General features: G+C 70.5%; 48 protein-coding genes. 17 read left to right on the forward strand and 31 right to left on the reverse strand.

All coding sequences use genetic code 11. From position 1 onward, the window contains the following. Positions 1-146 precede the first annotated feature (146 nt). The 7 genes from C3486_RS03935 to C3486_RS03970 all read right to left on the reverse strand — a co-directional run bounded on the left by C3486_RS03935 (position 147) and on the right by C3486_RS03970 (position 6,629). Complete coding sequence (locus tag C3486_RS03935; protein WP_181138432.1) at positions 147-1,070, reverse strand: hypothetical protein; 924 nt, start codon at positions 1,068-1,070, stop codon at positions 147-149. A 25-nt stretch (positions 1,071-1,095) separates the two neighbouring features. Then, entirely contained in the window at positions 1,096-1,659 is a 564-nt protein-coding gene (locus C3486_RS37130) for a hypothetical protein (RefSeq protein ID WP_181138433.1), read from the reverse strand. 521 nt (positions 1,660-2,180) lie between these two features. Then, entirely contained in the window at positions 2,181-3,356 is a 1,176-nt protein-coding gene (locus tag C3486_RS03950; protein WP_103831126.1) for a YcaO-like family protein, read from the reverse strand. Then, a complete protein-coding gene (locus C3486_RS03955; protein ID WP_146074950.1) occupies positions 3,353-4,612 on the reverse strand; it encodes a TfuA domain-containing protein in 1,260 nt (419 codons plus the stop codon). The genes C3486_RS03950 and C3486_RS03955 overlap by 4 nt, the downstream gene beginning before the upstream one ends. A gap of 13 nt (positions 4,613-4,625) precedes the next feature. Continuing rightward, positions 4,626-5,090, reverse strand: a complete 465-nt coding sequence (locus C3486_RS03960; RefSeq protein ID WP_103831128.1) for a tail fiber domain-containing protein — start codon at positions 5,088-5,090, stop codon at positions 4,626-4,628. A 9-nt stretch (positions 5,091-5,099) separates the two neighbouring features. After that, entirely contained in the window at positions 5,100-5,279 is a 180-nt protein-coding gene (locus C3486_RS03965) for a hypothetical protein (RefSeq protein WP_146074952.1), read from the reverse strand. Between the two features lie 240 nt (positions 5,280-5,519). Next, a complete protein-coding gene (locus C3486_RS03970) occupies positions 5,520-6,629 on the reverse strand; it encodes a GAF domain-containing protein (RefSeq protein ID WP_258052575.1) in 1,110 nt (369 codons plus the stop codon). 374 nt (positions 6,630-7,003) lie between these two features. Here C3486_RS03970 and C3486_RS03975 point away from each other — a divergent pair, with 374 nt between their 5' ends. Beyond that, entirely contained in the window at positions 7,004-8,821 is a 1,818-nt protein-coding gene (locus tag C3486_RS03975) for an NAD(P)/FAD-dependent oxidoreductase (RefSeq protein ID WP_103831130.1), read from the forward strand. A 116-nt stretch (positions 8,822-8,937) separates the two neighbouring features. After that, the gene (locus C3486_RS03980; RefSeq protein WP_103831131.1) at positions 8,938-9,618 is read left to right on the forward strand and encodes a DNA alkylation repair protein; all 681 of its coding nucleotides are present in this window, start codon (positions 8,938-8,940) and stop codon (positions 9,616-9,618) included. A gap of 21 nt (positions 9,619-9,639) precedes the next feature. On the opposite strand, the gene C3486_RS03985 is transcribed toward C3486_RS03980, so the two are convergent. Continuing rightward, positions 9,640-10,497 (reverse strand): GNAT family N-acetyltransferase, encoded by an 858-nt coding sequence (locus C3486_RS03985; RefSeq protein ID WP_103831132.1) that lies wholly within the window; start codon positions 10,495-10,497, stop codon positions 9,640-9,642. Between the two features lie 223 nt (positions 10,498-10,720). Here C3486_RS03985 and C3486_RS03990 point away from each other — a divergent pair, with 223 nt between their 5' ends. Then, on the forward strand, positions 10,721-11,233 hold the full coding sequence (locus C3486_RS03990) for an SRPBCC family protein (RefSeq protein ID WP_103831133.1): 513 nt from the start codon (positions 10,721-10,723) through the stop codon (positions 11,231-11,233). A 246-nt stretch (positions 11,234-11,479) separates the two neighbouring features. Next, on the forward strand, positions 11,480-13,723 hold the full coding sequence (locus tag C3486_RS03995; RefSeq protein WP_258052584.1) for an FdhF/YdeP family oxidoreductase: 2,244 nt from the start codon (positions 11,480-11,482) through the stop codon (positions 13,721-13,723). A gap of 66 nt (positions 13,724-13,789) precedes the next feature. Here the strand turns inward: C3486_RS03995 and C3486_RS04000 are convergent, their stop codons facing one another. The 5 genes from C3486_RS04000 to C3486_RS04020 all read right to left on the reverse strand — a co-directional run bounded on the left by C3486_RS04000 (position 13,790) and on the right by C3486_RS04020 (position 18,695). Then, entirely contained in the window at positions 13,790-14,383 is a 594-nt protein-coding gene (locus tag C3486_RS04000) for a hemerythrin domain-containing protein (RefSeq protein ID WP_103831135.1), read from the reverse strand. Positions 14,384-14,458: 75 nt separating this feature from the next. Beyond that, the gene (locus tag C3486_RS04005; protein WP_103831136.1) at positions 14,459-15,673 is read right to left on the reverse strand and encodes a hypothetical protein; all 1,215 of its coding nucleotides are present in this window, start codon (positions 15,671-15,673) and stop codon (positions 14,459-14,461) included. Between the two features lie 83 nt (positions 15,674-15,756). Then, complete coding sequence (locus C3486_RS04010) at positions 15,757-16,833, reverse strand: sulfite oxidase (RefSeq protein WP_103831137.1); 1,077 nt, start codon at positions 16,831-16,833, stop codon at positions 15,757-15,759. Between the two features lie 123 nt (positions 16,834-16,956). Then, positions 16,957-18,021 carry a sodium:calcium antiporter gene (locus C3486_RS04015; RefSeq protein WP_103831138.1) on the reverse strand — a complete coding sequence of 355 codons (1,065 nt, stop codon included), beginning with the start codon at positions 18,019-18,021 and terminating at the stop codon, positions 16,957-16,959. Positions 18,022-18,125: 104 nt separating this feature from the next. Further along, a complete protein-coding gene (locus tag C3486_RS04020; protein WP_103831139.1) occupies positions 18,126-18,695 on the reverse strand; it encodes a PadR family transcriptional regulator in 570 nt (189 codons plus the stop codon). A 72-nt stretch (positions 18,696-18,767) separates the two neighbouring features. Between C3486_RS04020 and C3486_RS04025 the strand changes: the two genes are divergently transcribed. The 3 genes from C3486_RS04025 to C3486_RS04035 all read left to right on the forward strand — a co-directional run bounded on the left by C3486_RS04025 (position 18,768) and on the right by C3486_RS04035 (position 22,347). Continuing rightward, complete coding sequence (locus C3486_RS04025; RefSeq protein ID WP_103831140.1) at positions 18,768-19,229, forward strand: nuclear transport factor 2 family protein; 462 nt, start codon at positions 18,768-18,770, stop codon at positions 19,227-19,229. Positions 19,230-19,478: 249 nt separating this feature from the next. Then, on the forward strand, positions 19,479-21,854 hold the full coding sequence (locus C3486_RS04030; RefSeq protein ID WP_103831141.1) for a molybdopterin cofactor-binding domain-containing protein: 2,376 nt from the start codon (positions 19,479-19,481) through the stop codon (positions 21,852-21,854). A gap of 10 nt (positions 21,855-21,864) precedes the next feature. After that, a complete protein-coding gene (locus C3486_RS04035; protein ID WP_103831142.1) occupies positions 21,865-22,347 on the forward strand; it encodes a (2Fe-2S)-binding protein in 483 nt (160 codons plus the stop codon). A 132-nt stretch (positions 22,348-22,479) separates the two neighbouring features. Here the strand turns inward: C3486_RS04035 and C3486_RS04040 are convergent, their stop codons facing one another. Together C3486_RS04040 and C3486_RS04045 are read right to left on the reverse strand one after the other, a co-directional pair. Continuing rightward, positions 22,480-23,520: a vWA domain-containing protein gene (locus C3486_RS04040; protein WP_103831143.1), complete on the reverse strand. Its 1,041-nt coding sequence runs from the start codon at positions 23,518-23,520 to the stop codon at positions 22,480-22,482. A 139-nt stretch (positions 23,521-23,659) separates the two neighbouring features. After that, positions 23,660-24,298, reverse strand: a complete 639-nt coding sequence (locus tag C3486_RS04045; RefSeq protein WP_103831144.1) for a TetR/AcrR family transcriptional regulator — start codon at positions 24,296-24,298, stop codon at positions 23,660-23,662. Between the two features lie 81 nt (positions 24,299-24,379). On the opposite strand from C3486_RS04045, the gene C3486_RS04050 reads away from it, so the two are divergent. Beyond that, a complete protein-coding gene (locus tag C3486_RS04050) occupies positions 24,380-25,333 on the forward strand; it encodes an aldo/keto reductase (protein ID WP_103831145.1) in 954 nt (317 codons plus the stop codon). An 82-nt stretch (positions 25,334-25,415) separates the two neighbouring features. Here C3486_RS04050 and C3486_RS04055 read toward each other — a convergent pair whose 3' ends face one another. Next, positions 25,416-26,147: a TetR/AcrR family transcriptional regulator gene (locus C3486_RS04055; protein WP_103831146.1), complete on the reverse strand. Its 732-nt coding sequence runs from the start codon at positions 26,145-26,147 to the stop codon at positions 25,416-25,418. Positions 26,148-26,348: 201 nt separating this feature from the next. On the opposite strand from C3486_RS04055, the gene C3486_RS04060 reads away from it, so the two are divergent. Continuing rightward, positions 26,349-28,085, forward strand: a complete 1,737-nt coding sequence (locus C3486_RS04060; RefSeq protein WP_103831175.1) for a CocE/NonD family hydrolase — start codon at positions 26,349-26,351, stop codon at positions 28,083-28,085. Positions 28,086-28,295: 210 nt separating this feature from the next. Continuing rightward, positions 28,296-29,189: a hypothetical protein gene (locus C3486_RS04065; protein WP_146074953.1), complete on the forward strand. Its 894-nt coding sequence runs from the start codon at positions 28,296-28,298 to the stop codon at positions 29,187-29,189. Between the two features lie 24 nt (positions 29,190-29,213). On the opposite strand, the gene C3486_RS04075 is transcribed toward C3486_RS04065, so the two are convergent. Beyond that, entirely contained in the window at positions 29,214-30,725 is a 1,512-nt protein-coding gene (locus C3486_RS04075; protein ID WP_181138434.1) for an MFS transporter, read from the reverse strand. A 132-nt stretch (positions 30,726-30,857) separates the two neighbouring features. Between C3486_RS04075 and C3486_RS04080 the strand changes: the two genes are divergently transcribed. Next, positions 30,858-31,820 carry a LysR family transcriptional regulator gene (locus tag C3486_RS04080; RefSeq protein WP_103831148.1) on the forward strand — a complete coding sequence of 321 codons (963 nt, stop codon included), beginning with the start codon at positions 30,858-30,860 and terminating at the stop codon, positions 31,818-31,820. A gap of 58 nt (positions 31,821-31,878) precedes the next feature. Here C3486_RS04080 and C3486_RS04085 read toward each other — a convergent pair whose 3' ends face one another. From C3486_RS04085 to C3486_RS04100, 5 genes are all read right to left on the reverse strand, one after another. Then, complete coding sequence (locus C3486_RS04085) at positions 31,879-32,517, reverse strand: hypothetical protein (protein WP_103831149.1); 639 nt, start codon at positions 32,515-32,517, stop codon at positions 31,879-31,881. Between the two features lie 62 nt (positions 32,518-32,579). Next, on the reverse strand, positions 32,580-33,704 hold the full coding sequence (locus C3486_RS04090; RefSeq protein ID WP_103831150.1) for a hypothetical protein: 1,125 nt from the start codon (positions 33,702-33,704) through the stop codon (positions 32,580-32,582). A 296-nt stretch (positions 33,705-34,000) separates the two neighbouring features. Further along, a complete protein-coding gene (locus C3486_RS04095; RefSeq protein ID WP_103831151.1) occupies positions 34,001-34,513 on the reverse strand; it encodes a GNAT family N-acetyltransferase in 513 nt (170 codons plus the stop codon). A gap of 159 nt (positions 34,514-34,672) precedes the next feature. Next, a complete protein-coding gene (locus C3486_RS37135) occupies positions 34,673-34,828 on the reverse strand; it encodes a hypothetical protein (protein WP_181138435.1) in 156 nt (51 codons plus the stop codon). Between the two features lie 151 nt (positions 34,829-34,979). After that, the gene (locus tag C3486_RS04100; RefSeq protein ID WP_146074954.1) at positions 34,980-35,576 is read right to left on the reverse strand and encodes a helix-turn-helix domain-containing protein; all 597 of its coding nucleotides are present in this window, start codon (positions 35,574-35,576) and stop codon (positions 34,980-34,982) included. A gap of 181 nt (positions 35,577-35,757) precedes the next feature. Here C3486_RS04100 and C3486_RS04105 point away from each other — a divergent pair, with 181 nt between their 5' ends. After that, the gene (locus C3486_RS04105) at positions 35,758-36,882 is read left to right on the forward strand and encodes an aminotransferase (RefSeq protein ID WP_103831153.1); all 1,125 of its coding nucleotides are present in this window, start codon (positions 35,758-35,760) and stop codon (positions 36,880-36,882) included. 449 nt (positions 36,883-37,331) lie between these two features. Then, positions 37,332-38,201 (forward strand): arginase family protein, encoded by an 870-nt coding sequence (locus C3486_RS04110; protein WP_103831154.1) that lies wholly within the window; start codon positions 37,332-37,334, stop codon positions 38,199-38,201. A gap of 240 nt (positions 38,202-38,441) precedes the next feature. On the opposite strand, the gene C3486_RS04115 is transcribed toward C3486_RS04110, so the two are convergent. Beyond that, positions 38,442-38,660, reverse strand: a complete 219-nt coding sequence (locus C3486_RS04115; protein WP_103831176.1) for an EF-hand domain-containing protein — start codon at positions 38,658-38,660, stop codon at positions 38,442-38,444. 318 nt (positions 38,661-38,978) lie between these two features. Here C3486_RS04115 and C3486_RS04120 point away from each other — a divergent pair, with 318 nt between their 5' ends. Further along, positions 38,979-39,311, forward strand: a complete 333-nt coding sequence (locus C3486_RS04120) for a cupin domain-containing protein (protein ID WP_258052585.1) — start codon at positions 38,979-38,981, stop codon at positions 39,309-39,311. Between the two features lie 90 nt (positions 39,312-39,401). Here C3486_RS04120 and C3486_RS04125 read toward each other — a convergent pair whose 3' ends face one another. Next, the gene (locus C3486_RS04125; RefSeq protein WP_258052576.1) at positions 39,402-40,367 is read right to left on the reverse strand and encodes an ornithine cyclodeaminase family protein; all 966 of its coding nucleotides are present in this window, start codon (positions 40,365-40,367) and stop codon (positions 39,402-39,404) included. A gap of 613 nt (positions 40,368-40,980) precedes the next feature. On the opposite strand from C3486_RS04125, the gene C3486_RS04130 reads away from it, so the two are divergent. After that, positions 40,981-41,340, forward strand: coding sequence for a hypothetical protein (locus C3486_RS04130; RefSeq protein ID WP_103831156.1), 360 nt, complete (start codon positions 40,981-40,983; stop codon positions 41,338-41,340). Positions 41,341-41,750: 410 nt separating this feature from the next. Here C3486_RS04130 and C3486_RS04135 read toward each other — a convergent pair whose 3' ends face one another. The 3 genes from C3486_RS04135 to C3486_RS04145 all read right to left on the reverse strand — a co-directional run bounded on the left by C3486_RS04135 (position 41,751) and on the right by C3486_RS04145 (position 45,446). After that, entirely contained in the window at positions 41,751-42,641 is an 891-nt protein-coding gene (locus C3486_RS04135; protein ID WP_103831157.1) for a GAF and ANTAR domain-containing protein, read from the reverse strand. A 455-nt stretch (positions 42,642-43,096) separates the two neighbouring features. Continuing rightward, entirely contained in the window at positions 43,097-44,623 is a 1,527-nt protein-coding gene (locus tag C3486_RS04140; RefSeq protein WP_374936835.1) for an amidase, read from the reverse strand. 382 nt (positions 44,624-45,005) lie between these two features. Beyond that, positions 45,006-45,446 (reverse strand): VOC family protein, encoded by a 441-nt coding sequence (locus tag C3486_RS04145; protein ID WP_103831159.1) that lies wholly within the window; start codon positions 45,444-45,446, stop codon positions 45,006-45,008. Between the two features lie 180 nt (positions 45,447-45,626). Here C3486_RS04145 and C3486_RS04150 point away from each other — a divergent pair, with 180 nt between their 5' ends. Both C3486_RS04150 and C3486_RS04155 read left to right on the forward strand, forming a co-directional pair. Next, positions 45,627-46,106 (forward strand): VOC family protein, encoded by a 480-nt coding sequence (locus C3486_RS04150; RefSeq protein ID WP_103831160.1) that lies wholly within the window; start codon positions 45,627-45,629, stop codon positions 46,104-46,106. A 351-nt stretch (positions 46,107-46,457) separates the two neighbouring features. Continuing rightward, positions 46,458-47,174 carry a DUF4232 domain-containing protein gene (locus C3486_RS04155; protein WP_258052577.1) on the forward strand — a complete coding sequence of 239 codons (717 nt, stop codon included), beginning with the start codon at positions 46,458-46,460 and terminating at the stop codon, positions 47,172-47,174. A 131-nt stretch (positions 47,175-47,305) separates the two neighbouring features. On the opposite strand, the gene C3486_RS36890 is transcribed toward C3486_RS04155, so the two are convergent. From C3486_RS36890 to C3486_RS04170, 4 genes are all read right to left on the reverse strand, one after another. Next, positions 47,306-47,527: a hypothetical protein gene (locus tag C3486_RS36890; RefSeq protein ID WP_146074955.1), complete on the reverse strand. Its 222-nt coding sequence runs from the start codon at positions 47,525-47,527 to the stop codon at positions 47,306-47,308. A 127-nt stretch (positions 47,528-47,654) separates the two neighbouring features. Further along, entirely contained in the window at positions 47,655-49,244 is a 1,590-nt protein-coding gene (locus C3486_RS04160; protein ID WP_103831161.1) for an AMP-binding protein, read from the reverse strand. Positions 49,245-49,961: 717 nt separating this feature from the next. Next, entirely contained in the window at positions 49,962-50,603 is a 642-nt protein-coding gene (folE, locus tag C3486_RS04165; protein WP_258052578.1) for a GTP cyclohydrolase I FolE, read from the reverse strand. Between the two features lies 1 nt (position 50,604). Continuing rightward, positions 50,605-50,931, reverse strand: coding sequence for a hypothetical protein (locus tag C3486_RS04170; protein ID WP_258052579.1), 327 nt, complete (start codon positions 50,929-50,931; stop codon positions 50,605-50,607). Positions 50,932-50,967: the final 36 nt, after the last annotated feature.

Raw genomic sequence — 50,967 nt, forward strand, 5'->3', positions numbered from 1 at the left:
CGCCATAGTGGCACCACTATGGCGTCACGCGCAAGCCTTATGGTTCACCGAGTAAGGGGTGCTGGCCGCCGTGAGAGTTGAGGCGCCTACGAGTGCACGTTCGATACAGGATGGCGCCATGTGGTGCCAACCGGCGCCACGCACCCTCACGACACGAACGTCTTCGGGTCCTTCCGAGGCCAAGGGTTCGTCGCGCCGTCCGGGTTGATGACGCCGCCGATGTACAACCGGCGGAAGGCCGGGTACTTCGCGCGGAAGCCGTCCACCGTCTTGGCGGGTACGGCCGTGACCTTGAACGGCTTGCCGTGGTCGTCGATGTCCAGGCTCCGCTCGCCCTCCTGGGTGAGGACCGTCAGGCGGTAGGTGTAGGAGCAGTAGTGCCGGGCGGTCGTGGCCACGAGGTCGAGCACGACCTGCTCCTTCTCGGCCAGCGAGATCGTGTGCCCGGGGAAGTAGGGCCGCTTCTTGCCCGACGTGTCGCGGAGATACGGCACCCGGCGGGGGGAGTCGAGGTCGACGCCGATCCGGACACTGTCGTCAGCGCCCGCTGAGGGGGAAAGCATCAGCGTGCCGGTCAGCGGGGCGGTGCAGTCCGCGCGCACGCTCAGGTCGGTGATCCGGACCGGGTCCTGCCGCAGCCCTTCGAGGACCACTTGCACATCCGATTCGTACGGATCGACGCCGCCCCTGGACCGGAACCAGTGCTGCGTCTTCGTCCCGCTGCCCGACTGCTCGGCCAGGTAGGCGGAACGGCGCTCCCGCAGGGTGAGGTCGCGCGCGTCCGGGAAGACGTAGGTGCCGCCCTGCGCGTCGGTGCGGAAGACGGTCGTGGACAGGATGCGCGCGGGGCCGGCGTCGCCGGCGAAGAGCTGCCGGGCCTGGTGCCAGACGAACGGCGTGGCGGCCAGCAGGACGGCCACCACCAGGGGCGCGACCAGTGGTTCGCGCCACCGGGACCACCAGGTAGCGGCCCTGCCGGGCGGCGGCGACGGCGCGGGCGGCTGGGAGGGAGGCGGCGGCTGGGACGGCGGTGGCGGTGCGGACGGTGGTGGCGGCACGACGGTGTTCATCGGTTCCCCCGGGAGCGTGGGTGGGTCAGCGGTACGTGATGGTCACCCGCACGTTCTGTGCCGTGCTACGCGCCGCCGGCAGGTACGCCGCTGTCCGGTGGGTGCGGGGGCCGTGCGGCGGCCCCTGGAGCGTGCCTTTCGGGCAGCGGTAGCGGGGCGTGCCCGGTAACGCGGCGGTGGCCCAGCAGGTCTGGCCGTCGGCGAGGCGCACGGCGAACTCCCGGCGCGGGCCCGCCGGGTGGGTGACCAGTCCGCCGTCCACCGCCACGGCGCGGTACCGGGTCACCGAACCGCCCGCCGGGCAGAGCACCCGCCCGGACGTCGGCTCGGAGTGGACGGGCGGCGCGAAGCACGGATCGGCCGTGCCCTCGGCCGTGATGCAGAGGTAGGCATCGGGGCGCCCGGTGACCCGGGACGGCATGGGACAGCTGCCGCGGGCGGTGCCGACGACGTCGATGCTGTCGGCCGGGCCGCGCGCCGCCCATGGGGCGACTCCGTAGAGCCGGGTGTCCGGCGGTGACGGGCGGTTGACGATGCCCGCGGCCGTCCACGCGGCGGCGACGGTCACCACGACGGCGGACCAGGTCACGATGCGACGTCTGCGCGGTCCTGACGTCCCGTGCCTCATGAGCCACCCCCCCCGGGCCTCTCCGGGCCCGTCGGTCCGTGGCGCGATCACGGCCCGGGAATCGACGGCTCCGGCGGTGCATCCAGGTTATTCCCGTGCCCGCCGCCCGGCCACGAAACCGGCATTGTGATCCTCCGCGGGCGCCGCGTGTGCTAGAGCCTGTCCGATGGGTCGATGACTGACTTCGCCGGACGGGCCGCGCTCACGTCCGAGGCGGTGGCCGGCCATGGTGGCGAGTACACCGGCGTGGGAGTTGCGCCCGGTCGACGGGGTCGAGGGCGCATTCCGCATCGTGCAACAGGTGCCTCCGGGGCGTACGGGTCTTGCCTGCCCATGTGGACCGTCCCTGAGCCCGGAAAACAGCGCACACGCACAGTCACGCCGCAGCCCATGGATACTACAGAAGGTGTCGTCTTCTCCATTGAGAAGGCCGACCCACAGAAGGGTTGAGCCAGACGCTCGTGTCGGTAGTTTCTCGTCGGTCAGGGTGTGCGGACGGGGCGGGGGATCTCGTGCCGGGCGTGGAACCGCAGGCCGGGGCAGACGACTCTCACCACGGCCAGTTCGTCCCGGTCGGCGAGGCGGACGGCGAGGGGACCGCAGCCCGTGGCCCGCGAGATCCGGCCCGTCAGCCACGTGAGTTCGGCGGTGACGTCGTCGAAACCGGTGCGGTACGAGGCCACGGCATCCGGATAGGTGACCAGATCCGGTGGCGCACACGGGCGGTTTCGCGGGTCGTCATGATAGAGGGCGGGCAGGTCATCCCTGGTACCGGTGATGAAGGTCAGACGGCTCTGGGCCGCCTCCGTGATCGCCCTCGACAGGGCTACGTCCGGCGAGGAGTGGGCGCCTGAACCGGCGGACCACACCGGGAAGTCCTCGCTCCAGACGTACGCGACGAAGCACGGTACCTGCCACCGGTTGGGGACGAGGGCGATCTCCAAATAGACCGCCGCCTCGTCGAAGAGCCGGACCAGCCGGTCGCTCACCCCTCCCGCGACGGAGCCGGGTTCGATGGTCAGGCGGCAGTCGTGACCGCTGTTGTTGAGCTGGGTCAGACAGTCTCGCTCGACGACCTCGTACAGGGCGTGCAGCAGTGCCTCGGCCTGCGTGTTGCCGGAACCCAGACCGTTGCTCGACGCCTGAAGGCCCGGCGGCTGCCAGGGCCGATCCGCCTCCAGGGTGAGGCGTACGGCGTCCAGCGGCAGCGGAACGGGGGAGCCGCTGAGCAGGTCGACGGCCCGCACCCAGGACAGCTCCCGCCGGGCGTCGGTCATACTTCCCGGCTGGTGGGCGAGGTCCATCAGGTCGTACGGCAGGTCGAGACGCCGCGCGGGGGCGATCCCGAGATCGGGGTCGGGGACGGCCCGCTCCGCGTACCAGAGTTCAATGCTCTCCATGGCGGCCGAGAGTTTCGCCAGCAGCGCGGATTGCCCCTTGCCCTGGGAGACGGCCAGCGTCTTCGACAGGGGGCGTACGGCCATGGCGACGGGCAGGCCGAGGGTGTCGAGCCCGGTGACGTCTGCGACGCGCGTGATGCCGTACTCGGACAGCAGGGGCCGTACCGCCTCCCAGGTCTCCTCCGGAGAACGTACGCGGTGGGTGCCCTCCGTGAAGACCTTGCGTGTGGCGGATGTCGCTGCGTGGGTGGCCGTCACCGTGTGGTCCGTTCTTCCAGGGGCGGGTCGTTGAGCAGTTGGCGGGCCGCGTCCACAGCGTGGCGGATGCTGGGAAAGCCACGGTCCCGGGCGGCCGCCAGCAGGGCGTCGTTCTCTTCGGGCACACCCCAGACGCCGCTCAAGTAGGCGCGCATCCGCTGCCCTTGGGCCGGTCGGCTCGTGTGCGTGGAGGGCGGGCACTCCTGTACGGCCGGGCTTCGTCCGTGCAGGAGTGCCCGCAGTCGATCGGCCTCCGCGGCCCGCGCGAGGGGCGGGGCGGCCGACCGTACGTGGGCGACGGTGCGGGCCCGGTCATAGTTCCAGGCGTGGGCCTCCTGAGGGGTCAGCCACTCCGCCGTCTGCTCCTTCGTGAGGCGACCTGGGCAGGTGTCCTTGGCGGTGGCGATCCAGTTTCGGACGTACGCGGCCCAGCGGGCGGGGAAACCGGGGTCATGGAGGCGCTGTTCACGCAGGACGTCTCCCAGAGTGCTCGGGTGGGCTCCGCCCGGGTCGGCGGGGAGGTACTCGGCGATCGCCTCGTCCAGGAAGGTGGTCCGCCACCCGTCGTCCGCCGCCCAGGACTCGGCGGCCGGCGCTGCTCCGGTGAGGGCTCCCGCGTGGTCGAGGCAGCGCAGCGCGTCGGACGCCTTCAGGCTGTAGAGGAGCGGATCACCGGCGACGGTACGTGCGGCTTCCTCGGTCTGCGCGAGCAACTCGGGTCGCGTCCGGGCGAGATGGTGCTTGATGGCGGCCCAGGAGCGCGCGGTGTACGGGAGTGCGTCCGCCACCTCCAGGATGCGCGCCGCCGCCTCCCCGGTCAGGACGCCGCTACGGGTGAGCTCGGTGACCTGGTGGCGGACGTCGACGAGGGCGAGGGTGAGGGCCCGGTGGGGCGGGTCCTCCGTTTGGGCGACCGCGACGTCGGCGTCCGAGTCGATGACGCCGTCGCGGTACTGGTGGAAGATCTCGCCCACGCCGACCATGCCATACGCCTGGAGCTCGGCGGCCCGCAGGGCGCCGATGCTGGCCGCGCCGAGAACGACGGTCCCCCGGGCGAGGGCCCAGAGGATCTCCTTGTGCCGTAGCGGCAGGCTGTGGTGGTACCGCCCGTCGATGACGACGGCGATGTCGCCGGGTGCCGGATCGAGGCGGATGAGGTCGCCGTGGCCGGCTGGGCCGTGCACCACGGCTGCGGGGAGCCGGTCACGGACGACGTCGACGGGCACCGTCGGCCCGACGAAGACATGGATGGTCACTGATCCGGACTCCTCACCGGTCGTGGCTGGGGGCGCCGCCGTAACGCTCCGCCGGCCGGTCAAGAACCGACGGGGAGACGGCTGTTCGCGCAACCTGCCGGAGGGTGGCAGTGAGCGCGCCCACCCGTCGGCGGAGTTCGCGTACCTCTTCGCGGCTCTCTTCGAGCAGCCGGTGCAGGGCCTGGACGCAGGCGAGCGCGACGCCGTTGGTGTCGACCATGCTGATGGTTCTGTCTCCGCCGCCGCGCCCGAACGCCTCCCACCAGTCCTGGGCCATCGGTCCCAGGTGCCGGACTTCGGCCGCGTCGATGCGGTAGCGCCAGGTGCTCACCGGCAACTCGTCGACCTTGCGCAGCACCTCGAAGCTGTTGAGGGGCGAGCAGCCGGCGACCGGCGGCGCGTGTTCGGGAACGGGTCTGCGGTGCGTCTCGTCGGCGCACCGCAGACCCCGGCGTTCGTTACCACTCGACCGCCACAACGTCCGTCTTCATCGCAGGCCGGCAGCGGCCCTCGGCCCGGGCGGATCGTCGTCGTCACCGGACTGCTCGCGCGACTCGGATCGCTCCTTCGTCGGATCCTGCTTCTTCCGCTCGGCGGACTGTGCCGAACGACTCCTTCCCTCCTCGAGGATCTCCTCCTCGGGGATCTCGTCACGCTTGTCAGCCATGACCTCCACCTCCTTGCATAGCGATGCCTCAGGCATATGCGCTGAGTGATGGCTACATTACGCACGATTACTGGATGTTTCTACTCATATCGGTCATCACTGCCCAGACGGGGGAATGGTCGTGTCTGAAGGCTGGTGAGGCGCGAGATGATCGGCGTGCGGCAAAGCGAGAGACGACACCTGACCCATCGGACAGGCCCTAGGAGCGTCGGAGCAGCCCTGCCGTGACGGGACGTTCCATTACCGGCCGGGGCGAATGGTGAGCCGTACGCCCTCGGCCAGCCGGTACGGCCGGGTGTCCACGACGGCGCCGAGGAGGCGGCGGAGGCGGCTCACCTCCGCCCGCGCGGTGACGAGGTGGTCCGGATCGCCGAACAGCGAGCGGCTCAGCGCGGCCGCCGTCAGCCCCGCCGGCCCCGCCGCGTGCAGCAGGGACAGGATCTCGGCGTGGCGCCTCGTGATGCCGCGGCACCAGCTGGTGTCGCCGGTACTCGCCCGCAGCACCGGGGGGCCGGACAGGTCGAGGTCGAGCAGCACGGTGCGGCCGCGGCCCGCCGGGCGGACGAGCCAGCCGTCGGCCAGCCTCTCCGGCAGCCAGGCGCCGAGACCGGGTACGGCGATGGCCTGGCCGGCCCGCGGCGCGGCGATCCGGTCGCCCACGGCGACGCCCGCGCGGTGCGCGACCCAGCCGTTGTCGTCCACGACCAGAGCCGGTTCGCTGCTTCCGGCCAGCAGCGGTTCGGCCAACTGCCGCAGCGCGTCCAGGCGTTGCTGGTGCGACCGCCACAGTTCCGCCTCGGCCAGCCGCGTCGCCGCCTCGACCAGCATGCCGACCGCGGGGTGCAGGGACAGCGCGGGGCCGCTGACGTCGATGACGCCGAGCAGCTGCCCGGTACGCGGGTCGTGGATCGGGGCAGCGCTGCAGTACCAGGGGTGCTGGCCCTGCTCGAAGTGCTCACCGGCGAGGAGTTCGACGGGCGCGGCCTCGGCCAGCGCGGTGCCGATCGCGTTCGTCCCGACCTTGGCCTCGGTCCAGTCGGCGCCCTCGGTGAACCCGAGTTCATCGGCCCGGCGGCGGACGGCGGAGGCACCGGCCCGCCACAGCACGGCCCCGTCGGCGTCGGTCACCACGAGCATCATGGTCGCCGCGTCCGAGGTGGCCTGGAACATCTCCGCGATCCGGTCGACCACGTCCCGCAACGGCGATGCGCACCGCCGGCGCGCGACCTCCTCCGCCGCGAAGACCTCACGCTTGTTCACGCGGTCCGCGGTGAGGCCCAGCCGCAGCATTCGCGACCAGGAGTGGGAGACGATGTCGCGGGGCGGCACCGGCGGGCGTGTGCCGGACATGACCGCCTCGTGCATCCGGACCAGGTCCCGGGCGTGCGTCGGGAGGTTCCGGCCCGGTGGGACGGCGCCACGCACCCGTACCACCTCCCGGCCCAGCGCACCGTCGCGTCAGCCGCTTCAGGATAGGAGCAGGCCGGGGCGATCGCTACGGTCGTGCACGGGGAACGGGCCGCGGGGAGCGCTGCGGTCGTGCATGCGTGCAAGGCGAACCGGTCGCGGGGAGCGCTGTGGTCCCGCCGCGTGCGAGGGAAACCCGGTCGTTCGAATCGCCAGGGTCCCGCCGCCGCGTGCAATTCGGTGCAACCCTTGTCGCCGGCATCCCGGGCGGCGTGTGATCGGCGTTACAGCATGCACGCCGGTCGGAGGGAGTTCCGATGACACAGACGCTGGACACGGTGCGGCAGGACCGTTCCCCGCAAGCACGCGTGGACGACTGGCTCGCCCGGTTCGAGTCCGCACTCGCCGCGCGTGACGTGGCGGCCGCCGCCTCGCTGTTCGCCGTCGACAGCTACTGGCGGGACCTGGTGGCCTTCACCTGGAACATCAAGACCGTGGAGGGCCGGGCCGGCGTCGCCGACCTGCTCACCGCCTGCCTCGCCGGCACCGGCCCGTCCGGGTTCCGCACCACCGAGCCACCGGCGGAGGCCGACGGCGTCACCGAGGCGTGGATCGAGTTCGAGACCGCCGTGGGGCGGGCCAAGGGCCACCTGCGGCTGACGGACGAAGGCGCCTGGACGCTGCTGACCAGCCTCCGCGAGCTCAAGGACTTCCCCGAACCGCGCGGCGACCTGCGGCCCAAGGGCGCCCGCCACGGCGCGGTCACCCACCGCCTGTCCTGGGCCGAGGAACGCGAGCTGGAACAGCAGCAGCTCGGCTACGAACGGCAGCCGTTCGTGGTGGTCATCGGCGGCGGCCAGGGCGGCATCGCGCTCGGCGCCCGGCTGCGCCAGCTCGGCGTGCCCTCTCTCGTCGTGGAGCGCAACGACCGGCCCGGCGACTCCTGGCGCAAGCGGTACAAGAGCCTGTGCCTGCACGACCCGGTCTGGTACGACCACCTGCCGTACCTCCCCTTCCCGGACAACTGGCCGGTGTTCGCGCCGAAGGACAAGATCGCGGACTGGCTGGAGATGTACACCCGCGTGATGGACGTGCCGTACTGGACGCGGTCGGAGGTCACCTCGGCCGCGTTCGACGAGGCGGCCGAGACCTGGCGGGTCGTGGTGAACCGGGACGGCGAGGAGGTCGTCCTCACCCCGCGCCACCTGGTCTTCGCCACCGGCATGTCGGGCAAGCCCAACCTGCCCTCCTTCCCCGGCATGGACGAGTTCGAGGGCGACCAGCACCACTCCTCGCAGCACCCGGGACCGGACCGGTACGCGGGCAAGAAGGCGGTCGTCATCGGCTCCAACAACTCCGCGCACGACATCTGCGCGGCACTGTGGGAACACGGCGCCGACGTGACCATGGTGCAGCGCTCCTCGACGCACATCGTGCGGTCGGACTCCCTGATGGAGCTGGGCCTCGGCGACCTCTACTCCGAACGTGCCGTACGCGCGGGCATGACCACCGAGAAGGCCGACATGGTCTTCGCGTCGCTGCCCTACCGGATCATGCACCAGTTCCAGATCCCCATTTACGACAAGATCCGCGAACGCGACGCCGACTTCTACGCGCGCCTCGAGAAGGCCGGCTTCGCCCACGACTGGGGCGACGACGGCTCCGGTCTGTTCATGAAGTACCTGCGCCGCGGCTCCGGCTACTACATCGACGTGGGCGCGGCCGAACTCGTGGCCGACGGGAAGATCAAGCTCGCGCACGGCCAGGTCGACCACCTCACCCGCACCGGCGTCGTCCTCGCCGACGGCACGGAACTGGACGCCGACCTCGTCGTCTACGCGACCGGCTACGGCTCCATGAACGGCTGGGTCGCCGACCTGTGCGGCCAGGAGATGGCGGACCGGGTCGGCAAGTGCTGGGGCCTCGGCTCGGACACCACCAAGGACCCCGGGCCCTGGGAGGGCGAACAGCGCAACATGTGGAAGCCCACCCAGCAGCCGGGCCTGTGGTTCCACGGCGGCAACCTGCACCAGTCCCGCCACTACTCCCTGTACCTCGCCCTCCAGCTCAAGGCCCGCTACGAGGGCCTCCCCACCCCGGTGTACGGACTCCAGGAGGTCCACCACCTCGCCTGACGGCCCGCTGAGCACCGGAAGTGCGGCAAGGACCGGTCGGGGCCGCGGTGCGCCTGCGCCGCGGCCGCTCCCGCCTCCGTAGGCTGACCCTCGCACGTGAGGAACAGGAGGCTGACGTGGCCGAGACGACCGTGGCCGAGGTGCTGGCCGAACTGGCCGGGCTCGAGGACCCGAAGACCCGCGAGGTGAACAAGAAGCACGGTGACGACCACGGTGTGAACCTCGGCAAGCTGCGCGCGCTCGCGAAGCGGCTGAAGACGCAGCAGGACCTCGCGCGCGGCCTCTGGGCGACCGATGACAGCGCGGCGAAACTGCTGGCGACGCTGGTCTGCCGACCCAAGGCGTTCGAGCGCGACGAGCTGGACGCCATGCTGCGCGAGGCGCGCACCCCCAAGGTGCACGACTGGCTGGTGAACTACGTCGTGAAGAAGAGCCCGCACGCCGAGGAACTGCGGCAGGACTGGCTCGCCGACCCCGACCCGGTCGTCGCCGGCGCCGGCTGGACGCTGACCGCCGAACGCGTGACGAAGAAGCCCGAAGGACTCGACCTCCCAGGGCTCCTCGACGTCATCGAGGCGGAGATGAAGGACGCTCCGGAACGCCTCCAGTGGGCGATGAACCAGTGCCTGGCCCAGATCGGGATCGCGCACCCGGAGCACCGCGCCCGCGCGATCGACATCGGCGAGCGCCTGGAAGTGCTCAAGGACTACCCGACGTCCCCCGGCTGCACCTCGCCCTTCGCGCCCGCCTGGATCACCGAGATGGTCCGCCGGCAGCAGGGACAGAGCGTGGTGTGACCGCCGGCGCCCCGGTGCGGCCTACGCGAAGTCGTACGCGGCGAAATCGGTGACCCGGCGGTATCCGAGGCGTTGGTAGAGCGCGTTGCTGGTGGGATTGGCCGCGTTCGTGAACAGCACGACCTCCTCGGCGCCGGCGGCGAGCGCGGCGCGGCCGACCTCGACCGTCACGGCCCCCGCGTAACCACGGCCGCGCAGGTGGGCCGGGGTGTGGACGGGATCGATCCGGACCTGGCCGCCGACCATCGGATTCACGCCCGCCATGGACACCGGCGTACCGTCCGGGGTCTCCCAGTAGGTGTACCGCTTCTCGGCGAAACGCGTACCTGCCCAGGAGGCGGCGTCGATGGCGACGTCCTCCCCGACGTCCGCGGCGAACGCCCGGCACCAGCTCATGAGGTGCTCGTGGTCCCGTTCGCCCACCGGACGGCCCCGGCCAGCCGGGAACGGCTCCGGCGGGGTGAGCGTGCCGAGGCGGTACAGGTGGAGCCGGACCCGGAGCGTCGGGGCCGCGCCCGTGTGGCGGTGCCAGGACTCGGCGAAGGCGGCGGCGGTGCGGTGGTCCGCGGTGACGGAGGGCGGGGCGTGCCCGAGGTCCACCAGACGGGCGGCGAGGGCATCGGCCTGCCCGGCGGTGAGAGGGGTGAGGCTCAGACCGCGGGGCGGGAGGCGGTAGCAGACGGCATGGACCTCGCCCGCCCGTTCCAGCCGGCCGAAGACGGGGGCCCGGGCGCCGTACCCGGCCCTCCCGAGCGTGCGCAGCTTTTCGAGCGCCGACAGCTGCGTGGTGTGCAGGGCGGGGCGCGAGCGCAGGAAGTCTCCGGTCCGGTCGAGGAAGCCGTCGAGGTCTTCGGTGAGGTGCCAGCCGTCCGAGTGCATGCCTCATGGTCCCTGATGCCCCGTCCCGCCGTCCCGTCGTTCGGCCGTCCCGCCGTTCGGCCGATGCGGTGAGGCGTGCTGCCAGGAGGGTTGAGCGGGGCATTCCTGGGCACTCGGGCCAGGCAATCGTACAAACGATCTTGTAGGTGCCGGGGTGACGGCACCGGCCGGTCACGGGGACGGGCCGGCCGCCGGTCACGCGGTGGACAGGCAGGACACAGGCATGAGCACCATCGAGCACTCGGTCGACGTGGACGTCCCGCTGCGCACGGCCTACAACCAGTGGACGCAGTTCGAGACCTTCCCGCGGTTCATGGAGGGTGTGCAGCGCGTGGACCGGCCGCAGTCCAACCTCACCCACTGGATCACGCGGTTCGGCGGTGTCACCCGCGAGTTCGACGCCGAGATCGTGGAGCAGCGGCCGGACGAGCGGCTGGTGTGGCGCAGCCTGCACGACCCGCGCCACACCGGCACGGTGACGTTCCACTCCCTGGGCGAGGGCAGCTGCCGGGTGGACCTGCGCCTCGACTTCACTCCGCAGGGGCTCGTGGAGCGCGCCGGGGACGGCCTGGGCGTCCTCCGCCGCAGGGTCTGCGGCGACCTGGAGTGCTTCAAGCAGTTCATCGAGGCCCAGGGGCGCGAGACCGGACAGTGGCGAGGGGCCATCGACGGCGGTCACGTACTGCCCGACTCCGGCCAGAAGCAGCCGCACGTGCCGACGTGGCCGACCGGCTGACCCCCGGCAGCGCAGCCCGCTGTCCGACCACTGCCCGGCCGAGCCGACCGGCGCAGGCCCTGCGTACCAGAGGAAGGCTGAACTTCGGTGACGACATCCCGGCACGAGGAAACAGACGCAACGGCGACCAGGGAAGCCGGAGCGGCACGGCCCGGAGCGGGCGGCGGGACCGGCGGCCGGCCCCAGGACCGGCCGGAATCCGCGGAACACCTCGAGGTCACCCCGCCGAAGACATGGGCGGTCGGCGTGCCGGCAGTGGCCAACGCACTGAAGTACTCCCTCTCCGAGACCTCCCCGCGGCGCACCATGCTGACGCTGCTGGACCTCAACCAGACCAAGGGGTTCGACTGCCCCGGCTGTGCGTGGCCCGAGCCGGAGCCCCGCCACCGGCACCTCAACGAGTACTGCGAGAACGGCGCCAAACACACCAACGACGAGGCGACCTCCCGCCGGATCACCGCCGACTTCTTCCGCCGGCACCCGGTCAGCGAACTGGCCCGCCGCTCGGACGAATGGCTCAACCAGCAGGGCCGGCTCACCGAACCCATGGTCAAGCGGCCCGGCTCCGACCACTACGAGCCGATCAGCTGGTCCGCCGCACTCGACCTGATCGCCGGTGAACTCAACGCGCTCGGCTCCCCGAACGAGGCCGTCTTCTACACCTCGGGCCGCGCCGGCAACGAGGCCGCCTTCACCCTGCAGCTCTTCTCCCGCGCCTTCGGCACCAACAACCTGCCCGACTGCTCCAACATGTGCCACGAGCCCAGCGGCACCGCCTTGAACGAAACGCTCGGCATCGGCAAGGGCGATGTGAGCCTGCTCGACCTCTACCACTCCGACCTGGTCTTCGTCGTCGGCCAGAACCCCGGCACCAACCATCCGCGGATGCTCTCCGCACTGGAGGAGACCAAGCGCAACGGCGGCCGCATCGTCGCCGTGAACCCGCTGCCCGAGGCCGGACTGATCCGCTTCAAGCACCCGCAGCGGCCGCGCGGCATCATCGGCCACGGCACCCGGATCGCCGACCGGTTCCTGCACATCCGGCTCGGCGGCGACCTCGCGCTGTTCCAGGCCCTCAACATGCTCCTGCTGGAGGCCGAGGAAGCCGCGCCGGGCACCGTCCTGGACCGGGACTTCATCGAGAGCCACACCAGTGGGTTCGAGGAGTTCGCCGCGCACCTGCGCGCCAACTTCTCCTGGCCGGAGGTGCTGGAGGCCACCGGGCTGACCCGCGCCGAGATCGAGGCCGTACGCGACATGGTGCTGGACAGCGGGCGGATCATCGTCTGCTGGGCCATGGGCCTCACCCAGCAGAAACACGGCGTCCCCACCATCCGGGAAGTGGTGAACTTCCTGCTGCTGCGCGGCAACGTGGGCGGCCCGGGCGCCGGCGCCTGCCCCGTACGCGGACACAGCAATGTCCAGGGCGACCGGACGATGGGCATCTGGGAGCAGATGCCGCAGTCGTTCCTGGACGCACTGGAGCGCGAATTCTCCTTCACGCCGCCGAGCGAACACGGCTGGGACACCGTCGACTCGATCCGGGCCATGCGGGACGGCCGGGCCAAGGTCTTCCTCGGCCTCGCGGGCAACTTCGTACGCGCCACTCCCGACAGCGACGCGACCGAGGCGGCCATGCGCAACTGCCGGCTGACCGCCCACATCTCGACCAAGCTGAACCGCTCGCACGCGGTGTGCGGCCAGACCGCGCTGATCCTGCCCACGCTCGGCCGCACCGAACGTGACATCCAGGCGGGCGGCGAGCAGTTCGTCACCGTCGAGGACTCCATGAGCCAGGTGCACGCCTCGCACGGACGCCTGGAACCGGCCTCCAAGCACCTGCTCAGCGAGGTGGCCATCCTCAGCCGGCTGGCACGCCGCACCCTCGGCGACAAGGTGCCCGTCGCCTGGGAGAGGTTCGAGGCGGACTACGGGACGATCCGCGACCACATCTCCCGTGTCGTACCGGGCTTCGAGGACTTCAACTCCCGCGTCGCCAAGCCGGGCGGCTTCGGCCTGCCGAACCCGGTGAACGAAGGGGTCTTCCACACGTCGACCGGGCGCGCGCGGTTCACCAGCAACGACTTCGAGATGCTGCGCGCGCCCGAGGGACACCTGCTGCTGCAGACGCTGCGCTCGCACGACCAGTGGAACACCGTCCCGTACACGAAGAACGACCGCTACCGCGGCATCCACGGCTCCCGCCACGTCGTCCTCGTCGACCCGCGCGACATCGAGGCCCTCGGGCTCTCGGAAGGCGCCCTGGTGGACCTGGTCAGCGTCTGGCACGACGGCACCGAGCACCGGGCCGAGGGCTTCCGCGTCGTCGGCTACCCCACCGTCCGCGGCTGCGCCGCCGCCTACTACCCGGAAACCAACGTACTGGTCCCGCTCGACAGCGTCGCCGACCACAGCAACACCCCGACCTCCAAGGGCATCGTCGTACGCCTGGAGGCCCGCAGCGCGCAGCCGGCGCCGGCGGGCGCGTGACGGCGCGGCCTCCCGGAGCGGGCCGCGCCGGTCCGGGAGGCCCGCCCCGTTCAGCCGTTCAGCTGCTCAGCCGCGCTTTCCGGGGCCGCCGTGCAGGGCGTCGCGCATGCGGTCGGCGATGGCCGCGAAGGGCCCGAGGAGCAGGTTCTTGGCACCGGATTCCACACCGGGGTGCGGGTGAGTGGGTGCGGTGGCCTCGGCGGCCCTGACGCTCTTGGCCATCGTGGCCAGGGTCCCGGGGTCGTTCAGCCGCCGCAGCTGGGCGAACTCGTACCGCTCCTCCGCACGCGCGTGCTGCATCACGGCGGTACGCAGGTCCCGCAGCGCGGGCAGGAAGTCGGCGTCCTCCGGATCCACCTTCTCCAGCGCGCTCAGCGCCTCCTTGGCCTGGCGTTCCTCTTCCAGCCGTTCGGCGACGACGCCCTCACCGCCCTCGGCCTTCTTCCGGGCGAAGGGATGGACGACCTCTTCCTCCGCCGTCTCGTGCACCGCGAGCATGCGCACCAGACGGCCGAAGGCGTCCCTCCGGGCATCGCCGGTGCTCCGCTCGACCTCGTCGAAGAGGTTGCGGATCTCCCCGTGCTGCGCCGTCAGCAGGGCGACGACATCGTGCTCGGGGTCGGGGTCGGGAACGTGTGAAGCGGTTGTCGGGTGGTTCATGGCGTCTCCTGTACGAGGAGGAGTGGAGAGCGGAGGAGTGGGCGAGGGGGAGTACGGGCGCGGAGCGGTGGCCGGTCAGTGGGCCCGGTGGTCCCAGTGGTCCCGCATCGCGGCAACGGGGTGCTCACCGTCCTGCGCGCGGTAGTCGCGGCCGAAGGCCGCTTGGTGCTGTTCCATGACCCGGTCGCTCGGGGGCGCCTCGCCGCCGTGCAGTGCCTCCTGCATGGCCTCGAACCGCTCGTGCGCCTCGCGGACGTACCCGGTGCCCAGCGTCGTGAGGTCCAGCTGGTCGGCGATCAGATGCCGCAGGTACGTCTTGTTGGGCTCGAACGTCAGCACGTTCGGCAGCTCGGGCGCCAGCACCTCGGCGGGCTCCCGGCCGTCATGACGGCGCATCAGCTCGCCCGCGACACGCAGGTGCTCCAGCTCCATGTTCAGATGCAGCTCCCAGATGGCCTTCACCTTCGGGTCGCTCTCCTGCTCCATGAAGGAGTGGTAGAGGTAGCACTCGTTGTACTCGTGATTGACCAGCTGCTCCCACCACGACTCACCCGGGTCCACCAGCGACTCGTAGTGCGTGACGTGCTCCTCCTCGATCAGCCCGATCTCCTGGTACAGCTGCCGGGCGATCGGCTCCATGTACGTCGGGCCGACGTTCATGTAGAAGTTCATCGTCTGCTGCTCCGCCGACATCACCGTCAGCGCGTGCAGCTTCGACAGCGGATCGGTCCGGGTCCTGTCGTACGGCTCGCGTACGTTGTCCACCGGATCGCGGTGGTGCAACGGCGTCGGCCGGCCCGGCATCACCTCGGTCAGCCCGTCCACCACCGACTCCGCCTTGCGGTGCTCGATCATCTCGTACAGGTTCGCGTACCGGTACAGATGGTCGAAGTCCTCCAGCACACCGAACTGGTACGCCTGCTTCAGGTACGGATCCGGCTCGCTGCGCGCCACCCACGCGGTCAGGTCCACCGCCACCTGCTCGTACGCGAGGGTCGTCTCCAGCACCGAGGAGACGCCCGGCAGCAGCCAGTTGACCGCCTTCTGCTGCTGCGCCTCGACGTAGCGGGTGCTCGCCAGCTGCCGTTTCACCTCCGGGTCCGGGCAGTGCCTGGCCATCTGATGGCTGAACAGCAGGGCCTCCACCTCGATGCCGTTCATCGTGATGATCCGGCACCGGGTGTAGGGGTCGCAGTGGTCGGGGTCGATCGGCGTCACGTTCAGCTCGCGCCAGTTGCGCAGTTGACGGTCCAGCGGAATGCCCCGCTGCTCCAAGGGATTGAACGGCATGACGTTCTCGCTTCGACTCGGGGGCTGGGAGTCCGCGGTGCCCCGACCGCCGCCCGCCAAACCACCGCACCGCGAGGGTGCCCTCAGCGGACGTCGATCCTGACGCGGGCCCACGAGTTGTTCGCGTAGCCCTTGGGATTCCACAGGTGGGCGGGGGATTCGGGCTGGGTGGCGCCGGTGTCGTCCCAGGCCCGTACGGCGATCTCCGCGGGACCGGCCGGGAGGCTCACGAGGGTGCGCCAGTGCTGCCACGCCCACGGGCCGACCGGGGCATCGACATCGGCCTGCACCCAGCTGCGCCCCTCGTCCAGCGAGACGTCGACGCGCACGACGGTGCGCTCACCACCGCCCGCGAAGGCCCAGCCGGTGACGGTGGTGGGGCCGGCGGCGAGCTGGGCACCGTCGTCGGGGGAGAGGATCTCCGCGTTCAGCGCCAGCGGGCCGAGCGGGACACCCTGGCCGGGCCGGTGGGCGTCCGCGTCGGGCGGCAGCAGCCGGTAGTCCACTGCCTGGAAGTGGTTCTGCGAGGGCTCGGCCCGGGCGGTGAGGCGCCGCACCCACTTGACGCTGCGTGCACCGATGTAGCCGGGGACCACCACGCGTACCGGCCCGCCGTGCACCGCGGGCAGCGGCTCCCCGTTCATCGACCAGGCGAGCAGCACCTCACCACCGCGGGCCTTGGACAGCGGAACCGAGCCGCCGAACGGCTGCGGCGGCTGCGTACATGGGGACTCGTCCGCGCCGAGGAAGGCGATGTGCGCCGCGCCGGTACGCGGACCGGCCGCCCGCAGCACGTCGGCGAGACGCACACCGGTCCACTCGGCGGTGGAGATGGCGGCAGGCCCCCACGGGGCTCCGGGGACGGGCCGTACGGCCGCCAGCCCGGCGCGCCGATTTCCCGCGCAGGCGAGCGTCGCCACCTCCGTACGGGGCCTGAACCGCGACCGCAGCTCGTCCAGGGACAGCTCCAGCTCCCGGTCGACCAGGCCGTCGACGCGCAGCCGCCAGGACGACGGGTCGAGCCGGGGGACCGGTCCGTGGTTGCGGCTGTAGAAGGCCGCCACCTCGGTCAGCGGCCGGCCGGCCAGCGCGGCACGCGGTGGCTCGGCATTGAACGGTTCCTCCTCGTGGACGACCATGTCCTCCCGCTTGCCCCACATACCGGGCCCCTTTCGCCACTGACCTCGTCACCGGGCACGTCCTGCCCTGCACGAACGGCTGACCTGCGGAAAAGTCACTCGCCGGGGGTGGCGTCCCGGTACCCCGAACCCATCGAACACGGCTCAGTTCCCGATGGTGGTGAGGCCGGCGATGCCCGCGGCGTACAGGACGAGGACGGCGACGCTGTCGATGCCCATCCGCAGGTACTGGCGCCGCGGCCGGAAGATCAGGCCGGCGAGGTAGACGGTGGTCAGCACGATGCCGAGCGCGGTGAGGTAGATGTCGGTGTGGTGCGCGGCCGGAAGCACCGGCCTGCCGGAGATGACCGTGGCGAGCAGGAACAGCACGGGCAGGAAGGCGTTGCCGCCGAAGATGTCGCTGATGGCCAGCTGGTAGTCGCCCAGTTCGGCCGAGGCCAGGCCGGTGCTGATCTCCGGAAGGGCGGTCGCGGTGGCAAGTACGGTGGCGCCGAACAGGACACCGCTCAGCCCCTGCCGGGCGAAGAACTCCTCACCGCTGCGCTCGATGACGACACCGGCGACGAGCGTCGCCACGGCCGCCGCGGTGAAGACGAGAGCGGCGCGTGCGGTGCCGATGCGCTGGGCGGTGGCCGCCTTCTCCTTCTTGCGCTTGGAGTGCCCGCGCGGCTCCGGCTGGGCACCCGGCGCGTCCCCGCCCTCGCGCCAGGGCAGTCCCTTGCCGGCCCGGTTCAGCAGCACCAGGCCGGTCATCCACAGCACGGTGATGGCCAGCGGCGCGGGGCCGAGCCGGGCGAAGGACAGGTCGTCAGGGAGCTGAGTGCCCATCACGACCACGGCCAGCACCGCGATCACGAGCAGCCCTTCCAGCACCAGGACGAGACTGGCGGCCAGCCGGGTCAGCGGCGCGCGCGGCCGGACCCCGGCCGCGTCCAGCACCACCAGCACGACGGTCTGGATGGCGATGCCGCCGAGGATGTTGCCGACCGCGACGTCGAGTTGCCCGGCCATGGCCGCACTCGCGGTGATGGCGATCTCCGGCAGGTTCGTGGCGATGGCCAGCAGGAGCAGCCCGCCCAACGCACTTCCCAGACGCAGCCGTTCGGAGAGTACGTCGGTGGTGTCGGACAGCTTGATACCGGAGTACCAGATCACCGCCGCGCTCGCGAGGAACAGCACCAACAGCACCGGTGAGCTCAAAGATCCCATGCGGCGCGGGGTACCCCGCAGGGCCGGAACATACCGATGCGCCACCGGCCGACGAGGCGGTGCTGCTCACGATGGAGCGGACCGTCACTCCGCCGGCCTGTGCGTCAACTCTGCGCCGCCGCCCCGTGCCGGGCTGCCAGTACGGCCAGTGCGCGCTCGCCCCAGCGCAGGGTGTCCTCCTCGAACAGGCGGCCGCGCAGCAGTGTCAGGTACGGGCCGACGCGTTCGGCGTCGCGCAGGTACTCCTCCTCGCTCCGCCCGGCGAGCAGATGCTCCAGCACTCGTTCGTACCGGGCGAGCTTGCCGCGGGCCCCCGCCATGCGCTCCTCGATGTGCGCGCGGACCGCGTCGGCGTCCCCCGCGTCCGCGGCCTGCACCTTCACCAGCAGCTCGTCCCGGATGGCGGTGGGGCGGGGCGGCTGCGCGGTGAAGGCGGCGAGGCTCTGCCGCCCGGTGCCGGTGAGCGTGAACATCCGCTTGTCCGGCCTGCGTTCCTGCCGGACGACGCGCGCCCGGATCAGACCGTCCCCGGCCAGCCGCTCCAGCTCGCGGTAGAGCTGCTGCGGCGTGGCCGCCCAGAAGTTCGCCACCGACACGTCGAAGATCTTGGCCAGCTCGTACCCCGACGCCTCGCCCTCCAGGAGCGCCGCGAGGACCGCGTACTTGAGTGACATATGGACACCGTACATCGATGCGATTACTCTCGCCCGCACCTATTCAACAAGTTGACTATGAAGGGAGAGGGCATGCACGCATTCCGTCAGGCGGTGGAGGCCGGCGACCACCGGGCCATCGAAGCGCTGCTCGCCGAGGACGTCGTCTTCACCAGCCCCGTCGCGTTCCGCCCGTACCCCGGCAAGGCGATCACCGCGGCGATCCTGCGCGGCGTCTCCCGGGTCTTCGAGGACTTCCGCTACGTACGCGAGATCCATGACGCCGAGGGCCGCGACCATGCGCTGGTGTTCGCCGCGCGGGTCGGGGACCGCGAGATCAGCGGCTGCGACTTCCTGCACACCGACGAGAACGGCCTGATCGACGAGTTCACGGTCATGGTGCGCCCGCTGAACGCCGCCCAAGCCCTGGCCGAGGCGATGGGCGCCCAGTTCGAACGGATCAGCCGGGAAGCGGCGGAGGGGATGACGGCGGCGGACGCGCCGGTGGCTGGTTCGGCGGCGGACGCGGCGGCAGCGGACGCGGCGGCCGGCTGAGGAATGCGGGTGTGCAGCCGCGGTGGCTCCTCGGGGACGTGGTGGCCCCCGCAGGTAGCCGGGCCGCGGCCCGGCGCGGCCGCCGGAAAGCCCCCTCTCCGTCTACTGTCCGGTACCGTGTTCGCTCCGTAACCGAAGATCCGTCAAACTGTCATGCACATGGCGCAATCTATGCCCGTGACGTGCACGCGTCCTGGGCGCAGTTCGGGCCGCACGGCGGAGAGTTCAGGACCTTCGGAAGGAACGCATATGGCACGACAGGGCCATTCACCCGGCGGCGCGGAGGCCGCGACCGGCAGTGCGGAGGCCGGACCCGGCGGCGCGGAGGCCGCGCCCGCTGGTGTCGGGCGACGCCGGCTGCTCGGCTATCTGCTCGCGGCGCCGACGCTGGCCGTCGGCGTCCGGCTGGGCGTGGACGGGGCGGCCGCCCAGCCCGCCGAGGCCGCGGTGCCCACCCCGCCGCAGCCCGAGGAGCTGTTCGACCTCGGTGACCTGCAGAACCTCGCGGCGGCGCCCACCTCGGGGCTGATATCCGTCCAGGTACACGCCGACGGCACCGGCACCTTCGCCGTACCGCGGGCCGAGGTCGGCCAGGGCATGACCACGGCCATCGCGATGATGATCGCCGAGGAGCTGGACCTCCCGCTGGAGCGCGTCGGCGTCACACTGGCCGACGCCCGGCCCGAGCTGCTGATGAACCAGCTCACCGGCGGTTCGAACTCGATGCGCAGCATGTACCTCCCGGTCCGTACGGCGGCGGCCATCGCCCGGCAGCGGCTGCTCACCACCGCCGCTGAGCAGTGGGGCGTCCCGGCCGGCGAGCTGACCACCAAGGACGGCGTGATCACGCACGGCTCGGCGCGCAGCGCGACGTACGGCTCGCTGGCCAAGGCCGCCGCCAGCGCGAAGACCACCGCGGTCGGCACCCCGCGCCTGAAGCCTGCCTCCGACTTCACGGTGCTGGGCACGCCCCGGAACCGCATCGACGCGCTCGCCGCCGTGACCGGACGCAAGCAGTTCGGCATGGACCTCCAGGTCGCGGACGCAAAGCCGACCATGGTCCGCAGGCCGCCGACGATCAACGGCACGGTCCAGGCCGTGCACAACGCCGACACCGTACGGAACATGCCGGGCATCACCGACGTCGCCACGGTACGGCACGGCGTTGCGGTGCGCGGCGAGACGTTCGGCCAGTGCATCGACGCGCTGCGCGCGCTGGAGGTGACCTGGGGCCCGGGGAGCGTCGACGGCGAGTCGGACGACACCGTACTGGCGAAGCTCAAGGACGCGGCGCTGCCGATGGCCGTACCGCCGGTGCTCACCAAGAAGATCGACGCGGAGTTCACCTTCGCCTTCGCGAGCAACAGCCCGCTGGAGCCGGACAACGCGATCGCCGACGTGCGGTCCGACCGCGCCGAGATCTGGGCGAGCCTGAAGGTGCCGATCGTGGCCCAGCAGGAGATCGCCGCCCGGCTCGGGCTGCCGCCGAGCGCCGTCACGGTGCATGTGGTCGAGGGCGGCGGTTCGTTCGGCCGGCACCTCTTCCACGACGTGGCGGCCGAGGCCGCGGAGATCTCGCAGAAGATGGGCAAGCCGGTCAAGCTGTCCTGGTCGCGGACCGACAACTTCCGGCAGGGCCGTACGCATCCGATGTGCGTCTCGCGCGTACGGGCGACCTACGCGGGCGGCAACGTCCTCAGCTTCGAGCAGCGCCACACCAGCGCCAAGACCGACTTCGGGCACGGCCTCGGCGAGATGATCACCTCGGCGGGCGCGAAGCTGCCGGTGGCCGGCAATCTCACCTTCGCCGAGACGATCTTCGCGCTGACCCAGTCCTCGCCGTACGACTTCGGCGTCACCACCCAGCTCCTCAACGAGGTGCCGCTGGAGTTCAACACCGGCAGCATGCGCAACATCTACTCGCCGAACGTGGTGTGCGCGCAGGAGCTGGTCATCGACCAGCTGGCGGCGAAGACGGGCAAGAACCCGGTGGCGTTCCGCCGCTCCTTCCTCAGGGACGACCGGCTGCGCGCGTGCCTGGACAAGGCCGTCGAGGCGGGGGAGTGGGGCAGGTCCCTGCCGCACGGCATGGCCCAGGGCATCGGGCTGCACAGCGAGTACCGCGGCGCCCTCGCCACACTCGTCGAGATCGACTGCCGGCCCGAGACGGTGAACCGGAAGATCAGGGACGCGGTGACCGGGCCGCGCGTCACCAAGGCGGTGATGGTCGTGGACGCGGGTTTCGCCATCAACCCCCGTGGCCTGGAAGCCCAGATGATGGGCGGCCTGAACGACGCCATCGCGCTGGCGCTCACCTCCAGCCTGCACATCAAGGACGGCATCCCGCTGGAGGGCAGCTGGGACGAGTACTTCTACACCCGGCAGTGGAACACCCCGCTGGACCTGAAGGTCATCGTCATGCCCTCGACCTCCGACAAGCCCGCCGGCGCCGGCGAACTGGGGGTGGCCCCCGCGTTCGCCGCGATCGCGTGTGCGTACGCGCGGGCCACCGGCACCATGCCGACCAGCTTCCCGATCAACCACGGCACGCTCTCCTTCGAGCCGCTGCCGCTCGAACCGTCCACCCCGCAGTCGCCCACCGACGGTCTCGACCGCGCGTACTGAGGAGCCCTCCGTGTCCCCTTCCCGCCACACCTTCAAGCTCAACGGCAAGCAGACCACGGTCGAGGCCGAGGACGACGTACGACTGCTGTGGGTCCTGCGCGACCTGCTCGGCGTGACCGGCCCGAAGTACGGCTGCGGCCTGGGCGTCTGCCAGGCCTGTACGTCACACATCAACGGCAAGGCGTTCAACCCCTGTTCGGTGCCGGTCTCCAAGATCGGTCCGGACGACGAGATCACCACGATCGAGGGCCTGCCCGCCACCGTGGGCAAGGACCTGCACCCGATGCAGGAGGCATGGCTGGACCTCGATGTCGCCCAGTGCGGCTACTGCCAGCCGGGCCAGATCATGGCCGCGGTCGCCAAGGTCCGCCAGGCCGCAGCCGAGGGCCACGACATCACCGACGCCGACCTCGACGAGATCCGCAACATCTGCCGCTGCGGCACGTACACCCGCATCCGCGAGGCCATCAAGGCGGGCGCCGAGAAGATGTGAGGCGTGCGGTGGGCCGCTGGGCCGGTGCCGGCCGGGTGCCGGCACCGGCCCACCGGCCGCCCCTCGCTCCTCGCCGGCACCGGCTCAGTGGCTGCCGTCGCTCCTCGCGACAAGCCGGTCTGTCGGCGGACGTCAGAGCATCAGCAGCAGCCGCGTGTGCGGTATCAGCTTCCGGTTCACACTGGTGCTCTGCACGAAGATGGTGAAGTCGTCATTGCGGTCCGGGTGGACGCGCACCTCCGTGTCCGGCAGCCCGAGCAGGGAACGCGCCTGCGGTCCCGTGTACACCCGGTCCGTCTTCTTCTCCAGCACCGCGATCTGCTTCTTCGCCTGAATCTTCTCCGACTTGCTCAGCTGGTAGAACGCACACCCGGTGCGGTAAGTGTGTCCGCACTCGACGACCCATTCCCGTATCGCGGCCTCGCGCGCCACCGGAATCAACTGGTACTCCGACGGATTCACCGGAGTCAGGCCGGCTGCCTCGATCGTCTCCTTGTTGACCGCATCGGCTCCCGTGGAGAACACCGCACGCGACCCCCGGATGCCCCGGGCCCGGCCCACCATGAAGTTCTCGGTGGCCTGCTGGATGACCTGCCCCGCCTCCTCCAGGCCCTGCGTGCTCGTGGCGTCCCAAATGGCGACGTTGTCCTTGGGGAAACCACACTGCATGGCCTCCCGCTTCCCCATCTGGTCCGGCACCAGCACGGCCAGCGTCCAGTTGTCCTGCTGCGTCGCTATCAACTGCGATACGGCCTGGACCAGTTCACGCGGGCTGCGAGCGGGCGCATCCGGGCAGCGGTGACTCGCGTTCTCCTGTCCGTCGGTCAGTACGAACGTCAGGAAGCTGTGATCGCCGTACAGTTGCGCGGTCTGCGCCAGCTCCCGCTGCGACTTCAGGGTGGCCGCCAGCAGCGCCGTCATCCCCCCGACCCGGTACAGCTGCTTCAGGGACGGCATCCGCAGCACGTCCTTGTCGTAGATGACGCACTCGACCGAGTCGGCGAACACGTACACCGTGACGCGGGTTTCCTGGTCCAGCTCCTTCGACCGGCGGGCCAGGTAGGCGATCTGCTGATCGGCGACGTCGACGACCTTGCGGCTCAGATGCGACATGGACGAACTGGCGTCCAGCACAAGAGCAACGTGGTTGATGTAGTTCTGGGCTCCGGACATGAACGCTCCCCCTTTTCCCTCGTTGCTTCCACCTTCTCACCCACCACTGACAATCGATCTTGAACGGCGAGCGGCGCAGGGAGTGGGGAGGGAGGAGGGGGCGGGGAGGCGCCGGGAGACGGGGCCGCGGCCCCTCCGCTCATCCGCCCTGCGGCTCGGGGGCCGGCCGCAGCGCTTCGACGATGAGGTCCAGGAGCCGGTCGACCTTCTCCGGCGAGTCGGCCGCCGCGGTGGAGAGGAACGCACCGAGCAGCATCAGGGTGACGTCCTCCGGATCGACGTCGCCCCGGAGCGAGCCGCTCTCCGCACCGCTCCGCAGCATCATGTCCACGGTGGCGGTGATGCGTTCCCGGGTGGCGGGGGTGGCGATGCTGCCAGAGGCCCAGCCCGCGCGCAGTGTGTCGGACATGCCGCGCTTGACCTTGAAGAACTCCGCGTACCGGGTCATCCACGCGCGCAGTGCGGCCGCGGGTTCCAGTTCGTCCAGCAGCGGGCGCGCGCTGGCGACGACCTCGTCGAGTTCCGTGGCGTAGACCGCTTCGACGAGCGCCTCGCGGGTGGGGAAGTGCCGGTACAGCGTGCCGATGCCGACCCCGGCCGCACGCGCGATGGCGTCCAGGGCGACGGCGTCCGAGGACGCGGCGAAGGCGTCCCGGGCCGCGGCGAGGAGCTTGTCGCGGTTGCGCCGGGCGTCGGCACGGGCGGGCCGGCCGGACGCTGCGGCGCCGCGGCCTGTGGCGGCCGTGCCGCGGCCGGTGGTGGGTTCGGTCCCAGACAAAGCGGAGGGCCTCCGGTTAGTGCTACGGTGAGGAAACGGAGTAGCTCCGTTTCGTCCATGGTCCCACGTGAAGGAGACCCTATGGCTTACCTCGACCGGTCTGCTGAGGTCACCGCGTCCGGCGCGCCCCGCGCCGGTGGCGCCGGGCGGCTCGCGGGCCGCACCGTCTCCCGGATCGGCTTCGGCGCGATGCAGCTGGAGCGCCTGCGCAACGACCGCAAGGCGGCGGTCGCCCTGCTGCGCCGCTGCGTCGAGCTGGGCATCGACCACTTCGACACCGCCCAGTTCTACGGCCACGGCTTCGTGAACGAGGTGATCCGCGAGGCGATTCGTGAGGTCGCAGGCGCCGAGGACGACGTCATGGTGGTCAGCAAGGTCGGCGCCGAGCCCGATCCCGACGGCCCCCTTCCGCTCCGCCTGGCGCAACGCCCCGAACAGCTGCGGGCCGCCGTCGAGGACAACCTGGCCACGTTGGGAATGGGGCGGATCCCCCTGGTCAACCTCCGCCGCACCGACACCGGCCCCGGCCTGCGTGCCGAAGGGGGCCAGGTCGTCGACCTCGACGACCAGCTCGCGGTGATGACCGCCCTGCGCGACGAAGGCAAGATCGGTGCGATCGGCCTCAGCAGCGTCTCCCTGGACGTCCTGCGACGCGCCCTGCCGGCGGGTATCGCGTGTGTGCAGAACGCGTACAGCCTCGTGGCGCGCGAGGACGAGGAGATGCTCCGCCTGTGCGCCGGGGAAGACATCGCGTGGGTGCCCTACTTCCCCCTCGGCAGCGCCTTCGCCGGCATGCCGAAGGTGACGGACGAGCCCGCCGTCATCGCCGCGGCCCGCGACCTGGGCGTCACGCCGGCCCAGGTGGGGCTGGCCTGGCTGCTCCACCATGCCCCGAACGTACTGCTGATCCCCGGCACGGCCGGCCCGGCGCACCTGGAGGCGAACGTACAGGTCGGAGCGGTCACGCTGGACGAGGCAACGCTCTCCGCGCTGGACGCCGTACCGTCCCGTCCGGGAGACGTCACGCTCGACTAGGCCGTTGTACCGCCGGAGGCGCGCACCACCTGGCGAGCGACGCAGCCCAGCTGGTGCGGGACGGCGGGTCCGCAGGGCGGTGTCAGTCGGTGTCGAGGCCGTCGACCAGTCGGCCCAGGAACCGGGTGAAGGTGGCTTCGGGGGCGAGGGGCCGCCCGGGGGAGGCAAGGGCTTCGGCGAGTTCCGGGTGGCGGCCGTCGGCGGCGACGGCGGCGAGGTAGCGGGCCTCGGCCGCGGCCCTGTCCGGGGATTGTGAGACCGCGGCCTGCGCGATCTCGTGGGCGACGTGCCCGGCCACGAACGCGGTGAGCTGGGCGGACACCTCCAGCTTCGCCGCACCGTCCAGCCCGGTGGGCCGCAGGACGGCGAGTGCGTGTTCCAGGAAGGCCAGTGTGTTGGGCCCCGGAGTGCGACGGGTGGACAAGGCGGCGGGCAGCCAGGGATGGCGCAGCATGTGGGCCCGCTGCAGATGGGCGATGGCCTTCAGATCGGTACGCCAGTCACCGCTCGGCGGCTCCGTGACCGTCAGTTCCCCGCTGACGTGGTCGACCATCAGCTCCAGCAGCGTCTCCTTGTCGGGCGCGTAGCTGTAGAGCGACATGACACCGGCTCCGACCTCGGCTGCCACCCGTCGCATGGTGACCGCTTCCAGCCCTTCCGCGTCCGCCAGCGCGACGGCTGCCGCGGTGATCGCCTCCCGGCTGAAGGAAGGCTTCCGGCCCCTGCGGGACTCGGTGGGGCGCAGCCAGAGGCGTTCGGGGTCGACACCCGCGGCGCCGGACTTTCCCTCGCCGTTCTTCCCTTCACCGGCCACGGTCGCGCACCCCTTTCCCTGGATGTTGAAGCGGCTCTTGTCAGCGTCATCTAAGCATCCTCTATTCTCGTACGACGTACGGAATTAAGGGAGGGGCCGACGATGCCATCCAGTACGCCGCGTACGCCACGCATGCCCGACGCCGCCGCCGGGCCGGTCTGGGTGCCGCCTGGCGGCAAGCCGCCGCTGCTGTCGCGGATGATGAGGGCGACCTGGCGGGGGCTGCCGGAGAAGCGGTACGAGGCCGGGTGGGAGCCGGGGCTGAGGGTGCCGGCCGCCGACGGCAGCCCGTTGATCACCGATCACTACTTCCCGCGCGCGGAAGGCGACTTCCCCACGCTCCTGGTCCGCTCGCCTTACGGCCGAGGCGTGCCGTGGTCTCCCATGTACGGCCTGCTCTTCGCCGAACAGGGCTTCCACGTGGTCCTGCAGAGCTGCCGCGGCACCGGCGGCTCGGGCGGTGAATTCGACCTGTGGCGCAACGAGGCCGCCGACGGCCGGGCCACGGTGTCCTGGCTGCGCGAACAGCCCTGGTTCGACGGGCAGGTGGGAACCATCGGCCCCAGCTATCTGGGCTACGTGCAATGGGCCCTCGCTCTGGACCCGCCACCGGAACTCAACGCCATGGTGGTGCAAGTAGGGCTGCACGATCCGTACGCCCTGTTCCACGCGGACGGTGTGCTGCGCCTGGAGAACGCGCTCGCCGTCGGTATGGGTATGACATACCAGCACAGGGGAATGACGCAGTTCGTCAGGGCGACACTGCGCCTGCAGCGCCGCCTGCGCGACGCCATCACCGCCCGGCCCCTGCGCGGGGCGTACGCGCCCGCCCTCGGGGGTCAACTGCCGTGGCTGGACGAGGTGATGGCGCACCCGGACGCCGAGGACGCCTACTGGCGCGGCGCGTCGTCGGCGGAGTCGGCGGAGAGGCTCCGCGTGCCGACGAGCCTGATCACCGGATGGCACGACGCGCTGGTCGACCAGACCTTCCAGCAGTACGACCGGCTGCGTCGCTCCGGCTGCGAGACCGCCCTGCTCGTCGGCCCCTGGACTCACACTTCCGCGCTGCAGCAGGGATGGCCCGAGGTGTTCGCCGAGAGCCTCGCCTGGCTGCGAGCGCACTTGCACGACGACCCCTCCGGCCTGCGCCCCACCGCGGTACGCGTGCACACCGGCGGCGAAAACACCTGGCGTGACCTCGACGAATGGCCGCCACCCCACGCTGCCACGTCGTGGTACGCGAGCCGGGGCGGGCACCTCACCCAGCAGCTCTCCCCAGGGCAGACGTCTGCGGAGAAGGGTCCCGCGGAGCGTGCCTCCACGGAACAGGCTTCCGCGAAACAGGATGCCCGCACGGACTCCGCCCCACTGACGTCGTTCCGTTACGACCCGGCCGACCCCACCCCGTCCCTGGGCGGCCCACTGCTCTCCCGTACCGCCGGCCCCCGGGACAACGCCAACCTGGAGGCTCGAGACGACGTGGTGACGTTCACCAGCCCGCCACTGACCGAGCCCGTGGACATCCTCGGCCCGGTCTCCGCACGGCTGAGCGTCTCCACGGACACCGGATACGCCGACGTCTTCACCCGCCTCTGCGACGTGGACGCACAAGGCCGCTCCGTCAACGTCTGCGACGGCCTGGGCCGATTCCGTACGACGGGAGACACCCCCTCGCAGGTCACCGTGGCGATGAGTACCACGTCCCACCGCTTCGCCGTCGGCCACCGCATCCGCTGGCAGATCAGCGGCGGTGCCCATCCGCGCTACGCCCGCAACCCCGGCACCGGCGACTCGCCACTCGACGCCACCACCCTCACACCGGTACGCATCACACTCCACACGGACTCGGTGCTGATACTCCCTCACATCACCGACCCCCCTGATCCGTCTCGGGTTCCGAGCCACCTCTCGCCGACGCCGGAAGCGCCGCTCACGTAGACGAGTGCGAGCAGCGCCGGGCATGCGCTACCCGGCGTCGTTTCGGTGAGCAGACGGCTGCCTGACCGGCGTCAGGTCCGCACGGCCTCGTGCGCCGTTACCCGATCGTGCCAGCGCAGTTTGCCCTCCCGCGGCAAATCTTGCCCCGGTGGCCCTTGTACCGCTCGCTTTCGCTGATCGAGGGTGAACGTTCTGCAGGGAGAGGTGTTGATGTACGCACACGACCGGAAGCCGGAAGAGGCACAGCGGAAGGCGGCGACCACGCGCAGGCCCGTCCCGTCCGAAGCCACCGCCGCCGGCACGCACAGCCCCGACGCGCTCCGGGCATTGCAGCGCAGTGCCGGTAACGCGGCGGTTGCCCGGGCAATTGAGAAGGAGCGGAATGGCGCCTCCTCAGGGCCCGTCGTACAGCGGTGGCCGAAGGGGCCGCACATGCAGAGCTATGACCGCGCAAGCATTTCCAACGCAACGACTGAGGAAATGCTGAGTTACCAGGGAGTGGCCGCCGAGCGCCCGTCCTCCCCGCGAGCGCGGCAGCGCCTGGACGAACTCCAGGGCGAGAACCAGTACGACCGTGCCCTCGCCACCAACTGGCAGCAGAACCAGCGCATCGGTACGACGCACGGCGCTTCTCCCGTCCCCATTTCCCGCAATCACCGGCTGTCGGATCACTACGTCGGGCACATCATCGAGCGCGCTGCCGAGACCCGCCGCGCCGCAGGCAATGACGGAATGCGGCTGCTGGAGATCGACACCGCGGTGCGGCAGCTCATCACCGCATGCGCCCCGTCCCCCTCGGTCGACGGCATCATGGACGGCTTCCGTCAATTCGCCGGTGCGAACAACGGATTCCAGGAAGTCGTCGGCGCGACCTCGAACAACGGCCGGAATCTGCGAGCGGGCCACTCCCGCGACAACTCGACCATCAAGGAGCACTTCGACCCGGGTATTATCGTGGGCGGCGAAGCGACGCCCATCACCAAATCCATCATGGAGGCGGTGAACAATCTGGCGAGCGCAAAGGTCATCCCGAAGGAGCTGGCGGAGGAAGCGCTTCAGCCCTACCGAGGCTGGACGTCCTCCGATGTCCGGACCCGCGCCTGAGCGTCGAGCGCCGCGGTGAACGTGTCAGCCCGGTGACGTACGGTCCGGTGCCGGTGCCGGTGCCGGTGCCGGTGCCGGTGCCGATTCCGGTCCGGGGGCCGATTCCGGTCCCGCCCCCGGTTCCGCCTCCGAGAGATCCGAGACCTCGGAGACACTGGATGCGCCGGAAGCATCGGGTGCATCGGAGGCACTGGCGGCATCGACCGACGCCTCGGACACAGGCGCCGCCGCGCGGCGGGGGAGCAGCAGCGGCGTCGCCAGCAGGAGTACGCCGGCCAGGGCAATCGCCGTACGCGGACCGAACAGGCTGCCCAGCACGCCCCACACGGCCGTCAGCAGCGCGGTCGAGGTCTTGGTCGACACCGACCAGGCGGTCAGCGTACGGGTCACCCGGGCGGTCGCGGTGCGTTCGAGACGGTACGTGCTGTACACCGGGTTGAAGACCCCGCAGCAGAAGATGAGCCCGAGTTCGACGCCCATCACCAGCAGCAGCCCTCCGGTGCCCGGCCCCAGGAAGGCCAGGCCGATGGGCCAGACCGCGCGCAGTGTCCCGGTGACGACCAGGACCCGGTGCTGCCCGTACCGGGTGACGAGCGGTCGGGCGAGCCGCGACCCCAGCAGCCCGCCGACCGCGGGCGCGGCGAAGGCGAGGCCGTACTGCCACGGTGCGAACCCGAGCCGCCCGAGCATCAGGACGGCGAGCAGCGGCTCGGCGGCCATCACCAGGCCGTTGAAGAGGGCGGTGTTGAAGAACAGCGGACGCAGCGTCGCGTCGCCGAGGATGTACCGCCAGCCGTCGAGCAGGTCCCCGGCCCGCATGCGCGTGGCCTCCCGGCGCTCGGGCCGCGGCTCGTGCCCGCCCGTCGCGCGAATGCCCAGGGCCGAGAGCAGGTAGCTCACCGCGTCGGCCACCACCGTCGCCACCGGTCCGAGGAGCCCGATCGCCGCGCCACCCAACGGCGGCCCGACGATCGTGGTCGACCAGGCCGTGGCCTCGAACCGGGCGTTGGCGACGAGCAGGTCCTCGGCCGGCAGCAGTGTTTTCAGGTACGCGCCCGAGGCGGCCCGGAAGGTGATGTCGGCCGCCGCGACGACGACCGAGACCAGCAGAAGCTGAACGAAGGTGAGCACCCCGAATGCGTACGCGGCGGGGATCGTCAGCAGCGCAGCGCACCGCACCAGGTCCGTCCCGATCAGCACCGGCCGCTTGCGGCGGAACTCCACCCACGGGCCGAGCGGCACCGCCACCGCCGCGCCCACCGCGGTCCCCACCGAGGACAGTGCGGCGACCTCGGCCGGCCCGGCGTTGAGCACCTGGATGGCGATCAGCGGGAACGCGCCGAAGGCGAGCCACGTACCGAGCGCGCTGGTCCCGTACGCACCCCAGAGCCACCCGAATTGCCGCCCGAGCCGCTGCTCCGGCCGCCGCCCCAGCCCATGCTCCGGCCGCCGCCCGACCCGCTGCCACGGCCAATGTCCCAGGCGATGCCCCGGCCGACGACCGGGTGCATGCCCCGGCCCGTGCCCGCTCCCCATGCCGCCGCTCCTCGCCACTCACCCGCACCACCAACCTGCGACCGGAAGCATCAAAGCGAGCAGCACAACCCGAGATCAAACAACCGCAGAGCCCGCAGCCACAACCATCGGTTGTACACCTAGAGTGTCGGCATGGACCTCGACACCGTCCGTACGTTCGTCGCCGCAGCCGACGCGGGACAGTTCCAGGAGGCCGCCGCCGAGCTGGCGATCACCCAGCAGGCCGTCTCCAAGCGCATCGCCGCGCTGGAGCGCAACCTCGGCGTACGGCTCTTCACCCGCACCGCGCGCGGCGCCGAGCTCACCATCGACGGCCAGGCCTTCCTTCCCCACGCGCGCGAGCTGCTGCGCGTCGCCGAGCGGGCGTTCGCATCCGTACACACCAGTCGCCGTCCGCTGCGCGTCGACGTGATCGCCTCGCGCGTCGCACCGTCGGGCCTGATGCGCGGCTTCCACCGTGCGCACCCCGAGGTCGACCTCGACGTGGTGATGCTGTTCGACTTCGAGGCTGCCGTCGCCGCCCTCCGCTCCGGCGCGATCGACGCCTCCTTCCGCGCCGTCGCCATGCCCGGCAGGCCGCTTCCCGAGGACATCGCGTCCGTCAGGGTGCTCGACGAGCCGCTCCAGCTCCTCACCGGCCCCGACCACGCGCTGGCAGACGCCCGGTCGGTGACCCTCGCACAGCTCGCCGGGCACCGGATCTGGATGCCCGGCATCGTCCCCGGTACGGAGTGGGCCGCGTACTACGACGACCTCGTCGCCGCATTCGGCCTCACCATCGAGGCGACCGGCCCCAACTTCGGCTCCGACGCACTCCTCGACACCATCGCCGACACCCCGGAACTGGCCACCTTCATGGGCGAGCAGACCATCCCCCGGCTACCGCAGGGAGGTGCCACCGGAGCCTGGCCCGCCGGCCACGACCTGCGCCGCATCCCGGTGACCGACCCCACGCCGGTCTACCCGCACTCGCTCCTCTGGCACCGCGACAACCCCCACCCGGCCCTGGCCACCCTCCGCGCCCACCTCGCCGCCCCGGCGACCGACTTCAACGTCGCCGGGACGTGGACGCCGGACTGGGTGCTTACGAGCTGAAGCGCCGCCGCGTCTTCGTTCATGTGCTGCAGCGGCACCGGTACCAGCACCAGCCTGCTCAGCTCGGAAGACCTACCAAGCCCCAGCCACGCCGGGCGGCCTCCGCTGTCACCGCGCCCCACTCGCCGATGAGCGCGGCGAACCCCTCGAACGACTCCGGACGCCCGGCCCAGCCCTCGCACTCCGCAGCGAAGGGGCCGCGCAGCTCCTCGATGCGCGACGTCGCCCGCTCCCAGGCACGGGCCTTGTCAGGCACCGCCTCCGGCGGACAGACGAAGAGGGTGGACCGCCGCCACAAGCCACCGACCGAGTCGCCGACCGACGGAAAGAAGCCTCCCGCGTCCGTCGCGGTAAGACCTCCGTCCGGGTCGTCCTCCCAGATCAGCCCGCTCAAGAAGCAGTCCAAGTCCTCGCGCAGCGACGACTCGGCGAGCGGCCGCATGTCGGCCCAGGCCGCCCCCGCGCAGCGATGCCAGCTGTACGAGCGGGTGACGCTGAAGAAGCGGTACTCGGCACACCACGCCGCCTCCCCGCCCGGAGGCCAGAGCCACCCCTTGGCCGCCCCGCTGCTGATGTAGTACTCGTCATCGGGCCCCAACGGCCAGATCGCATCGTCCATGGCCTCGATACGGTCCTCGACGCGAATTTCGCGCAGCCGCTCCCAGTCGGCCATGCATACGGTGAGATCCAGTCCCATGGCGGCACGATACGACCACTGCCTGCGGTGCGCGCGAGCGGCGGAGCAGAGCTGCCGGAGCCCTATCCGTCCATGCCCATGCGGGTGAGGTACGCGTCGTGGAGTTTGTCGCGGTAGTGCGCGGCGGTGGCACGCTTGATGTGCCGCTGCCCGGCCCAGCGGTCGTAGATGTCGAGCACCTGCCTGTCGCCGTCCAGGAAGTGCTTCCGGTGCGCGGCCGTGGCCGGCCGGGAGGCGATGGTGCTCGCGGCGGGGCTGGTGGTGACCTGCCGGGGCGCCGCACGGAACGTCCCCCGGCTCGCCCGGAACACAGCATCGTCGAACGCCTTGAGGTCGGCGTCATCGACCCGCTTCGCCAGCTCCTGGCGGGACTGCATCAGGGTGGCGATCATCCACCCGGTGGACCTCATCTCCAGCTCCGTAGCCAGGTAGGCGTTCTTCTGGTCGTGCTGGGCGGGTTGGATGGCGTCCTGGCCCAGGCGCTCCAAGTAGTAGGCCAGGTAGGCGCGTTCGGCGTCGTACAGCATGGCGAACGACTTGGGATCGGTCGCCAACGCGCGTACGGCGCTCTTGAGCGCGCGACCGTCCCACTGCCGGCTGAAGAGGGCGTGCGCCTCGCGGGGGACCGGATAGGCCGCCGCCCAGTTGGCGCTCTGGTCCTTGCCCGTGTACTCGGCGTCCCGGCCCAGCACCGCGGGTATCTTCCGATACGTCGTGCCCGTGATGTCCCGGTGCGCGTCGGCGATGTAGGCGACGAGAATGCGTGCCAGGTACGGCTGCAGCCCGTCCGGGACGTTCGCCTCCTCGTACTCCTCGCCGACGGTCATGACGGCCGCGTGCGCGACGCGCGCCATGGGCATGGTGTGCATCCGGCCGCCACCCGTCGCGGCGGCGACCAGCGCCGGCCCGGCCACTCCCACGCCGTCCTCGTCCGCACACAGCGGGTCGGCATCGTTGCCGAGCAGCTTCTTCACCCGCCCGATACGGGAGAGGTCCTGCCCGGGATCCAGGGCGCGGGTCGCCGCGCGCGGGTCCTTGGCCAGCGCCACCATCGAGGCGGGAGCATCACGACAGCCGAACCCGGCGGCTTTACCGATGACCGGGACCAGGGCGGCCGCTGTGCCCAGCACGAGCACGACCGCCAGTATCCCGAGCCATCGGCCCCGGCTGATGTTCGGTATGCGCATGTCCTGGCCTCTCTCCGCCGACGGTCCGGCTGATCACCTTAACCATCGGCGCAGCGCCCCTCTCCCCGCACACCGGCAGCGGGGCCGCTACGCCCGGGCGTCGGGCTGGGGCAGGCCCGGGCGTCGGGCCGGTGCAGGGGGTGACGTCTCTCGGGCCTCCAGCCCAACGGGCGTACACCGGTGGCTGGTTGGCCCCCCGGATCGGGGTAGTCGCTCGGGAGCCGCCTTCACCACACACAGCGAGCGCGTGCGCGCCGCCACCCCCACGACTTCATCCCTCTCAATCTCTCAACCGCTCAACCGCTCAGCGCCCGGCGCATGCAGATCCGCGGCCACCGGTCCAGGCCATGGGCCGCCTCCCGCTCGCGGATCGTCCGCAGTCCGGGAGTGAGCCTGTCGTCGTCCATGGGCCGAAAGCCACAACGCGCGTAGTAGGGGGCGTTCCACGGGACCTGGGTGAACGTGGTCAGGGTCAACGCGGGCGCGCCCTCGAGCCTGGCATGCGCAGCCAGGTGGTCGAGCAGCAGCCGCCCGATACCGCGACGCGCGCTGTCCGGATGCACCGAGACCTGCTCGACGTGGAGGTTGCCGTCGACGCGGTCGGCGATCAGATAGGCCACCGGGGCATCGGCGTCGTCGGCCACGACCCAGGCCAGCCCGCTGCGGTGGTAACGAGCGAGCTCGCCGACCGGCAACGGTTCATCCTCGGCGATCTCCGGCATGCCGACATCCCGGAACCACTGCCCGGCTGCCCTCTCGATGTCCTGAAGGAGGGTCAGTTCGTCCAGGCGTACGGCTCGGATGCGCATGGATGCATTGTCTACAGTACGCGGGACGACGCCACCAATTATGCGGCCTGCGCCTGCGCCTGCGCCTGCGGCCTCGTCGAGGCCCGCCCGGGGTGATCACCGCCGCAGTCGCCCCGGGCGGGTGGGGAAAGCCTTAGGCGGACCCCTGCCTCCGAGGCGTCAGAGGACGCCACCGCTGCCGGCGATGGCGGCGTGGGCGTTGGCGTTGTTCCACGAAGGCTGCGGGTCGGCTGCCGTGGCTACGGCGGCGCTGCCTACCAGCGCGGCCGCGGCGAGCGTGAGGGTTGCGAGAACGGTGGCGACGAGCTTCCTCATGGGACTGCCTTCCTCTGGCGGAGCCCGGATCGGGTCGCCTCCGGCATATCCTGGGCCGCTCCGGGATACGCCGAACGTCCCTCGTGCGGGGCCTGGCTTCACCCATGTGGGCCAGCGGCCGGCTGAATGCCGACGCCGGCCAAGGAGGGGGTCAGGCGCCGCTGACGACCCGCATGAAGACGACGGGTTCGGCTCCATCGTTGCGGTAGGCGTACTCCTGATCGCTGGCGACGACGGTACTCTGCCCGGCCCCCAGGACCTGATTCCCGGTCTCGGTCGCCAGGGTCAGGCGGCCGGAGAGGACGTGGTGGATTTCCTGCGCGCCGGGGCGGTCGGGTTCGGCGTCGTACTGGCCTCCGGGGGCCAGGGTCCAGCGCCACAGTTCGGCTCGTGGCGCTTGGGTGGCGCCCCGTGGAGCTTGAGTTGCCCCCAGCAGGAGTGCCTGGCTGCCGTCCGGAGCCTGCCACACGAGGGTCCCCTCGACCTGTTCGCCCGCGGTGTTGTCCTCGGGTAGAGCCAGCGCGGCGAAGTCGGTGTCCAAGGCACGCGCGGCGCGGTCGACGGTGGCAAGGCTGGGGTTCGCACGGCCCAGCTCGATGTCGGTGAGCATCCGCCGGCTGAGTCCGCTGGCCTCCGCCAGCTGCTGCACACTCCAGCCGCGTTGCTTGCGCAGCGTGCGAATGCGGTCGCCGATGCGGGCGACGAACTGTTGCGTAGCGCTGCTGCCGGGCTCGGCCTCACTCCTCATGGTGAGCAGTATAGTGCGCAAAAAAGTTGCCACGTCGATGAGTGCGCAATATATTGCTCATCATGCGGGCGTTCGTCACTCCTCAGGCTCACCCGCCACGACACCGACAACGCAGACGCCATCGATAAGGCGACGAGCCGACGAGACGACAAGGCGACGAGACAACAAGGAGACAGTTCCAGTGAAGATCGACCAGTTCGCAGTCGAGCAATGGATGAACGACTACGAGGAGACCTGCCGGTACAACCTGGCCGAGACCTGCGTACGCTCGCTCACCGCTGGCGAACTGCTGGACCTGTCCGGCCGGCGCGAGGAAGTGCTGGCCGAGCTGGACGCCACCCCGCTCACGTACGGGCCGATCCCCGGCAGCCCGCGCCTGCGCACCCTGATCGCGGGCCTGTACGCATCCCGGACCGCGGACAATGTCCTGGTCACCCACGGCGCCATCGGTGCCAACGCACTCGTGCACGCCACCCTCGTCGAGCCGGGCGACCACGTCGTGGCCGTCGTCCCCACCTACCAGCAGCACTACTCCATCCCCGACAGCTACGGCGCCCGCGTCGATCACCTGCCGCTGCGTGAAGAGCACGGATGGCTGCCCGACCTGGACGAACTCGACCGTCTCGTTACCCCGGACACCAAGCTCATAGCGGTCAACAACCCCAACAACCCCACCGGCGCGCTCATCGACGAGGCCGGCCTCGCCCGCATCGCCGAGATCGCCGACCGCGTCGGGGCGTGGGTGCTGTGCGACGAGGTCTACCGGGGAGTGGACCAGGCAGGCGACGGATTCACCACCTCCATCGCCGACCTGTACCGGCGCGGCATCTCCACCGGCAGCATGTCCAAGCCGTACTCCCTGGCCGGCCTGCGCCTGGGCTGGATCGTCGGCCCGGCCGAGTTGCTGAACGAGGTCACCACCCACCGCGACTACACCACGATCAGCGTGGGACGCGTCGACGACCTCCTGGCCTGCGTCGCCCTGGAACACAAGGACGCCGTCCTGGCCCGCTCCCAGCACATCACCCGCACCAACCTCGCCATCCTCGACGAGTGGGTCAACAGCCGCAGCGACGTCACCTACGTGAAGCCGGCCTCGGGCACCACCGCACTGATCCGTTACGACACCGCCCTCGGCTCCTACGACCTGTGCACCCGCCTGCTGGAGCACACCGGCGTCATGTTCACCCCCGGCGCCGCATTCGGCATCGAGCACACCGTACGCATCGGCTTCGCCGACGACACCGAGAACCTGCGTACCGGCTTGCGTCTGTTCGGCGAGTTCCTCGACCAGTTCATCAACTAGCCCTTCGCCCAGCCGCCCCGCAGCAACTCATCCTCCGCCCTGGCCACGCCCCCTACAACCGCATCCCGAGCCACCCGCCCCAGCGCACAACGCCTCGCCTGCGCCGCACTCGCCCTCCCGCTGTTGCTCATCGCCAATTCCGAGATCGCCAACTCCGAGATGGCGAACTTCGAGGCTGGCCGTCGGCGAGTTGCACAGCAGGCTGGTCTGGGTGCCTTGCCTCCCGGTACGCCGCGGACTCGCTCCAGCGCGTGGTCGCACGCCGACAGCGATGTAGCGGGCGGCCAGCTCGCGACCAGATCCCACACTCCGATCGGGGAGTGCAGTTGTGGCCCAAATTGTCGAGCATGATGCTCTCGATTTTCGTTTGTCCCACCACAACGCCCAGCCATACGGTCAAACTGTCCGTCTTCCGCCTTCCGCCTTCCGCCACCTGAGAGTGAGGACCGATGACCGTCTCGACTGCCGCCCGAACATCCCCGGTGGTCACGCACTTCGCAGCCCGTGCCGGTGATCACAACGACCGTGCGATGCAGGGTTCGGGAATGATCGCCGCCGAGCTGGCGTCCCGCCTGGACACTGCCCCGGTCGTGGTCGGAACGCCCGAACCCGCGCTCTGTACGAACTGGAAGGACGAACTCGCGGCGGCGCGCCCGGCACTACGGGCGATGGCTCAGCAGTACGAGCACGTCTTCCACAGCGGAGGTACGCCGGTCACCGCGCTGAGCCGGTGCGCGGTCGCCCTGGCAACCCTTCCCGTCCTCGCCAAGTATCGCCCCGACGCGGTCGTCGTCTGGTTCGACGCACACGCTGATCTGAACACTCCCGAGAGCACCACGACCGGCTACCTGGGCGGTCTCGCCCTGAGCGGGCCGCTGGGGATGTGGGACACGGGCCTGGGCGACGGGCTCAAGGCCGAGAACGTGATCCTGTGCGGGGCCCGCGACATCGACCCGCCCGAGCAGTCGTTGATCGACCAAGGCGTGGTCACGCTGCTGGGCATGGGCCCGGCCCTCACGACCAGGCTGCGGGCCGCGATCGCCGGCCGCCCGGTGTACGTACACATCGACTGCGACGTCCTGGAACCCGGGATCGTGCCGACCGACTACGTCGTACCACACGGCCTCACACTGGAGGACCTGAACGCCCTCGCCGACGTGCTGGCCGAGCACGAGGTCGTCGGCCTGGAAATCGGCGAGTTCGAGGCGGGGGAGGGCCTTACGGGCAACGACACCACCAGCCCCGGTCCGCTTCTCGACGCCCTCCAGCCCCTACTGGAGGGGGCGGCGTTGGGGTGCTCGGGGCGGCGGACGGACTGACCACACACTGAGCGGTGGAACGGACTGACCACGCACTGAGCGGTGGATCGGTGGCATTCGGTCACTGGCCAGCCAGCCAGTCTGCGGAAACGTGCGCGGTCACGCCCGAGCGCGCGTGCCAGTGAGGCCGGCCGGAACGGCACTGCGTACCGCGCTGTTTGAGGGTGTCGACGACCGCGTGCCGGGGCCGCCGTGATGGGGAGTCGGGCCCGGCACGTTCACGCGCCGGGCCCGGCGGCGTCAGCCATTCATGGCCGCCCAGAACTCCTCGAAGGACATCTGACGATCGCCGTTGGCGTCGAGCGAGTCGATCAGCCCCTGGGCCTCGGACTCGGTGATCTCCGAACCCTCCAGCTCCGCCACGACCTTGCGGTACTCGTCCGCGGTGACCAGGCCGTCCCCGTCGACGTCGTAACGCTCGAAGACCTTGCGCGCCGCCGTCTCCACGATGTCTGCCATGTGCTCCACCCTTCTGCGATCTTCGCTGACGTGCCCAGGCTATCCGTCCGCGTGAAACCCGGTGGATGCCGCCCCACCTGCAGGAATCGGTGGGGGGAGATGCGTTGGTATCGGCCGGGATGCCGGGCCCGGCGGCTGCGGAGCGAGTATTTGGCAGGTGCGTGCGACTCACGGCTACGGCGCCGCGCCGCGTCTGGGCCGGAGACGCCAGCGAGGCGGCGTACAGCGGATCCGACGCGACCGGGCCTGGCAGGAAAGTACCGCATGATGTCGTTTCTGACACTCGGCGTACTGGCAGGGGCCGGAGAAGCTGGTGCCATGACAACAGAGCACAACGCCCTTGCTTTCGAGTGTTCGTCGCTGGACGATGCGCCGGTTCGGGAAATCTTCCCCGGCATCCGGCTGCGCCCGTTGTGGAGCGGGGAAAACGGCGCGAAGGCTCACGTACTGGAGATGGACCCGGGTACGTGCTGGGAGGGCATCGACGTGCACGAACCGGGGCCCGAGGAGGTCTTCGTCGTCGCGGGCATCTTCAACGACGGCCAACGGGACTTTCCCGCCGGCTCCTTCATTCACGCCCCAGCGGGTTCCTCCCATGTCCCGCAAACGACAACGGGATGTACGTTGTTCGTCTTCTACCCCGAGGGCTGACCAGCCCGTCTGCCGGGCGCCCCTGCTTCGGCCAACGGCCCGGCATCGAAGCGTGGGGAGCCAAGTCGGTGGCGACGACCCAAGCAACGCTCACCCGCGCGACGGGTCCGTCGCCCCGCCGACCTTGCGCAGCGCAGCGTCCGCGATCACGGCGTCCTGCCAGGCCATGCCGGACCCCTTGAACAGCACGGGCCGCGAGCCGTCGAGTACGGCCTCGCCCCGCACCACGTCTGCCATGGGCAGCAGCCGCTCGGCTGTGAGTACCCCTTCGGCCACCGGCAGGGCGATGTCTCCGCATTCGCGCAGCGCGGTCTTGCGATCCTCCACGATGACCTGAGCACGGGCGGCCAGCGCCGAGTCCACCTCACGGGCGTCGGGGGAGTGCGAGCCCACGGCGAGTACGACGACGTCGGGCCCGAGCAGCGTCGAGTCGAACAGCGGCCGGGCGGAGGTCGTCGCGCACACCACGAGGTCGGCCTGCCGCAGCCACTGCTCACACTGTTCCACCGGCACCACCCTGTCTTCGCGTACCAGCTCCGGCTGGGCGCGTGACGGGTCGCGTACGACGTAGGTGACGTCCGAGAGCGCAACCCCGGCATCCCGCAGCGTCCGCACGTGACCGGCGCCCTGGGGCCCGGCGCCGAAGACCACCGTGCGCCAGCGGCGTCCCGGCCCGGTCACGAGCGGCAGTACGGCCGCGACGGAGACCGCGGGCGTGCGCAGTGTGGTCAGCGCGGCGCCGTCGATGACGGCGGCGGGTGCGTAGGCGGGCGGCTGGAAGACCACGTGCACGCCCTGAATGCGGGGCAACCCGCGTGCTGTGTTGTCCGGCACGGCGGAGAGAACCTTCACGCCTATGCCGTGTTCCGACGCGGAAGGCATGGACAGCAGCTGCCCGTCGCCGTGGGGGAGGGACAGGACCGAGCGTGGCTGGTCGGCGGCCGGGTCGAGCCCGGCGATCAGTGCGTCCCGGATCGCGGCGACGGCTTCGCTCGGCCGCAGTAGCTGGGCGAGTTCTTCGGTGCCGATGTAGTCGATCTTCGTGCTCTGCGCCACAGTGCGGTCCCTGCTCGTGTGTCGATCATTCCGGAACCACAGCATCGTAGAAATCACGGACGTGCGCAGTACCCCGTCCGCTCTGCTCCTGTTCTTTCCCGCCCTTCGGTCGATCTTGGGCGAGGGCGAGCGGGTCAAGTGGTGGCGCATCTCCTGAGCCGGGCCGAGGGTCACGCGCCCGAGCCACCGCATCCCTGCGGTGCGTTAAGCATGACCGTGCACATCGAAAATCTGCACAGAGGCTTCACGGCCCTTCCGTAACCACCCGTCGTGCGCCAGCCGACCAGCAGTACGTACAACGAACCACCGCCTAACCGCACGACGAACAGTTGTCGTAGCCGCGCGGGGTCGGCTGCTCTCGGAAGCCGGTGGCACGACACCGCGCGCACGTCGCAGATTCTCCTCGAAAGAGCAGGTCAGGGCAGGTCAGGCCAGGTGTGGCGGGCAGGAACGGATTCCTGCCCGGTCGCCGGAACCGTGGCGTGCCGACGCCTGATCACTGGCGGACGGGGGTATGTCACAGAGGAAACGGATGATCTTCTTCCGGTTTTCCGGTAGGTATATCGGGCCGCTCCACGGCGGCCTGAGTACCTCAACGGGGAGGAATCGCACCATGACTGACAAGACGCCCTCATCGCTCGCCGACGACGCCGCCGAAGCCGTCGGGGCCCTCAGTCGCCGCACCCAGGACAGCGAGGGCGGACAGGGGTGGCAGCAGCCGGAGGAAGCCTGCGCCACCGTCGGCGCCCTCGTCACGATGGCGATGCGGCTGCCCGAGGTCTTCGACCAGATCTGCGCGTTCATCGAACACCTGGAGTTCAGAGCGCACCTGCGCAGCAACCGCGACACGCTCGAATCCGACCTGCTCGACACATATGCCGGACTGGTCGAAGCCAAGGAAGCCGCGGAAAGACTGCACGCGGCGCTGAGCCTCGCGCAGTCCGGCCTGCGGCCCCTCGCCTACAAGAGCTGACCTCCTGCACCGCAGCCGGTGTAGTGGTCGGGGCACTGGTGTGCCCGTTCCACCACCCGTCGGCCAAGGAGGCCAGCTGCGGGTCGCGTCGGCCTGCTGCCCGGAGCGAGGTCTTCGATGTCCTCGCTCCGGGCTCCCACTCCGGCTCCGGTGGCTGCCTCAGGTTCGTCGATGCGGGGAAAACCTCGGGTCAGGAGCCCGCGGGCGGTACCGAGAGTCAGGAGTGACTGGCCGTGCAGCGGATGGGTGCCGAGTGGCCCGTGCCGCTGGCGCGTCCGTCGGCGCCGGCGTCGACGCTGCCCCGCCGCTATGGGAACGCGTTCCCGAGCCGCACCCCGGCAGAGCCGGTCGGCCCCGGCCCGCCGACGGCTTCGCAGCGCGGCGGCTCGTACCGCACCGAGCCCCCAGACCTACTTGGTACTGCCATTGGCCGAGCGCCGGGACGGCGTGGCGGCGCGCAGGGCCGACCCGCGCTGGTGGAGGTCTTCCAGGGCGTTCAGCACGATGGTGCGCTGATGCCAGTCCAGCCACTGGCCCGCCTGCCGGGCCATGGCGTCCAAGGCGGTCGCCTGCGCACGCGTGAGGTCCTGGTTCTCCCGCGGCAGATGCAGGGAGAACACCCCGACGGTGTGGCCCGCGGCCGAGACCATCGGGATGCTGTGCGCGGTACGGCTGCCCGCCGCGAGGATCATCTCGCGCGCCCCTTCGCTGACCGCCGGATCGGTGGCGATGTCGGAGACGACGCGGACCTGGCGCTGAGCAGCGAGGGAGCAAGGGGTGCCGTCGTCGACCACGGCGAAGAAGTCCAGGAAGTCCTCATTGAGCCCGAGGTGGTGCTCCATTCGCAGGCCGATCAGCGGATCCATCGTCTGCAGATCACCCATCTGCGCCCCGGTGAACGTCAGCGCCTGATGGAGTACCTGCTTCAGCACGGTGCTGCGGCTGACCTTGTCCGGGCGGTGACCGGGCAGGAAGCGCAACGCCGGCGGCGTCCGGCCGGACCGGCCCGGAAACCACAGAGCCTGATCGTTGTCGGGCCGGGGCACGGACACCACGGCGGACGCCAGCTCCCGCAGCTTCACATTGTGCCGCTGTGAGCAGCGCTTCATCAGGTCGAAGGCGCTCTGTGCGTCCGGCAGCCGGTAGCGCTCCTGCACGATGCCCTGTGCCTGCGAGATCAGCGGATGGGTGCGGACCTTGGCGCGCAGGTTCCGTACTTCCTGACGGAGCTGGTCGAGCTCCGCCTCGCGGGCGTCTAAAGGCTCGTGCTCCTTAGATACCGATTCTGTCGGCTCTTGCATACTTTTCCTCCGGTTCCGACCCGGACCGTGCTGGGGACACAGTGCGCGAGCAGGTGCAGAGCGAACCTAACCCATTCCCTTCCCGTGCTGAGCAAGCCGGCCAGTGCGCTCCGGGAGCCTGCGCGGCCGCCATGGGGCCCGCGTCGGGCCGTCCGCGACGCTCGTCAGGCTGCCGGATCACCGGAGTACGCCCTCCCAGCCCTCGCAGCCGACGCGCACCATGCACTCACCACGGGCTTCACCGAGTACGAGCAATGGCTGCTGCGGCAGGGCAGCAGTGCCGCAATGCGGCAACCTGGCGATGCCGCAATGAGGCAATGCGGGCGATGCGGCGCTGTGGCACCGACGACGCACCGGCACGGACGGCCGTAGGGAAGGACGATACGTCCACCCGGACGACGCGTCGGCACCCGACCCCGGTGACATGACGTGGGCCGGATGCCGACGCGTTCGGGTCACCGGTCGGCGTCCGCACCCACCGACGGCAGGTACTGCGGTGCCCGCCACGCGGCGAGCCGGTGTTCTACTGCCGCTCCCAGCGACAGCAGCTTGGCGTCCTGGCGGTCGCCGGCCATCAGCAGTACGCCGACGGGCAGCTTGCCCACGGAACCGGCGGGTACCGACAAGGACGGGTACCCGGAGACGGCCGCCGGGGTGGACGACGGGATCACATCGTTGTCGCCCCGCGCACAGTCGGTCGTCCATGCGGGCGGGTTGGTCGGCGAGGCGATGGCGTCGAGCCGGTGGGTGGCCATCGTCTCGTCGATGGAACGCCGGGAGAGGTCCTTGAGCTCCGCGCGCATGGCCCGGTACTTCGGGTCGGTGGTCGACGGCGCGGCGAGGGCCTGCTCGAACAGCTCCTGTCCGGCGAAACACGTCCGTTCCGCGGGGTGGGTGCGGTTGAACTCGATGAGTCCGGCGAGGTCCCGCGGCCCGTGGCGGGTGGCGAGGTAGGCGTCGATGTCCCGGTGGAACTCGCTGAGCAGGGCAGGGAATTCAAGCTCCGCGAGCCGCTTCTGGTACGGCGGCGTCACCTCGACGACCTCGGCCCCCGCCGCGCGCAGCTTCTTCGCCGTACGGGTCATCAGGGCATCCACCTCCGGCCCGAGCGAGGGCAGTCGCCACAGGCCGATCCGCTTGCCCCGCAGACTGTCGGGGCGGAGCGCGGTGTCGGTGAGGCCGGCAGCGCCGCCGGAACGCGCGCCGCCGCTACCGCTGATCACCGACAGGGTGAGCGCGGTGTCGGTGACGTTGCGCGCCATGGGTCCAGCGGTGTCCTGCTCCGCGGAGATCGGTACCACGCCGTCCTGGCTGACCAGACCGAGGCTGGGCTTGTGGCCGACGACCCCGTTCATGCCGGCCGGGCACACGATGGACCCGTCCGTCTCAGTGCCGATCGCCACCTGGGCCAGCGATGCGGCGAGCGCGGCGGCCGAGCCGGAGGAGGACCCGCACGGGTTCCGGTCCAGCACATACGGATTGTGGGTCTGCCCGCCTACGGCTGACCAGCCCGAGGTCGGCTTCTCCGCGCGAAAGTTCGCCCATTCCGACAGGTTGGTCTTGCCGAGGATGACTGCCCCGGCCTTCCGCAGCCGCGTCACCAGGTCGGCGTCGGCGCTGGGCGGCTTCCCGGCCAGCGCCAGCGAACCGGCCGTCGACGCGAGCCCGCGGGTGTTCACATTGTCCTTGATCAGAACAGGGATGCCGTCGAGCGGCCCGCGGACAGCGCCGCGCCGATGCCTGGCATCACTCGCGGCGGCCTGCCACAGAGCCGTCGGGTCGGTACGCAGCACCGCGTGGATCTTGGGATCGATGGTCTTGATCCGCTGCAGATAGGCGGTGGTCAACGCCGATGAGGTCAGTGAACCGTCCCCCATCCGCGCCTGCAGCTGCGGAATCGTCACCGTGTCGAGGTCGACGCCGAGCCGGCCGGCGCCTCGCCCCGTGCCCGTACCGGTCTGCGGTGAACCTGCCGTGCCCATACCGGCATCGGTATGGGTACCGGCATCGGCGGCCGCCGCCGGTGGATGCGTTGCGGCGGCGAGAAGGGACGACGCAAGCAGGCCGGCAGCGGCCAGCGCGGTGATGCTCCTGTTCCTGACGTTCCTCATGATGGGTAGCGCACTACACGCCGGTACCGCACCGCAAGACCGCCGATCCCCTGAAACTCCGCGGTGGGAAGTGCCTTGGGTGGTATGGGCGTTGTCGAAAAACATGCCGGATCGGGGCGGCCTGGTCGAACGGCGCGCAGCACACCTCACTGCGCCACCCTGCGGGAGTACATTCTTACGGGCCCGGGCGAAAGCCATGCGGCCGAGGGGCTGGCGACGAAAACGGCGGAACGGCTGGACGGCGGAACGCTCCTCAGCTGAGCTGTTCGGCCAGTCCGACGATGATGCCCTCGGGACCGCGTACGTAACAGAGCCGGTAGCTGTTCTCGTACTGGGCAACCTCGCCGACGAGTTCGGCGCCATGGGTGCGCAGGCGCGCAACGACGTCGTCGATGTCGTCCACGGCGAACATGACGCGGCGAATGCCCAGTGTGTTCGTGGGCGCGTCCTCCGGGCCGGCGCTGACGGCCTTCGGCGTGTGGAACTTCGCCAGCTCGATGCGGCCGGGGCCGTCCGGTACCCGCAGCATGGCGACGTCCTGCCGTACGTCGTCGAGCCCGATGACACGCTCCACCCAGCGCCCCTCGACGGGCCCTTTGCCCTCCAGCTCCATGCCAAGCTCGACGAAGAACGAAACAACCGCGTCGAGGTCGTCGACAACGATGAGAACGTTGTCCATCCGCTGGATCGCCATGCCGAGTCTCCTCGATGCCGTACGGCCAGGACGGCCGCATCCGCTCTTGGGGCGGAGCCGCCGGGGTGGCACCTACCCCTGCCCCTGGGACGGAGCCGCCGGGGGTGACGCCTGCCCCTGGGACGGAGCCGCCGGGCAGTTCTCGACATCCTCTCCCACTCCTTGTTCAAGAATGGGCGAATGACTGGCTTCTACCATGTGTGTTTCGTCGTCCCGGACATCGAGCAGGCGATGCGCGACTTCCGGCGCTCGGCTGGGGTCGAGTGGAGCGACCCGGTGTCCGACCGGATGGGTGAGTGGGACTACCGCATCGTCTTCAGCAGGGGCGGTAGCAGGGGAAGCAGCAAGGGTGGGCCTCCGTTCATCGAACTCATCACGGGACCCGCAGGCAGCCCCTGGGACGCGTCCGAGGGCGCCAGGTTCGATCACATCGGCTTCTGGTCCAGCGATGTCACGCAATCCTCCCGGCGACTGGAGAAGGAAGGCATGCCCGTCGACTTCTCGGGCTGCCCCTACGGTCGGCCGTTCGCATATCACCGTATGGACAGCATCGGGGCCCGCATCGAGTTCGTCGACGTCAGCCGACAGGCCGCCTTCCTGAGCGGATGGCACCCGGACGGCGACCCCATGCCCGCCGTTGACGAGATCCCCAGAGGCTGAACGTCGCTGACCGAGAAGCTGAACGCTTCCTCTCCACCTCACTTCGCCTCATCTCCCTGCCTCCCCCCCCGGGTCCCGCCCCCGCCCCCGCCCTCCCCGCCCCACCCTCATCCCACCCCCAGCCCACCCACTCTCCATCCCCTTTGAGCGCTCCTGGGGCCCGATCTTGAGTGGCCCCGGGACCGCCGCCAGCTCGAGGTACGCGACTGGCCAGGCCGCATGCACCGTGCACCGTGCACCGTGTTAGCCGTCCGTTAGCGAAACGCCAACAAGATCTCCGAAGCTGATTGTCGACAGGGCGTGCCGAGCGTCGCGTCCGGCTGAAGCAGTTCCATCCACGGGGGAGCAACCATGCGCAAGAACCTCATCCGTACGACCACCCTGGCCGCGATGGCGGCGGCCACCGTCTTCGCGCTGAGCGCCTGCGACAACGGCGGGGCCGAGTCCGCCGGCGTCTCGTCCTCGCCCAGTGCGGCGGGGGCCGCGGATCAGGGGCAGGAAGCTGATGGCGGCGCGGGTGGCGATGGCGGCGGTTCCGGTTCCGGTGGCTCCTCGGCTGGGGCGGACGGTGGGAAGTCGACGGGAGGCGGCGCGTCCGGCAACAACGGCAACGCTTCCGTCGGCGGCGGCAAGGATGGCAAGGGCGGCTACGGACAGGTGTGTGGCGCCAACGACCTGAAGTGGAGTGCCAAGTCCGAGACTCAGGCCGGCGGCTACGTGCTCATCTCGGTGACGGCCAAGTCGGGTATTACCTGCACGCTTCCGGCCGCTCTCCCGGTGGTGGCGTTCGGGTCCGACGGTACCGAAGCGGGCCCGGCCGAGCAGGCCGTCGGTGAGCCGGTAAAGCTGAGCGGCGGTACCACGGCGTACGCCGGGGTGAACCCCAAGACGACCAACACCGATGACGGCAAGGAGCTGGAGGAGATCATCGTCTCGGTGAGCAAGGACGACCGGACCGACCCGGTCAGCCTGCACACCGGCCCCATCACCGTCGACAGGCCGATCGTCACCAACTGGCACACCACACCCCAGGACGCCGTTCCCGGCGATGGCGTGGACAGCCACTGACCACAACAGCACCTGCGCCTGCGGCTGCGCCTGGAACTGGAACTGGGGAGCTTGTTCGGTATATCGCGGTATGTCAACGCCCGTGGGTCGGCTCCCATGGGCGTTGGCGCGTACATTCCGCCCGCGGCGCGCTACCCCTTGGCCGGCTCGGCGCCCGGCCGCTTGACGATGTGATCGCCGACCTCGACCGACTTCCAGAGCCGACGGTCGATCCGGACCTTTATGGACTCGCCGTCGGCGAGGTTGATCTCGACGAAGTGGTACATGTTCGAGCCGTCGAGCATGCCCCGGGACTTATCGGTGACGACGCCGTCCCAGGAATCTTCCCGTCCGGCTTTGCGTGATTTGAACATGATGGGAGTCTACGAGCGCCGACGGTCGCCCCTGCAGAGTCATCAGTAGCCTCTCGAAGATGACATATGTCATGCCTCAGCTCGCAGCGGCGCTACCCCCATGCGGCGGTTGGCAATGGGCCCAGCGTCATCGAAGAGGAGCAGCAGGCCCGGATGCGGACTGGGCGCGAGGTACCGGTCCAGCAGTCGCCAGCGTCGTACGCAGCAGCTCGATGTCGGGCTTGTCCGCCGGGGTGAGCGGGAGCTCGGTGAGTAGGTGGATTGCGTCGGGCGCGCACAGGCGGCCCTTGTGCGTGCTGACGAAGCCCCGGATCTCCTCCGGAGTGGGGGAGTGCCCGGCGGCGGGCACGATGGCCGCGTGGATGCGTTCGGTCTCGTCGGCATCGCGGGCACCGAAGACGGCGCACTGGGCGACTGCCGGGTGGGAGAGGAGCAGTTCTTCGACTTCGGTGGGGTGGACGTGCCCGCCCACGACGATGATGACGTTGTCCCGTCGGCCGACGACGAAGAGGTAACCGTCCTCGTTGAGCGTGCCGATGTCTCCGGTACGCAGCCATCCGTCGCGTAGCACCTTGGCGGTGAGTTCGGGCTGCCGCCAGTAGCCGGACATCACGATCGGTGACCGTACCTGGATCTCGCCCTCCTCACCCGGCGGCAGGGTCCTGCCCTCTTCGTCGCGGATGGCGACGTCGACGCCGGGCAGGGGGCGGCCGACGGTGATGCGGCCGCCGGGACCGGTGATGGTGTGCTCGTGCGGTCGTGCCTCGCTGATGGCCGGTGCCTCGCTCTGGGCGTACCAGCCGTAGAGGATCGGGCCGAAGACGTCGGCTGCCTGCCGCAGGCGAGCGGCCGAGGAGGGCGAGCCGCCGTAGGTGATCCGGGTGAGGCTGGAGAGGTCGGTTGCGGGCAGGTCGGGGTGGTCGAGGAGCTGGTGCAGCTGGGGCGGCAACAGCCATACGTGGGTAATGCGTTCGCGTGCGATCGCGGCGAGTACGGCCCCCGGTTCGAAGGAGTGTTGCAGGACCACGGAACCGCCCTGCATCAACGTCTTGTCGGTGAGGAAGCCGGCGAGTCGGCCGAGCGGAGTGCAGGCCAGATAGCGGGGCGGATCTCCCGCGTCGGCGATGGGGAAACCGACGCCCCTCGCGTACGGTCCGTGAGTGGTGCGGATGCCTTTGGGTACGCCAGTGGTTCCGCCCGTGTGCTGGATGTACAGGTCGTCTTCCGGGCCGACCGGTGAGGTGAAGGCGTGCGGTTCGCGCCGGGCGGCGGCCGCCAGGACGTCCTCCCCGAAGGGGTTGGGGCCCAGCCCGAGTACGGCGGGCGCCGCGAGCAGGGGCAGCAGGCCCTTCGCCGTCGTGTGCCGGGTGGAGTCGATGAGCAGCAGCGTCGTCTCGGTGCTCTCGGCGAGGCGGGCGAGTACGGCGGGGGCCAGGCCGTTGTGGAGGTGGACGACCCGGGCACCGGCGAGATGCGCGGCGTACCGGGCCGTGAGCGCCTCGGGGGTGTTGCCGGTGAGCAGGGCAACGGTCGTACCCGGTCCGAAGCCCCGTTCGGCCAGCTCCCGGGCCAGCCGGTACGTGTGATCACGCAGCTCGCCGGCGGTGACGTGCAGCCCGCCGTCAGCCGTGAGAACGGGACGGCCGGGGGTGGCGGACAGCAGGTCGAGCAGGGCGTTGGGGTAGCTGCGGAACGCGGGGGCGGGACCGTCGGGCATGCAGGACTCTTCTTCTCGTGGGATTCCAAGATCCGGGTTCCGGGATCTCGGGGACGCCTGTACCTGCCTATGAACTATCCGGGGCGGTGGTGGCTCAACCGTACGGCCGTTGCGGTGCTGCGGCGGCTCAACCGCTGCACCGCAACGGCCGTACCGCGGCGACAGCATCCGACGGCCACCGAGACGGCCACATCATGGCGGGGTGCCGCGTCGACGCGCCCGGTTGCCTGGTACGGGCACGGCCCGCCGGCTGCTATAGTTGATCTTGCGCAGGCCGCCGGAAGCCCGGACGGTTTGCCCGGCGTTGGTGGTCCAAGGAAAGACGCCCCGCTTCCTGCGGGGAGATGCAGGTGCAAGGCCTGCCCAGCGCTCCACCGGAACCCCGTCCCTCCACAGAGGGGCGGGGTTCGTTGTCTTTGGGCGCTTGCCCGGGTGTTGTCGCTGCTGGTTGCCGGCTGAGCCTGCCTCGTACTTGTCGGCTGAGCCTCGTACGGGGCTGGTACATCGGCACACCGGGCCGAATGGCCGGGCCCCGGAACACCGGGCCAGAAGGCCGGGGTTCGGGAACCCACGCTCCGCTCCGAAACGCCAACACCCACCCGGTGGGCCCGCAAGCAACATGCAGGCCCACCAGGTATTCCACTGCGCGGCGCCCTCCCCGGCCGGCCAGCCCGGGAGGCCGGCCAGCCAGGCAGGCCGGTCAGCCGGGCAGGCCGGTCACCCCGGAAGGCCGGTCAGGGTGAGAAATTCGCTGCGGGAGCGGGCGTCGGTACGCAGCAGGCCCAGCAGGGTGGAGGTCATCGTGGTGGTACCGGTGGCCTGGACGCCGCGCAGGGTCATGCACGTGTGCTCGGCCTGGATGACCACACCGACACCCTTGGGCTCCAGCTGGGTCTGCAGCCAGTCGGCGACCTGCTTGGTGAGTCGCTCCTGGACCTGCGGGCGGCAGGCGAAGTGTTCCAGGATGCGGGCGAGCTTGGACAGCCCGAGGATGCGCTGACCAGGGAGGTAACCGATGTGCGCGGTGCCGACGAAGGGCAGCAGATGGTGCTCGCACACGGAACGGAGCGGGATGCTGCGGGCGAGGACCAGTTCGTCGTACCCCTCGTCGTTGGGGAAGGTCGTCAGGTCGAACGGGCGCGGCGTGAACAGTTCGGCGTAGGCGCGGGCCATCCGGCCGGGCGTGCCCCGCAGGCTCTCGGAATCCGTACTGATGCCGAGGGCCTGCAGGAACTGCGCGGCGGCCTGCTCGGCGGCTGCCAGGTCCCTCTCCTGACCGACGGGGGAGACCACACGCAAGGCAGCCGCCTGGGGTATCGGCTCGGCCTGCTGGGGGAGGGCGGTGGAGTGCGGTGACATGTCAGCTGCCTCCGACGCCCAGGGCGGACAGCAGGACGAGTACCACCGTCACCACGGCGAACAGCCCGTGGGCCAGGACCACGGCGACGGGGAAGTGCCGCTCGGCGGGTACGGCCTGCTGGGTGCCGGCCGGCTGCCCGGCGCCTGCCGGGGCCGTGGCGTGGGCGCGGTACACGGGGAGCCAGCGCGCCAGCATGACGAAGCCGAGGAGCGCGACGGGCACGAGCAGGATGAAGGAGGTCCAGGCCAGTGCGTCCTTGTCGGCGACGAGGTAGATGATCCACACGACGAGGCCGATCGCGGCCAGCGCGAAGTGACCGAAGATCACCGGGACCGAAGGTGGCTGTTACCGCTGCGGGCGCCG

The sequence above is a fragment of the Streptomyces sp. Ru73 genome, assembly GCF_002920575.1.
Classification (GTDB): Bacteria; Actinomycetota; Actinomycetes; order Streptomycetales; family Streptomycetaceae; genus Streptomyces.

Coding starts and splice junctions, on each gene's coding strand:
- C3486_RS03935 (WP_181138432.1), bottom strand. CDS start 1,070: ATGAACACCGTCGTGCCGCCACCACCGTCCGCACCGCCACCGCCGTCC.
- C3486_RS03965 (WP_146074952.1), bottom strand. CDS start 5,279: ATGGCTGACAAGCGTGACGAGATCCCCGAGGAGGAGATCCTCGAGGAG.
- C3486_RS03970 (WP_258052575.1), bottom strand. CDS start 6,629: ATGTCCGGCACACGCCCGCCGGTGCCGCCCCGCGACATCGTCTCCCAC.
- C3486_RS03975 (WP_103831130.1), top strand. CDS start 7,004: ATGACACAGACGCTGGACACGGTGCGGCAGGACCGTTCCCCGCAAGCA.
- C3486_RS03985 (WP_103831132.1), bottom strand. CDS start 10,497: ATGCACTCGGACGGCTGGCACCTCACCGAAGACCTCGACGGCTTCCTC.
- C3486_RS03990 (WP_103831133.1), top strand. CDS start 10,721: ATGAGCACCATCGAGCACTCGGTCGACGTGGACGTCCCGCTGCGCACG.
- C3486_RS04000 (WP_103831135.1), bottom strand. CDS start 14,383: ATGAACCACCCGACAACCGCTTCACACGTTCCCGACCCCGACCCCGAG.
- C3486_RS04005 (WP_103831136.1), bottom strand. CDS start 15,673: ATGCCGTTCAATCCCTTGGAGCAGCGGGGCATTCCGCTGGACCGTCAA.
- C3486_RS04010 (WP_103831137.1), bottom strand. CDS start 16,833: ATGTGGGGCAAGCGGGAGGACATGGTCGTCCACGAGGAGGAACCGTTC.
- C3486_RS04015 (WP_103831138.1), bottom strand. CDS start 18,021: ATGGGATCTTTGAGCTCACCGGTGCTGTTGGTGCTGTTCCTCGCGAGC.
- C3486_RS04020 (WP_103831139.1), bottom strand. CDS start 18,695: ATGTCACTCAAGTACGCGGTCCTCGCGGCGCTCCTGGAGGGCGAGGCG.
- C3486_RS04025 (WP_103831140.1), top strand. CDS start 18,768: ATGCACGCATTCCGTCAGGCGGTGGAGGCCGGCGACCACCGGGCCATC.
- C3486_RS04030 (WP_103831141.1), top strand. CDS start 19,479: ATGGCACGACAGGGCCATTCACCCGGCGGCGCGGAGGCCGCGACCGGC.
- C3486_RS04040 (WP_103831143.1), bottom strand. CDS start 23,520: ATGTCCGGAGCCCAGAACTACATCAACCACGTTGCTCTTGTGCTGGAC.
- C3486_RS04050 (WP_103831145.1), top strand. CDS start 24,380: ATGGCTTACCTCGACCGGTCTGCTGAGGTCACCGCGTCCGGCGCGCCC.
- C3486_RS04060 (WP_103831175.1), top strand. CDS start 26,349: ATGAGGGCGACCTGGCGGGGGCTGCCGGAGAAGCGGTACGAGGCCGGG.
- C3486_RS04065 (WP_146074953.1), top strand. CDS start 28,296: ATGTACGCACACGACCGGAAGCCGGAAGAGGCACAGCGGAAGGCGGCG.
- C3486_RS04075 (WP_181138434.1), bottom strand. CDS start 30,725: ATGGGGAGCGGGCACGGGCCGGGGCATGCACCCGGTCGTCGGCCGGGG.
- C3486_RS04080 (WP_103831148.1), top strand. CDS start 30,858: ATGGACCTCGACACCGTCCGTACGTTCGTCGCCGCAGCCGACGCGGGA.
- C3486_RS04085 (WP_103831149.1), bottom strand. CDS start 32,517: ATGGGACTGGATCTCACCGTATGCATGGCCGACTGGGAGCGGCTGCGC.
- C3486_RS04090 (WP_103831150.1), bottom strand. CDS start 33,704: ATGCGCATACCGAACATCAGCCGGGGCCGATGGCTCGGGATACTGGCG.
- C3486_RS04095 (WP_103831151.1), bottom strand. CDS start 34,513: ATGCGCATCCGAGCCGTACGCCTGGACGAACTGACCCTCCTTCAGGAC.
- C3486_RS37135 (WP_181138435.1), bottom strand. CDS start 34,828: ATGAGGAAGCTCGTCGCCACCGTTCTCGCAACCCTCACGCTCGCCGCG.
- C3486_RS04100 (WP_146074954.1), bottom strand. CDS start 35,576: ATGAGGAGTGAGGCCGAGCCCGGCAGCAGCGCTACGCAACAGTTCGTC.
- C3486_RS04110 (WP_103831154.1), top strand. CDS start 37,332: ATGACCGTCTCGACTGCCGCCCGAACATCCCCGGTGGTCACGCACTTC.
- C3486_RS04115 (WP_103831176.1), bottom strand. CDS start 38,660: ATGGCAGACATCGTGGAGACGGCGGCGCGCAAGGTCTTCGAGCGTTAC.
- C3486_RS04120 (WP_258052585.1), top strand. CDS start 38,979: ATGACAACAGAGCACAACGCCCTTGCTTTCGAGTGTTCGTCGCTGGAC.
- C3486_RS04130 (WP_103831156.1), top strand. CDS start 40,981: ATGACTGACAAGACGCCCTCATCGCTCGCCGACGACGCCGCCGAAGCC.
- C3486_RS04135 (WP_103831157.1), bottom strand. CDS start 42,641: ATGCAAGAGCCGACAGAATCGGTATCTAAGGAGCACGAGCCTTTAGAC.
- C3486_RS04140 (WP_374936835.1), bottom strand. CDS start 44,623: ATGGGCACGGCAGGTTCACCGCAGACCGGTACGGGCACGGGGCGAGGC.
- C3486_RS04145 (WP_103831159.1), bottom strand. CDS start 45,446: ATGGCGATCCAGCGGATGGACAACGTTCTCATCGTTGTCGACGACCTC.
- C3486_RS04150 (WP_103831160.1), top strand. CDS start 45,627: ATGACTGGCTTCTACCATGTGTGTTTCGTCGTCCCGGACATCGAGCAG.
- C3486_RS04155 (WP_258052577.1), top strand. CDS start 46,458: ATGCGCAAGAACCTCATCCGTACGACCACCCTGGCCGCGATGGCGGCG.
- C3486_RS36890 (WP_146074955.1), bottom strand. CDS start 47,527: ATGTTCAAATCACGCAAAGCCGGACGGGAAGATTCCTGGGACGGCGTC.
- C3486_RS04160 (WP_103831161.1), bottom strand. CDS start 49,244: ATGCCCGACGGTCCCGCCCCCGCGTTCCGCAGCTACCCCAACGCCCTG.
- folE (WP_258052578.1), bottom strand. CDS start 50,603: ATGTCACCGCACTCCACCGCCCTCCCCCAGCAGGCCGAGCCGATACCC.